We start from the raw sequence: 57,671 nt of genomic DNA, 5'->3' as shown, positions 1-57,671 counted from the left end.
CAGGGTCATCAGATCCGGGACGATTCCCTCGTGTTCACAGGCGAACATGTCACCGGTGCGAGCGATACCGGTTTGCACCTCATCGGCGACGAAAAGAATCTGGCGGTCAGCACAGAACTCAGTCAGCTTCTTTATGAAGCCCGCTGGCGGCACGATGAAGCCGCCCTCACCTTGAATGGGCTCGAGCACGATACAGGCGATGTTGTCGGCGCCGACCTGCGCATCGACAATCAGCTTGAGCTGGTTCAATGCATTGTCGGCGGCCTGCTGCGGGGTGCCTGGGTAGCGGTAGGCGTATGGGCTCGGAGTGCGGTAGACCTCGCCTGGGAAAGGGCCGAAGGACTGCTTGTAGGGGTTGTTCTTGGCGGTCATCGCCATGGTCATGTTGGTGCGACCGTGGAAGGCGTGGTCAAAGACAACCACTCCAGGTTTTCCGGTGGCAGCGCGGGCGTACTTCACGGCATTCTCCAGCGCTTCGGCACCAGTGGAGAACAGCGCTGCGCGCTTTTCATGGTTGCCCGGTGTAATCTCGCAGAGTTTCTCACATACCGCCAGGTAGCCCTCGTACGGCTGGTTGAGGAAGCAGGTGTGCGTCAGACGCTGTGCCTGGTCGGAAATTGCGGCCGCTACCTTGGGGTTGGCGTTACCCACGGTAGTTGTGGCGATACCTGAACCGAGGTCAATCAGTCGATTGCCATCGACATCTTCAACGATGCCGCCACCTGCGCGGTAGGCCCAGGTTTGCTGGGAATACCCCAGCCCCTGCGGCAGCGCCTTGGCCGCGCGGGCGGTCAGAGCGCGGGAGCGAGGTCCTGGAATTTCGGTAGCGAGGTGACGGGATTGCTCAATTGCGCCATCGATGCGGACAGCGGCGGACTCGGCGGTAGCGCTATTGACGGTGGTTTCATGGCTGGTCAGCACTTCAGTCACGAGTTACTCCTTTCGACAGGGCTTGGCGTCCGGGCACATGGAAGGAGTATCAGGCGCGAGAGGTTTCTCCCGCTGACGAGCTTTATTAGGCATGTGCCCACAAGTGACGGCAAAAATCTGGAATTAGATTCCACACCAAAAGATGTGGTGCCCCTCACTTTGGGTGATGTGTAGTGTCGCACGCTATCGACAAAATGGGGAAAATATTTTGAGAATTTCGACAAAGCGGTGATTTTCACCACGGGCATTGACGTACTAATGTGAGGCCAATCACTTTGTATGGTGAAGTAATTACGTTGGTGTTGCGGTCTCCGCACTCGTCGTTAAGCGCGAAGGCGGTGCTTCGTAGGCGCCTAAACCGAAAACCTGCACGCGTTTTCAGCCAGTTTCCGCTGGTTGAGGGACGGGAGAGAAATGACAAGCGTTAGTCAAAAACCCGACAAGGTGCGACAGAAGTCGCGGCCAGCTCCAAGTCCTGGTGCAGATGCAGGCGCAGGCGCGAACTCCAGCACAGAGCTTCGCCCGGCACTGTCCAAGCGCCACCTGACCATGGTTTCCATGGGCGGCACAATCGGCGCGGGATTCTTCGTGGGCCTGTCGGGGCTCATCGTTGTTGCAGGTCCGGCGGCGATTGTCACCACTGCGGTTGCCGGCATAATCGTCTACCTGGTCATGCGTATGCTCGGCGAGATGGCCGTGGCAAGGCCGTCGACAGGCTCGTTCGTCGACTACGCCCGCATGGCGCTGGGGCGCTGGGGAGGCTTCGCGGCCGGCTGGCTGTACTGGTACTTCTGGGTCATCGTCGCAGGTATTGAAGCTGTTGTCGGTGGCGAACTGATTGCCCGGTGGGTGCCGTCGATTCCGCAATGGCTGACCTCGGTGGTCATTCTCGGCGCCATGGTCGCGGTCAATATGCTGTCGGTAAAGAGCTTCGGCGAGGCCGAATACTGGTTCGCCGGTATAAAAGTCGCGGTCATCGTCGCATTCATCATCGCAGGTGGCGCGTATGTCCTGGGGTTGTGGACGGGAGCGTCCGACCACGCCGCCGATGTCTCAAACCTCTGGCTTCACGACGGCTTCGTCCCCAACGGCGTCAGTTCCATCTTTGTCGGCGTGGTGACAGTGATTTTCTCCATGACAGGTGCCGAGCTTGTCACAATCGCGGCGGCGGAGTCCGCGCATCCTGCCGATGCTATTCGACGCACAACTCAAACCGTGGTTGTGCGAATCCTGGCCTTCTTCGTGATTTCTACCGCGCTGTTGGTGACTATCTTGCCGTGGGATGACTACCGGGCTGGCGTGTCGCCGTTCATCACGGCATTGGATGCGATGGGAGTGCCCGGAGCTGCGGATATTCTGAACTTCATCGTGCTGGTGGCGGTCCTGTCCTGTCTGAACTCGGGGCTGTATACCGCGTCGCGCATGATCTTTACGCAGGGGCGCAACGGCGATGCCCCGGCGTGGATGACTCGTGTCAATGGTCGGGGCGTGCCGACGGGCGGCATTCTCTTTTCCGCTCTCGTTGGCTTCATCTGCATTGGCGCGGGCTACATTTGGCCGGACACCATCTTCCTGTACCTGGTCAATTCCTCGGGTGCGGTGGTGCTGTTTGTCTACGTGCTCATCGGCATTTCGCAGATTAAGCTCCGTCCAGAGCTGGAACGTGAAGCGGCTGATCGCGGTGGCCTGAGTTTCAAGATGTTCGGTTGGCCCGTTGCGCCGGCATTGGTTACGGGATTGATTGTGGTGATTTTGCTGGCGATGGGTATTCGCACTGAGACCCGAGCTGAATTCCTGCAGTCCTTGGTCAGCCTCGCCGTGGTTGTCGGCATTGGTCTATTCCTGCAGAAGACCGGCATCAAGGGCAAGTATGAGGGGCTGCCGGCTGTGGCCAGTGGCGAGCCCGATAATTACTCGCCGGGTCGCGTCTACGAGAGCAGGCAGTAGAGTCGATTCGGCCGATAACGACAAACGGATTCGGCCGTAGTTCTGGCAAATGCGCCGCAGTCCTTTATATTTCTTATCATGCTGCTGCATATTCTCTGGGTCATCGGAATTACGGCTGAAGGCGTTACCGGCGCGCTGGCTGCGGGCCGAATGCGCATGGATCTCTTTGGGGTATCCACCATTGCCTGTATGACCGCAATTGGCGGTGGCACGCTGCGCGATGTCATCCTGGGGCACTACCCACTGGTCTGGGTCAAAAGCCCGCAGTATTTGCTAGTCATCGTCGGTGCGGCGCTCATTACGGTGTTGCTTGCGGACTTCCTGATGAAGCATTTCCGCACCGTCTTCCTCGTGGCCGATGCGATTGGTCTGTCGGCTTTTTCCATCATTGGCGCACGTGTCGCCATGGAGATGGGGCACGGCATCATCATTGCCATCGTGGGGGCGGTGCTCACCGGCGCCTTTGGTGGCGTGTTGCGTGACCTGATGTGTGACCGCGTGCCGCTGGTATTCCAAAAGGAGCTCTATGCTTCGATTGCGGTTGTGGCCGCGGCGCTGTACTACGTGCTCGACATGGTTGGACTGCACGAGAGCGTCAATATTGTCTGCGCAGTGCTGTCGGCACTGTTTATCCGCCTGGCCGCTATTTGGCGCGGCTGGTCGCTGCCAGTGTTCGATTACCAGGGGCGCGATTAGGAATCTCCGGGAAGCACTTGCGCCCGCCGGATGGTTAGAGAGTGCCGTCGTAAAGCAGGCGTAAAAGCAAGCGAAAGCTCCCGAACCGGAAAGTCGGTGCGGGAGCTTTTTATGTGCGCTTGAATATGCGTGAAAAGTGCGGGCTACTAGGAGATAGAAGCCTCGTAGATGCCCTTGACGGACTCGGCCATGGTTGCGTTGAACTCCTCGTCCGACTGCTGAGCGGACAGGCCCTCAGACAGAGCGCGGGAGAAGGAAGCAATCATGCCGTGGTTGCGGGACAGACGCTCGTTGGCATCGTCGCGCTCGTAGCCGCCGGACAGGGCGACAACGCGCATTACCTTCGGATGCTCAATCAGTGGCTTGTACAGGTCATCCTTGGTCGGGATGGAGACCTTGATCATGACCTTCTGGTCATCAGTGAGGTCATCCAGGCCAGCGAGCAGCTCGCGCAGGACGATGTCCTCAGCCTCAGCCTTGTCAGCAGCGTTGATGTCAACCTCCGGCTCCAGGATCGGAACCAGGCCGTGGGACAGAACCTGCTTGCCGAACTCGAACTGCTGAGCAATGTTGGCCTTGATGCCCTCTTCGTTTGCCTCAGCAATGAAGGAACGCATCTTGGTGCCGAAGATGCCCTTGGCGACACCGCGCTCCAGCAGCTCATCCAGGCCCGGGCACGGCTTCATCAGCTGGACGCCGTTTTCCTTCTCCGCCAGACCCTTGTCGGTCTTCAGGAAAGGAACGATGCCCTTCTTCTCCCACAGGTACTGAGCGGTTGGGATGCCCTCAATCTCGCGGTCCATGGTCTGCTCGAAGAGGATGGCACCAATAATCTGATCCGAGCTGAAAGACGGGGAGGTGATGATACGAGTACGCATCTGGTGAACCAGATCGAACATTTCATCTTCGTTCGAGTACTGGTCCTCGTTGATGCCGTACAGGCGCAGAGCCTTCGGGGTGGATCCACCGGACTGGTCGAGAGCGGCGATGAAGCCCTTGCCCTCGGTCATCTGACGTGCCTGCTCGATGTTCATTCGAGTCCTTTCGTGAGAGTGAAGGAATGTCTGTCCCCCAGGTTAACCAAATTGCCAGGGGTGCGCTGGGCGGGAGGTACTGAATTGGGGGAGGTCATTTCGGCGAAATATCAAGATGTGAGGTATATCACAAACATTAGTCTGGAAAATTGAAGTTGAGTGGAACAGACTCAAGGCTGAATGCGTTATGAGTAGTGAGCAACAAAGTTGAGTCAAAGGGGCGCAAGTTATGAGTTTTACACCAACAACTAAGACTGGAGAAGTTCTCCAGGAAGCTATGAAGGCTGCTACTAGTGCAGGCAACCCGGATATCCGTCCGGGCCATATTCTTGTCGCACTGCTGGAGCAGCAAGAGGGAATTGCATCCCCGCTGCTTGAGGCAGCGGGTGTTAATCCTGCGGGAGTTCTCACTCGTGCAAAGGAATTAGTCGCAGGTTATCCGTCGGCAAGCGGTGCCAATATGGCAAACCCGCAATTTAATAGGGACGCTGTCAATGCCCTGAATTCGGCGGAGGAACTGGCTGGCGAGCTGGGAGATGAATACGTCTCCACCGAGATTCTGCTTATTGGTGTGGCAACCGGTCAGTCGGATGCGGCAAATGTGCTGCAAACTGCGGGTGCTACTGCAGAGGCACTGAAGGGTGCGCTGACCAGCGTGCGCGGATCTAGGAAGGTTACAACGGAAAATCCGGAAGAGCAGTACCAGGCTCTGGAGAAGTACGCGACGGACTTAACCGCACGGGCACGTGAGGGCAAGATTGACCCTGTTATCGGCCGTGACGCGGAAATTCGCCGCGTTGTTCAGGTGCTTAGCCGTCGTACCAAGAACAACCCTGTGCTCATTGGTGAGCCGGGCGTTGGTAAGACGGCCATTGTAGAGGGCCTGGCGCGACGCATCGTCGCAGGTGACGTTCCGGAATCTCTGAAGGGCAAGACTTTGATGAGTCTTGATTTGGGCTCGATGGTCGCAGGTGCGAAGTACCGCGGCGAGTTCGAAGAGCGGCTCAAGGCTGTGCTGGATGAGATTAAGGAATCGGACGGCCAGATTATTACCTTCATCGATGAGATTCACACCATCGTTGGTGCTGGTGCAACCGGTGATGGATCGATGGATGCCGGCAATATGATTAAGCCGATGCTGGCCCGCGGTGAGCTGCGCTTGGTCGGTGCTACCACTCTGGATGAGTACCGCAAATACATCGAAAAGGATGCCGCGCTGGAGCGTCGTTTCCAGCAGGTCTTCGTCGGTGAGCCGAGCGTGGAGGATGCCATTGGTATTCTGCGTGGCCTGAAGGAACGCTACGAGGTGCACCACGGTGTTCGTATTCAGGACTCCGCGCTGGTGGCTGCAGCAACACTGTCGGATCGCTACATCACCTCGCGTTTCCTGCCGGATAAGGCCATTGACCTGGTCGATGAGGCAGCGTCAAGGCTGCGTATGGAGATTGACTCCTCGCCGGAGGAAATCGACACCGCAGAGCGCATTGTCCGCCGCCTAGAGATTGAGGAAATGGCGCTGGAGAAGGAAACTGACGCGGCCTCGAAGGAGCGCCTGGATAAGCTCCGCGAGGAACTGGCTGATGAGCGCGAGAAGCTCAACGCGCTGAAGACTCGCTGGCAGAATGAGAAGTCCTCGATTGAGGACGTCCGCTCGGTCCGTGAGGAGCTCGATGCGCTGCGCACTGAGTCTGAGAAGGCTGAGCGCGAAGGTGACTACGGTCGTGTGGCCGAGCTGCGCTATGGCCGTATCCCGGAGCTGGAGAAGAAGCTGGCAGCAGCGGAGGAATCAGTCGCCGATGCAGAGGAAAACTCCATGCTGAAGGAAGAGGTCACGCCGCAGGAGGTCGCTGAGGTTGTCTCCGCGTGGACCGGTATTCCGGCTGGCAAGATGATGCAGGGTGAGACCGAGAAGCTGCTGGATATGGAGCTTAACCTCGGCCGCCGCGTTGTCGGTCAGAACACCGCTGTGGAGGCGGTCTCGGATGCCGTTCGTCGTTCGCGTGCGGGTGTCGCAGACCCGAACCGCCCGACCGGTTCCTTCCTGTTCCTCGGCCCGACCGGTGTTGGTAAGACCGAGCTGGCGAAGGCGCTGGCGGAGTTCCTCTTCGACGATGAACGCGCGATGGTGCGTATCGATATGTCCGAGTACGGCGAGAAGCATTCCGTTGCACGTCTGATCGGTGCCCCTCCGGGATACGTCGGCTACGATGCAGGCGGTCAGTTGACCGAGGCTGTCCGTCGCCGTCCGTACACCGTCGTGCTTTTCGACGAGGTGGAGAAGGCGCACCCAGATGTGTTCGATGTGCTCCTGCAGGTTCTTGATGAAGGTCGCCTGACCGATGGGCAGGGTCGCACCGTGGACTTCCGAAACACGATTCTGATCTTGACCTCGAACCTCGGTGCTGGTGGCACTCATGAGCAGATCATGGATGCGGTGAAGATGGCCTTCAAGCCGGAGTTCATCAACCGTCTCGATGACGTTGTGATCTTCGATCCGCTGACAGCTGAACAGCTGCGCGGCATTGTGGATATTCAGGTTCGAAACCTCGCCGAGCGTCTGGCAGCTCGCCGACTGGTGCTGGATGTCGCTGATGAGGCACTGGACTGGTTGGCCGAGCGCGGTTACGACCCGGCCTACGGTGCACGTCCGCTGCGTCGTCTGGTGCAGAAGGCAATTGGTGATGAGCTGGCACGTCGCCTGCTGGCAGGTGACGTGCGCGACGGTGACCGCGTTGAGGTCACGGTGGCCGAAGATGGTGAGTCCCTGAAGATTGTCGGCTATGACGAGGCCGGTGTAGCTCGGGTTTAAGGCTCGGGTTTAGAGGTCGATTTAGAAAAGCTGGTTGGTATTGGCTGGTTAGGCTCGCTTGAGTGACCGGTGGAGCGGCCCGGGAGAGAGAAATCTCCTCCGGGTCGCTCTTTTGTATCTTGTGCCTGTTGCACGGCGTTGGTTTTCGCTCCTTGTTTTGCCATCATTTCGTCCTCGTGCCGCGCGGAAAAAGGGTTTCTACTTTATTCTTTACGTTGTGAAACGAATGTGGAACATCGTGGCCACCACAGCCTGCACCGCGGTACTGGCGCTGAGTGCAAGTGCATGTAGTTCTGGCGGCGAAGTGGAAAACGCCGATGCTCTCCCAGGTACTAGTCAGAATCAGACCTCCAATGCAGCCGACCAGGCTACTTTGACCTCGGGCGAAGAAGGGGCCGTTCCCACCGAGCTGTCCCCGAAAGGGAAAGAGGTTTCGACAACCTCGACAGATGGGTCAGTTACGGTCACCGGGTATGCCACATCGCTTTCGCATGGGGATCCCAAGATCGTCGTAACGTGGAAATCCAACTCCAGCCGCAGCAATTGCGATGTCACGCTCACACGAGAAGATCCGCGTGGATATCTTTTGAACGTGTATGAGAGCGCCGAATGCTCTGGCACGCAGGAGTTTGGGCTGGTCTCCGGGCTTGGTGAAGATGCCAGCGATGTTCCCGGGGTTCACAACGTCGCCGTTTTAGGCTTCGACGAACTCATTGCGCTGGGTGTCGACGTTCCCGTGTAGTGCCATATGAAAACTGACTGCGTCCGGCGCGTTCAGGGGACGCCGGTATAGTGCGCAAATATGACTAATTTCCAGTGGCGCCCAGCAGTAGAATCCGACCGCCCATTCATCGCTTGGATGGACGAGCTGACGGAAACATTCGGCGACGAAAGCCAGCCGCTTCCCGCCGATTACGCGCAAACGCGGCTACGCTACGTCGATCAGTGGGACGCGCGCCAGGGCGGGGTCATCCTAGTCGCCACATCGCTTGACGACGCCGACTACGAGTCGCTCAGCGCTGATATGACCCGTGTGGACCCGTTTGAGCCAGGCGTTTCTCGCGAGGATGTGTTCAGCGCGGCGGCCATTAAGAAATTGTGGGATGGGCGCGGGGATTCGTCGTCAAGCGAAAACGAAAATGAACTCGAGGTACCGGTGGGGGCGGCATGGCTGCGCCTGTTTTCGCACGAAGACCCTGGTTATGGCTTTGTCGAGGACGGAATTCCAGAAGTGGCGATTGCGCTGCGGCCGGGTGCTGTGGGCAGGAGGCTGTCGCAGCCGATGATTGCGGGGCTGATTGAGCATGCGCGCGCGATGGGGTATCCGGGCGTGAGCCTGGCGGTGCATGATGCGAATCCGCGGGCGGCGAAGGCCTATGTGAAGGCGGGGTTTGAGCTGGTGGGGCGCTCGAGTTTCCCGGATCATGATGTGATGGTGTTCCGCTTCTAGAGGGGGCGCGTTCTGGGGAGGGGCGTGCGCTTTTTCAGGGACCTGCGCGTTTCTTTTTCGGCGGCGTGCGGTGCTGGATAGTGCCGTGGGGGGGGATGTGGCGTGGGCGATTTTTCGGAAAAATGTGCGAAAAAGTTTGATTTTGGGGTTGTGGATGGTCGAATGGGTGTGCGATAATGTTGGGGAGGGAAATTAGTTAGTCCATTTGGGGATTCGGATTACTAGCGTTTTTAAGGGGGTGGGAAATGTCTACACCAACGACACCGGGCGGCGGTGGGCCGCTGTCGACATCGCAGGTCTTGGACGCGGTGGCGCAGTTTGAAGCGTTATCGCAGCTCATTGTGGATAACTTCGAAGTGTTAGCGCCAGATCACGCGCATGACGCGTATAAGACGATTGAGCAGGCGCGGAAGCGGCTTGCAGTTATTGATGCGACGTATGTGGAGATTATGAAGGGGCGCCTGCCCAGCGCAGAACATCGCAAGATTGCGTGGCTGGCGCAGGAAATGCGGATTTCGCGAGCGGAGGCTCGGCAGCGTGTCCATGTGGTTGGGCGTTTGAGCAAGAATGTCGATCCGTTTGCTCCGGCGCATGAGGATGTGCGGATGCCAAACCTTCGAAAGAAGGTGGAGGACGGCATTGTTGGAGCTGACGCGGTAGTCAAGATTGATAAGGCGGTGCGGGAGCTGCCGGCAACCGAACATGCGGAGCTGTCAAAGCTGTTGGACAAGCACATCGCGGACCTGGTGGACAAGATCCGCGTTGATGATCTCAATCAGCTGCCCAATCGCCTGCGGGCGATGCTGGGTATTGATGATCCGTATACGGATGAGGATCGTGCACGAAAGCGGAGTTTGAAGATTAGTGCTCAGGGGCCGGATGGCATGAGTCGGCTCACTGGTGTGATTACACCTTCGTTTGCGGCAGTGCTAAAGCGGTTGCAATCGGACCATGCCCGGCCTGGCGGTTTGCTGGAAGAAGGTGCTGATGACCAGCGTAATCCAGGCCAGCGATTCCATGATGCAGCGGAGGCTGCAGTCAACGGAGGCTTTCAGCCGGGCGGCACGCTTCAACCTGCGAGGGGAACCACCTCGGTTGTGACGGTTGCTCATATTGCAGATGTAGCGGCCTTGGCGGGAGTCACTTTGCCGGAGGGGAAGGAATTTGTGCTTGCGGGCTCTGGCAAGGCTGTTTCGGATGCTGGTGTGCGAATGTCGATCAGTCAAGCAGTGCAGCAGATGGTTGCCAAGAATTCGTTCCTCCAGGTTCTGGGGGATGAGGGACAGACCTTGTACTTCGGCAGATCCCGTAGGTTGGGTACGCTCCCGCAATATCTGGCGCTGTTAGGAGAAGAAGGAAGTTCCTCCGCGCCGGGCATGAGCACTCCGGGAGCCATGTGCGATGTGCACCATGTTCAGTCGTGGGCCTCAGGCGGTGGCACTGACCTGGATAATCTCACGTTGGTGGATCCGGGCACTCACCGGAAAATTGATGATGCTCGCAGCGATGAAAACGCCTGGTGGACACTGCGGCCGGATGAGGTGCCGGAAGTGCTAGGTGACCGGGGTATTGGTACAGATGCGGAAGCTGGTGCAGATGCAGGGCAAACCGCAGCTGGTCAAAATGACCGAATTGTGTGGGTGCCACCAAAGGATAAAGACGGAAACCGTGGGGTAAGTCCCAACGAAGATCCCGATGCATTTGATAACCCGGGGCGCTGGTTACGTCGTAAAGCGCGTGAGACACGGGCAAGGGATGCAGATGACGGAAATGGCGAAACGGGACTGGACCCCGGCGGGTAGCGGAAGCCAAAAGCCCCTCTGGGTAGGTCAGAGGAGACCGATGCCGAGGAGGGGCGGTGCAGGGCTTGGGCTAAGCGCAGGTATTAAAGGTGAATCTTGCGCTTGGTAGTCAGCTTGGCATTGATGAAGCGGTTGAGGAATGGTGCGCTGATCTGGGAGGTGTAGTACAGCAATTTCGCTTGCAGGCCCGCTGGGAAGTGAACCTTGGTGATTTTGCCCTGCTTGTGATCGATGCATTCGACCACCGCTTCCGCAACGTTGTCAGCGGTCAGGCGAATGCCCATGCGCTGGGTGCCATCGGTGCTGACCTCGTCAAGCATGCCGGTATTGACGTAGAGCGGCCAGACTGCCTTGACATCGATGCCGTATGGTTCCCACTCGACTTCGAGCGCTTCGGTGATGCCACGAACCGCGAACTTTGTGGCGGAGTAGGTTGCCATGTCCGGAGTGCCGTAGATGGCCGATGCCGAGCAGAGGTTGACCAGCTGTCCGCGGGAGCCCTTCAGGTGGGGCAGTGCCGCGCGACTGCCGTAGTGCACGCCCTTGACGTTGACGTCAATAAGCGCACTGTCCTGTTCGTACGAGCCTTCCTCAAAGGAGGTTCCGTACAAGATGCCGGCGTTGTTGACCAGCACATCCAGTCGGCCCGCCGCCGCGACGAACTTCTCCAATGCGGCTTCCCACTGCTTTGGGTCGGTGACATCGAGTGTGCCCACGACGGCGTTCTCGTGGTCCGCGGCCCACTCTTGGTCGCCAGAGATATCGAACACGCCAACGGTGTAGCCGCGTGCTAGGAGTTTTTCCGCGGTTGCGCGGCCAATGCCGCGACCAGCGCCGGAGATAAAAACGGTCAGATGTGCAGCAGGTTCAGTCATGGTTCCAGTCTACCCAGCACATTTGTAGAAATATTGGGTTTTCGCCGTACTTATTCACGTACTAGCCAACGAACTCATCCACGTGCTCGCTCAAGCGCCCTTCACCGCTTCCTACAGCGCGCTGATTGCCGCGCTAATCTCCGTGTAAATCGCATTACACATCGCAACACATCGCGCTATTTAGTCAATCGATTTAGAATCCGGGATTATGATGACATCCATCTCGGTAAAAGAGCTCCGTGACATGATTTCTGGCGGCGGCCGCTTCGTCGTTGTCGATGCACGGTGGTCGCGTGTCAAAAAACCCTATGACTGCTACACCACAGCACACATTCCGTTGGCGGTATTTTGTGACCCAGAGATGGACCTCGCTGGTGTCCCAAGCCGCGAAGAAGGGCGTAACCCACTCCCGGACATTGATCGAGTACGCGAGGCCGTACGCCGCTGGGGTATCCAACCGGATCATCTCGTAATCATCTATGACGCTGGCGATGGTCTCTTCGCCTCCCGCGCGTGGTGGATTCTCCGCTGGGCCGGATTGCAAAATGTCCGAGTCCTAAGCGGAGGCCTGAAGGCCTGGGAAGAAGCCGGCAACGAAACGGCCTTCGGTCCCGGAAACTTGCCGCAGCCAGGAACCATTAAGGTCACGGAAGGCAACATGCCCATCGTGACCACCGAGCAGGTGCGCACGTGGCCTGAGCACGGCATTCTTGTGGACTCCCGCGAGGCGCAGCGCTTCGAGGGACGTCGTGAGCGTGTTGATCTGCAGGCTGGTCACATCCCCGGCGCCGTGAACCTGGCTGCCCGCAGTCTGCAGGACGGTCAGGGTGGATTCCTGCCTGTCGATCAGCTCCGTGAGCGCCTGGCATCCGTCGGAATCGAGGATGGTTCGAAGGTAGCCGTCTACTCCGGTTCTGGTTTGCACTCGTCACTGTTCATCCAGGCCATGGAGGAAGCCGGACTCCCCGGCGCCGCGCTGTACGTCGGCGGATGGTCGCAGTGGGCGGGAGACCCGCACCTGCCAATCATCCGCTTTTAATCAATCGGCCGGCGGACTCACACCTTCGGCGCATTCCCCGGGTTGACGAGCTACCAGCTCTAGCCACCTAACCCGCCAATTCTCACAGACCGTGTGTCAGATGGGGGACGGTCGCTCGTCGCTGCCATCTTCAAAAACGCTTCTGGCTTAAGCTAGGAGATTAATGATTCCCCTAGTATTCATCCTCGCAGTGGTCCTCATCGCAGCAGCAATTGTGCTGTTCGTCGTGGACCGACGTCGTCGCAACGAACGCACGACCGCCACCCGCGCAGTCGACTCTGCGTCCACGCAGGTTGGCGCAACGTCCTCGCTTGACGACGAATCCACGAGCCCCACCGGCGAAGTTCCCGAAGTGGCGGCGGAAGAGGTTGCACTCACGCAACCGGATTCTGCAGATCAAGTGGAACAAGCGGAACAGGTGGAAGTTGTACCAAGTTCTGCCGATGCGGTGGAAATCCCTGCTGACGATGCGGTCATCGTGGACGAAGTCGAAGCAGAAAATGCGGGTGATGCTGAGCTGCAGGCGCCACAGTCAGCAACGCAGGCTTCCTCGGAGTCGGAATCCGCTGATCGAGTCATCGAGACCGAGGATGCAGGCTTCGTTGATGCCGAAGTTGGTGGAGATGAAACCGACGGAGGAGAGTCCGACGGAGGAGAGGCCGACGGATTCGAAACAGCTAGGGACAAAACCACAAGTGCCGAAGCCGCGGATGAACCCGTCGATGACGCACAGGGTGCCCCAGCAGAGACAACACAACCGGCCCAACCAGCCCAGCTCGCACGACCAGCCGAGCCATCCCAGCCTGCTGCTGCGACACGGCACCGTTTGAGCGGCCGTAAGGTTCGTCACCTGCGAAAGCAGTGGGCGCAGCAGCGTAATGCCACCTATAACCGCGTGGACCATGAACTTCCGTCCTACTGGCAGCGCACTCCCGAGGGAGATGCCAAGGCGGTGGTGTCCGGTTTCGCCTTCGGCCGCGAGATGCACCTGGCCGATGTCGGTGGCATCACCACGCTGGCTATTCGTCGCTCTGTTGCCAGCGATGAGGTCTTTGAGCTGCGCCGCAGTGGCGATACAACTCTCCCGCATGTCGCCACGGAGGCCGGACTAGTAGTCGCCGCTACCGACCCGGAACTTATTCACCGCATCTTCGATGAGCGCGCGACACGCATGCTGGTTGATGTGCATCCGGTCATCACTCGCATGTGGTCTGAAAACTCCTGGTCACTGGCACAGCTTATCGACGGAACCGTCATCGCTGACTGGGACGCCGCCCTGACCTCCCTGGCGGATTTTTCCGACATCGCCCGCAGGCTGCCGCCCGCTGAGGGGGAAACCGTGGCACCGGACACTGAGCAGTGGGATCCCACCCGACTGCAGTTGACCGAGCAGGAATCGGAATCCGGGCGTGGTCACCTGCAGGCAGTGCCGACTCCCTCGCGCCCCCACACCAATCACGATGACGGTGACGAGCCGCTGGACGTGGAGGCGATTACAGCCACCAGCGCGGCTGCAGGTGATGAGATGGGGGAGCAGCCGCAGCGGACGTCGCAAAGCACTAAGCAGACCCACGTGCAGGCGATTGACAGCTCTTCGTGGCGTCCGCAGCGTGATACCCCGTTGGATCCGACTTCGTTGCCGTCGCGTTCGACGGCGCGAAAGATGGGCTCGAGCGTCGGTGAGTCGGAGGAAATTGGCGATGCCGACCAGCAGATTCCCGCGTTAGGTGAGGATCCGGAGCACAGTCATATGCGTTCGAGTAAGGGGCGCGTGGTGCGTTCTAACGTGAAACCGGCCAGCATCTTTACGGACATGAAGTCCGCCCCTGATTCCGCAGAAGAGTAATTGCAGACCTATCCTTGAGCACACAGTCGTTTATTTAGGAGACAACCTCAGATGAGCACCCCCACGAGCAACGTCAATCAGGAAAATTTGCAGCGTCTGGCTGAGCTGGTCAAGGAACTGGCAGTTGTCCATGGCAAGGTCACGCTGTCGTCGGGTCGTGAGGCAGATTACTACGTTGACCTGCGTCGCGCCACGCTCCACCACGAGGCTTCGCGCCTGATTGGTTCGCTTCTGCGCGAGCTCACCGCGGACTGGGACTACGTCCATGTCGGTGGTTTGACGCTCGGGGCTGACCCGGTGGCAACCTCCATCATGCACGCTGAGGGCCGCCCGATTGACGCATTCGTGGTGCGCAAGGAAGCCAAGAAGCACGGCATGCAGCGCCGCATCGAGGGCCCGGACATCGTGGGCAAGAAGGTGTTGGTGGTCGAGGACACCACCACGACCGGTAACTCGCCGCTGACCGCCGTCGCCGCGGTTCGCGAGGCCGGTGCGGAGGTCGTCGGTGTCGCAACTGTCGTCGATCGCAATACCGGTGCCGATGAGGTCATTAAGGCCGAGGGACTGGAATACCGCTACCTGTTGGGTCTGTCCGACCTGGGACTTGAGTAGAAGGGAAAACCAATGGCCACTAAGGGTAAGAACTTCCTGTCGAAGCTCGCCGCTACCAAGCTGCCAGGTTCCAAGGAAACCGCAGCTGAGATGTTTGTCCGTCGCACCGGCGAGGGGCTTGGCGCGCTGGTCGGCATCGCGGGCGAGAGCTCCGATGTTCGCCGCGCGCCGGAGCGCGTGGGCTACCTCGCCGCCAGCGCCGTCAACGTGGTCTCCAGCGCGTTCGGCTGGGAGAAGCCGCGCCGCGTCTCCAAGACCGTTCTCATGCCGCTGTTGGCTGCAAACGTTTGGCGCCGCCGCCACGAAACGTCTCGCTTTACGACGACCACCCTGCTCATCGGCCTGGCCGGGGGTTGGCTGGGTGACCTGATTCTCATGCCGAATAAGCCCAACCTGAACCGCGGTTCGGCAGCATTCGCTGTCAACCATGCCGCCTACCACGTCCTGCTGTGGCGTGCCGGGGCGCGCATCAGTGCTCTGCGTGCGGCTATCCGTTTCCCGCTGTGGGCGGGCACCCTTCCGCTGGTGGGCGCAGTCAAGCCGGAGGTTCTGCCGGCAGCTGTTGGCTACGGCCCACTGTTGGCGGCCACCTCCGCGCTGGCCGATGACCCAGCACTGCTGGCTGACGCGGGCGCGGTCGGCACCGATGAGGCAACGGGCCTGCCGATTGCCGATGCCGCCTACGGCCTCGGTCACGGTGGCAACCTGTTCCTGATTTCCGATGTGCTGCTGATGGCTCGCAAGATGTTTGCGGAAGAGGGTGTCGTCGGCAAGCTTTTGAATGCGGCAGTGATGGACACCTACACGGTGGCTCAGTTGTTCCTGGTCGAGGGGCTGTTGGCACTTGACCGCGCCTGAGCCTGGCAAGGGGCCGACCGAATGGTTTGAGGCGCGCGTGGGCGTAGGCCCGTGGGAGCAGGAGCACCCGGATACGCCCCGCCCGACCGACCCGAAGTTCGACCAGACGCTGTTGGATGAGGGCGATCGGCGCAATGTCGTTGATGCCTATCGGTATTGGACGATGGACGCGATTGTTGCTGACCTGGATAAACGCCGCCATCCGCTGCATGTGGCCATTGAGAATTTCGAGAATGACTCCAACATCGGCACTGTGGTGCGCACGGCGAATGCTTTCCTGGTTCAGGCCGTGCACATTGTCGGCCGCAAGCGGTGGAATCGTCGGGGCGCGATGGTGACCGACCGCTATCAGCATCTCTTTCACCATGAGACGGTGGCGGATGTTATCGAGTGGGCTCGCGAGCACAATCTCGCGGTAGTGGCCGTGGATAATGTGCCCGGCTCCGTGCCCATTGAGACCGTTGAACTGCCGGAGCGCTGTCTGCTGCTCTTTGGGCAGGAAGGACCTGGCGTGACGGAGCAGGCGCAGCAGTGCGCGGACATGACTGTCTCCATTGCGCAGTTCGGCTCGACGCGTTCGATGAATGCGGGGGTAGCTGCGGGTATTGCGATGCACTCCTGGATTCGTACTCACGCGGATCTCAACACAGCATGGTGATTGTCTGTTAAAAAAGAGATGTTCGAAAGGCTGTTTTAAGGAGAGCCAGTGGTCTTAAGAATGTCGCGTCCGGAGGCCGAAACATGGGCCTACCGTGCGGACGTGGCGGAACAGGCGATTCGCAACCGCCATGCGGCGAAGCTCTGGGGCATCCCGGGTACTAATCTCGCTACGCCCTCGTGGCCAGCGCCGATGCGACATAAGCTGTTTATCAATTGGCACTACTGGTGGCAGGCGCACTATCTCGACTGTCTGGTTGATGCGGCCAATCGCGTTCCTTCCAAAGAGAAGTATCGCGCCATTCGCCATACGATTCGCGGCATTCGCATCCGCAATCTCACCTTGCTGACGAAGAACAAGTACTATGACGATCGCGCGTGGATGACGCTGGCGCTCGGGCGCGCTGATGCGGCACTCGGTGCGTCGGCACCTCGCAAAACGACGGCACGGTTAATCGGTTGCCTCGTCGATGGTCGGCAGGAGTCCACCGGGGTGCTCCCGTGGCGTGAAGATGACCTCTTTTTCAACATCCCCGCCAATGGGCCTGCGGCAATTGCGCTGGCGCGTCAGGGGCATGTGTCAGAGGCAGCGGCGTTGGTGGATTGGGCGTATGACAATCTGCTAGCGGATTCAGGCCTGCTCTATGACGGTATGCGCCTGTCTATGACTGGTGCTGTCGTGCAGAGGGATATTTTCACGTACAACCAGGGAGTGATGATTGGCGCTTGCCTCGAAGTCGGCCTGGCGCTTCGCGGCCGCGGTCAGCGAGAGCAGGCAACAAAGTACTTGACGCGTGTGCAAAATCTCATCCACGCCGTGGCTAAGGATTTGGCGACTACCGACAACGTCATCGCCGGTGCCGGTGGTGGCGATGGTGGGCTGTTCAACGGCATCTTGGCGCGTTATCTCGCCGATGCGGCAGTGAGGTTGCCCAGCGATGACCGCATGAACCGCGCGGCGGCCCGCATTGCCCGTCGCATCGTGCTGACCTCGGGGGAGAAGTGCTGGTATCACCGCCTCGAAGTCGACGGTCTGCCGCTATTCCCCGCGGATTGGACCGACGATGCGAAGTTCCCGCAGGGCGGTTCGGTAGCGCGTTCAGTCGGCGGCGCTGTGCGCAGTTCGGCAATCAAGGAACGCGACCTATCCGTCCAGCTCTCCGGCTGGATGTTGATGGAGGCCTGCGCTCGCGTGGCCGATTTCGTTGCCAACAAAACGCAGGCGGAAGAGTCTGACATACCGCGGCCGACCTGCCCTTAAAGCTTGGCTGGCAGCCCTACTGCAGTGCTGTTGGCGGTACTGCGGGCAGCAGCGATCATGGTGCCATTGCGCTGCCAACGCTGGCACAATGGGACGCATGAAACTCAATGACATGATGGCTCCTGCTCCCGTTAAGCTCCCCGCGCTCGACGAAGCTGTCGCCGCACGCACCGGTGGCGCCAGTCCTGAGGACGTCGTACGCGCATGTCCGCGTGACTCGCAGGCGTGGGCTGAGCTGGCTGAAGCCGCGCTTGCCGACGGCCGCGATATCGAAGCCTATGCATATGCCCGCACCGGTTATCACCGTGGCCTGGACCTTTTGCGCGGAAATGGCTGGAAGGGGTTCGGTGCCATTCCGTGGTCCCATGAAGCCAATCGCGGTGTGCTGCGGGCCTTCGCCGCGTTGGCGAAGGCAGCGCGTTCCATCGGTGAGGACGATGAGTTCGACCGTATGATGGCGCTGCTGCGAGACAGCGATGAATCGGCGCTGCCGGAGCTGGGGCTCGAGGCCTAAAAAATCCTGAGCTAACAGCGTTGACAGTGTTGAGAGTACTGACGGTACTGGGACGATAAAAATCTAGGATGGTGACTTCGCTATGGCTGGCATGTCTGGCAAGGGTTTTGGTGCCAATGACTATGGCACCAAGGACCCGACGCATGCCGAGGAGCTGGCCGCGGCAAAGGACACCCAGTTCATCGAGGACAATCCACGGCCGGATTTCCTAGATTTCCGTCAGACTTATCTGCACCCGGCATCGCGTGCGGCGGCTAAGCTGCGTCAAAAGGTGCGGCCGCGCACGCGCTTCCTCCATGCGGCTGCCCGGGTGAAGTCGCGTTGGATGCTCATTGTCCAGGCAACACTCGCCGCGGGGCTGGCCTATTGGTTCGCACTCGACGTGTTGGATCACCCGGCACCGTTCTTCGCGCCGATGGCCGCCTTCATCAGCCTTAATGTGATGACCGCCGGCCCTCGGTTGAAGCATTCCGTGGAGTTGGTGCTCGGGGCCTCACTGGGCGTCGGCATCGGCGATGTAATCATCTCCATTCTCGGCCCCGGCATCTGGCAGCTGACAGTTGGCGTGTTCGTCGCGATGGTCATTGGCGTGTTCGTCGGCAGAGGTCCATTGGTGGTCAACCAAGCAGCCTCATCGGCTGTGCTGATTGCCACTATTATTCCGCCCGGTACCTCCGGCTCCTATTACCGCATGTTGGATGCGTTGGTCGGCGGTCTCGTCGGCATTATTGTGCTCATTGTGCTGCCGCGCAGCCCGCTGGCCGGTGCGCGCCGCAAGGTGGCCAAAGTCCTCGACATGGGTGCCGATGTGCTCTATGACATCGCCGTCGGCATGCAAGACAGCGACACCGACCGCATCCGCACTGCGCTGAGTGTTGTGCGCTCTATGCAGGCGCAGGTGTCGCTGATGGACCGCACCGTCGCCGATGCTGACGAACAGGTACGCATTTCCCCGCTGCTCTGGCGTTCGCGCGAGCGCATTCATTCGTTGTCACGCATGGTCCATCCAGTCGACAACGCCATGCGTAACATCCGCGTTCTCGCGCGCCGCGCCATCACCGCCCGTGAAGATCACATCGATTTCAGCCCTGAGCTGTGCAATCTCGTTCTCGGCGTCTCAGAGGCGGCGCGGTTGGTCAGTCATTTGCTTGACGACGAAGCCTCCGTGCGCAAAATCCCAGAGTGGGGCGAGTTGCCCTACGAGTCCGGGGACACCGCTGTCGCACAACTCAGTGACTCCTCCGGGGAGGTCAAGCTTGAGGATGTGGTCCGACACTTGCGTCGGCTAGCAGCGAAAATGCATCCCCGCGTGGTCGAGGACGCGACGCTTTCTGAACAGGTTGTGTTCGCGCAGTGCCGCTCGCTGGTGGTGGACCTGTTGCAGGTATGTGGTCTGTCTCGGCGTTCGGCAGTGGCGACGCTGCCGCCGACGACCCCTTACCCCGCCATGCCACCGGAGGTCTGGGACGAGTAAGGATGCCGAGGCTCGTCGCCCCCTGCGTATCAGCGAGCCTGCAATCTAGGCGGGTACTCGCTTTACATCCACGCCACCGAAGGCGACGAACCCGCGGACGATAATCCGCGGACGAGCACCAGCGGAGGTATCCGGCAGGCTCCGTTGAGGAGCGCCAACGATGTCTGAGCCGCCAAAGATTGGCAGGACTTCAATGTCCACCTGGAAGTAGTCAGGCACAATAATGTCGATGCCGCCGAAGATGCAGCTGACATTGATTACGGTCGTCTGTGCGGTAATTGTGGCTTCCCGAAAATCCAGGTCATTGCCACCAAAGGCCACGATAGAGGTGTGCTTCGGCGCACAGGTCCATGGCCCCTTTTTATCCATACCGCCGAAAATTCCCACCGAGACTTTCGATCCCGTAGCCGCTGCCGACGTGTTCAGCTGCGCCAAATTGGAGTGTCCTTCGCCTGCTGCAGCATTGCCGGACATATGCAGGTCCTTGTGCTGGGGTGATAGCGAAAGGTCGGAGGGGACGGACAAATCTCTGGTCAGCGCGGGTAGCTCATCGATGTACTTGGCACGCTGAGCCGCATCGGTTCGCTCTTTGAGCTCGGAGAAGTCAATTTGGCCATCGTGAAACGCCCATTCCAGACGCTCCAGCGCAATATTGCGTTCTTTATCGCCGGCCCGCATCCGTGGCTCGTTGTCAGTCATCGCGCTGTCCTATCCGGGGGTTGGGAGCGAGACGAAAAATGCCTCAACCCCAAATGTTAACCGCTCCCGAAGCAGCCCGCGATGGCTTTTGCACCCCACAAATAGGCTGCTAGTGCACAATCTGGAGATCGCGCAAGTGTCGATACAGAGTCGTTTTCTCGCGGGGCTTGCGCGACTCCACGCCGTCGCGCACATAGCGAAAGCCGAGGCTGCCGACCTGCACCGCACGCCCCGTCATAGGGCGATGCAGCTGTCGCGCTGGGGTCTCTTCCGCTTGTCGACGGCGCCCTCGCCTAAGCCACCCAAATAGCCCGCGACCTCGTCCGTCGGCGCTATCGCCCTCAGGTGCTGGCGGTGCCGGAACCTCCGCCGCAACAATGCCCGGGGCATCTGGGATGGGGCGAATCTGCAGTCCTGTCGAGGTGCCGGAGAACATCTGGTTCTCATCGACGTAGACCTCACCGGTAAAGCCCGTGGCCGAGGACACGCCGGTGATACCGGGCTCGGTCAGTAGGGCATAGCCCACAATGGCGTGGCCGGTGTCATCGCGAATCAACGGCACCGGCATGGTCGGATGGGTCAGCGCCGCCGCTGCATCCAGGCCCTGACCATCTGCGATGGCCCAGTTTTTCGCCGCTGTTGATGGCGCGGTGGGTACGTGTGCCAATTCAATCCACAGTAGATTCTTGCGCATCAGGTATGTGGCAACAGCCGCCAGCGCCGCATCGATGCCGACTACCACGACGCGCAGGGGTTCGCTGGGCTGCTGCGGAGCGGATTGCGGAGCCCCGAGGTGCTCGACCTTTTTCTGCTTGGAAATCTCCTCTGGGGTCGGTGTGGTATCGACCGGCAGGACTTCCTTTGCCAGCACATCAATAAAGGCCAACTCTTTGCGAGTGGGGATGACCGCGACGTCGTGAAGCTCATAGGTAGGGGGTGTAGAACGTGCCGATGCGCTCCACGATTGATCGAGCAATTGAGAAAACGCGGGTACATCGGGGCCACACTGCAGCACAACAATACGCATAGGACTACACTCTAATGCGTCGTATGCAATCCAGGAGTTGAAGTAGGACTATGGCCGCAATCATTATCGTCGGTGCTCAGTGGGGCGACGAAGGCAAGGGCAAGGCAACCGATATTCTCGGTGGCCGTGTTGATTACGTCGTCAAGCCCAACGGAGGCAACAACGCAGGCCACACTGTCGTTGTCGGCGGTGAGAAGTACGAACTGAAGCTGCTGCCAGCCGGTGTGCTGTCGGAAAACGCTACTCCGATTATCGGCAATGGCTGCGTGGTTAATCTCGAGGCGCTTTTCGACGAAATCGATGGTCTCGAAGCCCGCGGTGCAAAGGCATCTCGCCTCCGCGTTTCCGGTAATGCCCACATGGTCGCGCCGTACCACCAGACGCTGGACCGCGTGACCGAGCGTTTCCTGGGCAAGCGCGCTATCGGCACCACGGGGCGTGGCATTGGCCCGACCTACGCCGACAAGGTCAGCCGTGTGGGCCTGCGTGTTCAGGACATTCTGGACGAGTCAATTCTGCGTCAGAAGATTGAGTCTTCGCTGCACCAGAAGAATCAGATTCTGGTGAAGCTGTACAACCGTCGCGCCATCGACCCGGACGAGATTTTCGAGTACTTCATGAGTTACGCAGATCGCCTGCGTCCGATGATTATTGACTCGGAGTATGAGCTCAACCAGGCGCTGGATGCTGGCAAGCACGTCCTCATGGAGGGCGGCCAGGCCACCATGCTCGATGTTGACCACGGCACCTACCCATTTGTGACCTCGTCGAACCCGACCGCCGGTGGCGCCTGCGTGGGCTCCGGCATTGGCCCGACGAAGATCACGTCCGTGCTGGGCATTATGAAGGCCTACACCACCCGCGTTGGTGCCGGCCCGTTCCCGACGGAGCTGTTTGACAAGTGGGGCGAGTACCTGCAGACCACCGGTGGTGAGGTCGGTGTCAACACCGGCCGTAAGCGCCGTTGTGGCTGGTACGACTCGGTGCTGGCCCGCTACGCTGCCCGTGTTAATGGCTTCACTGATCTGTTCATCACCAAGCTGGACGTGCTGACCGGCATCGGCGAGATTCCGATTTGTGTTGCTTACGATGTCGATGGTGTCCGCCACGACGAGATGCCGCTGACTCAGTCGGAGTTCCACCACGCTGTCCCGATTTACGAGACCATGCCGGCGTGGGACGAGGACATCACTGGCTGCCGTACCTTCGATGAGCTGCCGGACAAGGCCAAGGATTACCTGAACCGCCTGGAGGAGCTCTCTGGTGCTCGTATTTCCTACATCGGTGTTGGCCCGGGCCGCGATCAGACCATCGTTGTCAACGACGTGCTGGAGAACTAGTTAGTGCTGTTAGTGCTACTTTTAGCGCTGTAGTTTGGCTCGTTGCCGGTTCGATTTTGGCAGGGAATAGACCGGCGTTATCGAACTGTTAACTAAAAATTTTGGGCGTCGAACCCGCAGGTAGTTGTTTAAAAGAACATTTGCAGGTTTGAGGAAGGCTCTGGGAGTTGCCAGTTTCGGCTGGCATCCCAGGGTCTTTTTTGTATCGTGGGCGTCACCGCGTAGTCCAACGACAGAAGTCCCAATGACAGAAGGCGTGTGGTTTTCATGCAAAACACAGGACAACGAGTACAACGACTGGCAGCTTCCGCAGTACTTTCCGGTGCGATGTTGCTCTCCGCAGCTGGCGGTGCAATTGCAGCCCCTGCAGCACAGGCAGCCCCAGCACCGGCTCCGGCAAATGCGAGCGACTGCGCTCCAAACCCGCAGGCACCTGAGATCGAACAGGCTCTTGCCAAGGTCAACAAGGAGCACCCGAACAACCACGATGGTTGGAAGTACACCGGCACTTCCAACTTCAACCCATGCAGCGACTTAAGCTTCGCGCTGGCTGAGCAGACTCGCCAGGGCAACTCGCAGTTCACCACTGTGCTGCTGATGTTCCACAAGGGTGAGTTCGTCGGTATCGACTCCAACCACCCACAGCACATCAACAAGGTCACCCCAACTCCAGACGGCAAGGGCATCTCGGTCATCTACCAGGACTGGGAAGCTCAGGAAGCCGCTGGTGCCCCGAACTCTGAGGCAGGCAAGTTCACTTCGAACGTTCACTTCTTCTGGGACGGCGACCACGTCGTTCACGAGGGAAAGATTCCGAACACTTCCAAGCCGACTTTCTAAGAAATGCCTGGTTCACCCAGGTAAACTCAATTCAGACGAGAGCGTAAAAAGGCTGCGCTGTCGCTGTAATTGTGAGCTCGAGATAGTAGTGGGTGTTCCAGATATGAATGGTCGTTTAGTTCGCCGTGGGTCGATGCTGGTTAGCGCGGCAGTCGTAAGTGTAGTGGCGTTGTCCGGTTGCTCCACTGATGAGACTGCAGCACCGAATTCCACTCCTAACGCGAACGAAGAGACGGCCACCGTAGTTACCACAACCACCACTGTTGTTGAAGAAGACAGTCAGGTGGCTGAAGCCCCCAACCCGGATGTCGATGACACCGACTCGGATGGGGGCTCTTCTACGTCCGCAGACCTCACCCAGGACGAGGCTATTGCTGCGGCGATCGCTTCACTGCAGGAAGTCGAACCGGCCGATTTCGGGCAATGGAATGCAACCGAAGATACCAATTGGGATAGCACCAGTGACTTGACCTACGTATATGTGGTCCAGTCTGAGGCCCCACATTCAACGACTGAGAGTGCAGTTCTGCTTTTCCACAAGGGCAAGTACGTAGGCACAGCCGGAGGCCCGCAGACGATTAACTCGGTAGAAGGCGATGGCAATACCGTCACGGTCAACTTCTTCGACTCCGATGCAATGATGGAAGATGGTGGTGCTTTCGCGTTTAAAGACCAGTACAACGCTCCTGTGACGTACTCCTGGAATGGGTCACAGGTCTCACAGGACGGTGAGATTCCAACACCGTAGTGGCCCCCGTGCCAGGCTGAGTCTCTCTCCAGATGCGAGCACCATCAGGCCGGTTTACAGTAGTTGCGCACAACACAGATTTTTGTGATTCGTAAACCGCCGACGCTACGCCTTAAAAGGAGATTCACCGGCCATGGCTCCTAATAACGCATCTAACAACGCATCTGACTCCATTTTTGACGAGCAGAACCAGACCCCTCGCGCTCATAGCACTCGCCGCGCAATTGCGGCCATCGCTATGGGTGCTTTTGCTATCTCTCCGATCGTCGCCTGCAGCAATGAAGGTGAGGTGGACGCGGCGCCGTCGTCAAGCATGTCGAGCAGCGCCAGCGCGGTCAGCACAACGGCGAGCGAGAAGAAGGGCTTTCCGAAGCAGGACGTCGCAGCGCTGAATCCGGCAGCTAACTCGCGGCCGGAGGCAGTGGCAAAGCTGCCAGAGGGCTTTGACCTGCAGTCGCACCGCGGTGGGCGTGGTCAGTGGACGGAGGAGTCCAAGCAGGCGATGGCCAATTCGCTCGAGCTGGGTGTGACCACGCTGGAGCTGGATATCGTCCTGACCAAGGACGGTGTGCCAATGGTCTGGCACGACCCGGAGGTGCAGGATGACAAGTGCTCGGATACCGAGCCTGTGGCGGAGGGCGATCCGCAGTACCCCTACGTCGGCAAGCTCGTGCATGATTTGACCTACGAGCAGGTACAGACCTTGGTCTGTGACAAGAAGCTCGAGGACTTCCCGGACGCGGAGCCAATTCAGGGCAACAAGATGATGACCCTGCCGGAGCTGTTCGAGCTGACCAAGGACAACAAGAACATCCACTTCAATATTGAGACCAAGATTGAGGGCGAAAAGCGCGGTGATTCGGCGGAGCCGCAGGAGTTCGTTGATGTCATCCTGGATGAGATTGACCGCGCTGGTGTGGCCGACCGCGTGATGGTTCAGTCCTTCGATTGGCGTTCACTGCCGCTGGTCGCCGAGCGGAACCCAGAGATTCCGCTGGTCATGCTGTGGGATGAGACCACGTGGAAGAAGGACTCGCCGTGGACGGGTGATGTCAATTACGACGAGGTCGGCGGTGACATCATCGAGGCCGCCAAGCAGCTGGGCGTGCAGGTGCTGTCGCCGACGCACAGTATTCCTTATGGCAAGAAGCCGTCGGATGCGGACTACCACCCAGTCGCCACGCCAGAGCTGATTTCCCGCGCGCATGAGGCCGGCATGAAAGTCGTGCCGTGGACTGTCAACGAAAAGGAGACCATGCGCGAGCAGATTGCCGCTGGTGTCGATGGCATCATCACCGACTACCCAACTCGCCTGCGCGAGGTGCTCGAGGAGCTGGGCATGCCGCTGCCGGAGCCGGCCCCCAGTGCGTGAACCGGCGATGGCAACCAATTAGTGCCCCCATCGGGTCCTAGTTGCCCATGCCGCGCGGACGTGTTTCGTGCCACACTTGACGCATGACGCGAATCAAGGTGCTTGCCGACGTTGACACTGGTATCGATGACAGTCTTGCATTGGTCTACCTCGCAGGTTTGCATACTGCCGGGGAGATCGAGCTGGTGGGTGTGACCTGCGCCGGTGGTAATACCACCGCTGCGTGGTCCGCTCGCAACACCAAGTACATGCTGAACCTGTGTGGCTGCCCGGACGTTCCCGTGGTCAGCGGCTTTGAAGGACCAGCTGACCGTGAGTTGACCACGACTCCGGAAACACATGGCCCCTACGGGCTCGGTTACAACCTGGCACCGCCGGCCGTGATTTATGAGCCGGGCCGCGGTGGGGAGGCGGATCCGCTGGCGCTGTGGCGCCGCGTGATTGAACAGGCTCGCTCGGTAGGTGAGAAGGTGCACCTTCTTGTCACCGGCCCGATGACTACTTATGTTGCCGCGCTGAAGAAGTATCCGGAGCTGATGCGGGAGCTGGCCGGTGTCACCATCATGGGTGGCGCGTTAGCCTACCAAGGCAATGTCACCGAGTTTGCAGAGTGGAATTTCTGGGTAGATCCAACCGCAGTGACCGAGGTCTTTGGCACTGCAGGTGCGGTGAGCGTGGAGCGGCCAGAAGATGCCGTGCGCAGCCTCGCTGCGGCAGCTGGTGCTCCTGTGCCCACGGTCGTGCCACTGAATGTCACCGAAACAATCACGATTAGTGATCCGGAGATTTTCTCCTGGCGTGATGCTGGGATGAATTCGGAGTTGCTGCGTGTTCTGCGTCGCTCGCTGAAGTTCTACTTCGAGTTCCACCAAGGCGTTGGCGTGGGCTACAAGGCACAGGTCCATGACCTCTTTGCCGCGATGGTGGCAGTGGGCACTGTTACTGGTGTGACAAAGAAGTGCCGTCTCGTGGGCGTCGATAAGCAGACTTTTGCCAATCAGCCCGCGCGACGTGGACAGGTCATTGAAGACCCGGCGGGCGCGGAAGCCAACGTCGTATTGGCGGCTGACCGTGACGCGGCGCTGGCTGAGTTTGCGCGCGTTTTCCCCCGCTAGATTCCCCCAGGCTGCGGCCGTGGCCGTATGCTTTAGACAGATTCATCCTCACCGCTGCTGGTGTGGCAGCGTAAGTGCCGTAGACGAAAGCGAGTTCACCTCGATGTTTACCCCTGAAGTCACTGGAACCCCGTACCAGCCGGGAGCAACGCGTGTCCTCCTGCTCGGCTCTGGCGAGCTTGGTAAGGAGGTGACCATTGCCTTCCAGCGTCTCGGCGTTGAGGTCCACGCGGCGGACCGTTATGAGTTCGCGCCGGCGCACCAGGTAGCTCACTACGCCTACGTGCTGGATATGTCGGATTCAGGTGCTCTTCGGGACTTGATTCTGCAGGTCAAGCCGCACTTTATCGTGCCGGAGATTGAGGCGCTAGCCACCGATGTGCTAGCGGAAATCGAGGCCGATGAAACGCTGGATGTCACGGTTATTCCGACTGCACGCGCAACGCAGCTGACTATGAACCGTGAGGGTATTCGTCGTCTGGCCGCAGAAGAGGTCGGTCTGCCGACCTCGCGGTACAAGTTCGCCTCCAGCTTCGAAGAGTTCACCGCCGCAGTCGACGAGATTGGTTTCCCATGCGTGGTCAAGCCGGTGATGAGCTCCTCGGGTAAGGGGCAGTCCACGCTGCGCTCTCCGGAAGATGTGCAGACTGCCTGGGATTACGCCATGAGCGGCGGTCGCGTTGACTCCGGCCGCGTCATCGTGGAGGGCTTCGTCGACTTCGACTACGAAATCACGCTGCTGACCGTCCGCTCCATCGATCCGGAAACCGGCGAGGACGCCACCTGGTTCTGTGAACCAATCGGCCACCGTCAGCAAGATGGTGACTACGTTGAGTCCTGGCAGCCAGCTGCAATGAGCGAAAACGCCCTGGACAACGCTCGTTCCGTGGCCGCGCGCATCACCAACGCGCTGGGTGGCCGCGGCATCTTCGGCGTGGAGCTGTTCGTCCGCGGCGACGAGGTCTGGTTCTCCGAGGTCAGCCCGCGCCCGCACGACACCGGCATGGTCACCATGGGGTCGCAGCGATTCTCCGAGTTCGAGCTGCACGCGCGCGCCGTGCTGGGGCTGCCTATCGACGTCACCTTGGTGTCGCCGGGAGCCTCCGCAGTTGTCTACGGCGGCGCTGACATCAAGCAGCCGGGCTACACCGGTCAGGCGGAGGCCCTGGCCATCCCGGAGACCGATATTCGTATCTTCGGCAAGCCGGTGGCAGGCCCGCGCCGTCGCATGGGTGTGGCTATTTCCACCGCCGATTCGGTGGATGCCGCCCGCGAGCGTGCGTCGGAGGCGGCTTCGAAGATTAAGGTTGTTGAGCTGGGGGAGTAGAACTTTCCCCTCCCCCCTCTAGTGCCGCCTATTGTGCTGGCTTGTCCGTGGACTTTTCCACGGGCGGCTCAGCCGACCACGGGAAGACGATCCAGTCATCGGTGTGCTTCCAGACATAGTCCGGGGAAATCTCCGAGCGGGACTTGCCGTAGAGCACAGCCGAGCGAACCTCAGCGCCATGCTTGCTGAGCAGGTCGAGCACCAGGTGTAGGGTGCGGCCGGAGTCAGCCACATCGTCGACAACGAGCAGGCGACGGTTGGAAATGGATTCAATGTCCAGCAGCGGCTCCAGGAGAACCGGGTCCGGCAGCGTTTCTGCCACGTCGGTGTAGAACTCGACGTTAATTGCGTCAGAGAGCTTGACGCCCATGGTGTAGCTCAGGGCACCAGCCGGAAGCAGGCCACCTCGGGCGACTGCGATGATGATTTCCGGCTCGTAGCCGGAGTCGACGATTTGCTGTGCGAGTTCACGGGAGGCTACGCCGAAGCCGTCCCAGGTGAGAACTTCCTTGACGTCCAGGTCGGATGAGTCTGCATGATAAGCCATGTTCTAACTCTAATCTCAAACCCAGTTGACGTGCATATTCCCGGGCTGTGGGGGAGACCCACTGCCCGGGGCTAGCCCGGGAGCAGTGTCGCTGTATGCCGCCTAGTTGGCGGCAACAGTCTCCGCGACGGCCTCGCGGACAGTTTCGGCGACTTCCTCGGCATCAGGCTCAAACTCGACGGTGGAGGCTGCAACCATGTCCGCCCACTCCACCAGCTTCTTGCGCTCGCGGCCCTCGGCCTGGCCAGCAGCGCGCTCAGCTGCATCGAGTGCATGCCAACCAGCCCAGGTGGTGACATGGAGGCCCTTATTGGCCAGGAACTCGTCGACGTCGTTATGCGTGGGCTTGGTCGGTGCAGCCAGGCGACCCGCTTCCCAGTCAGCGATGAGATTGCTGACAGTTTCGTTGGCATCACCCTTGGTGTTACCAATCAACCCGACCGGGCCACGGCGAATCCAGCCGGTGGTGTAGAGACCTTGAAGGTGGTCGCCATCGACGTCGTCAAGCACGCGCCCACCGGCATCCGGAATCGTGTTAGTAGCGGTGTCGAATGGCACGCCGACGACGGCATCAGAGCGGTAACCGACCGCGCGGTAGACCGCGCCGACCGGCCATTCGGTGAATTCGCCGGTGCCGCGCACGCCGCCGTTGCCGTCGAGTTCCGTGCGTTCGGTGCGGATGGCGGTGACGTGGCGCTCGCCGTCTTCTCCCTGCTCACCGATGATTTCTACCGGGGACTCGAAGAAGTGGATGTAGAGCTTGTGTGGCGCGCCCTTCGGCTCGCGGATGGCGTAGTTTTCGATAATCGTGCAGACCTGGTCGGTGATCTTGGACTCGCGCCGAGCGTTTTCGGAGGCGGTGTCGTACTGAATGTCCTCCGGGTTGACGAAGACCTCGATGGTGTCGGAGTGATCGAGCTCCTTTAGCTCCAGCGGCGTGAACTTCGCCTGCGCCGGGCCGCGGCGGCCAAAGACATGAATCTCGCGGGCCGCATTCTTGGACAAGCCGGCGTGAACATTGTCGGCAATTTCAGTTACATGCAGCTCGTCGGCAGTTTTTGCCAGGATGCGCGCGACGTCGAGGCCGACATTTCCCACGCCGACAACTGCGACGGACTCCGCCGACAAATCCCAGTCGCGGGAGAACTCTGGATGGGAGTCGTAGAAACCGACAAACTCACCTGCACCGTGGTGTTCAGGCAGTTCAGAGCCTGGAATGTTGAGGTCGCGGTCACCGGTGGCACCCGTGGCGAAAATGATTGCATCGTAGAACTCGCGCAGCTCGTCGACGGACACTTGCTTTCCGACGTCCACGTTGCCCAGCAGCCGCACTTGAGGCTTGTCCAAAACTCGGTGCAGGGACTTGATAATGCCCTTAATCCGGGGGTGGTCTGGAGCCACGCCGTAGCGGATGAGGCCAAACGGTGCTGGCAGTCGCTCGAAGAGGTCGATGGAGACGTCGCGGCCGGACTTCATCAGGGCATCAGATGCGTAGATGCCGGCTGGGCCGGAGCCCACGACGGCGACGCGAAGAGGCGTGGTGGTCTCGGACAAATTGGGCAGCGACGTGGAGTCGCCGGCGGTGGAGGTGGAATTCGAGGTCATTTGGATGGGGTCCTTTTCGTATCTTCCGTAGTTTGCGATTGCTAATCGTAGACCAATCGGTCTATGCTTGCCGAAACAGAATATAGACAACCTGGTCTATAAAATGCAAACACAAAATACGGCAAAAATCACCGCTTTATAGCTATTGCGTTGGCGGGGGAAGGCTCATCATGGAGAAACTCATCGTCTTTGTGCTGATTGGACTCGGCGCGCAATTGGTCGACGGCACGTTGGGTATGGCCTTCGGTGTCACTGCTACGACGCTCTTTATTTTCGCTGGTAGTAGTGCGGCAACCGCCTCTGCGGTGGTGCATGTAGCGGAAGTGGGAACGACACTTGCCTCCGGTATTTCGCACTGGCGGTTTGGCAATGTGGACTGGCGGCGCGCGCTCAGTTTGGGGCTTCCTGGTGCAGTCGGGGCGTTTGTTGGTGCGACTTTCCTGTCCGGCCTGGATGGTGATGCAGCACGCCCGGTGACCTCGACGATTCTGCTGTTCCTGGGGCTGTGGGTGATTATCCGATTCGCCTTCTTGGCAAATTCCAAGCGCAAGAAAAAGGCATGGGGGGCGCGTAGGTTGGCGCCCTTGGGGCTCTTTGGTGGTCTGCTTGATTCCACTGGCGGTGGCGGTTGGGGGCCAGTTACGACCTCGACGCTGCTGGGCGCTGAAGCCGATCAGCCGCGCAAGATTATCGGCACCGTCTCCGCTGCTGAGTTTCTGGTCTCACTGGCCGCTGTGCTGGGCTTTTTGCCGAAATTGCAGGAGGAATTCGCAGCGCATGCCGGTCCTGTAATTGGCCTGCTCTGCGGTGGTGTGCTGGCAGCGCCATTGGCTGCCTTCCTGGTTGGCCGCATTAATCCGCGACTTCTCGGCATTGTTATCGGCGGTGTGCTGGTGGGCTTAAATATTCGCACGTTGTTCTCGGGTGCTGTCTCTGGGGGAGTGCTGGCAGTGGTGCTGCTCGTATGGGCTGTCGCTGTTGTGTCGCTGGTGCTGTGGGCTCGTTCGCATGACACGCTGCCGAGTCTGCGTAAGCGCGTTGTGCTGGCTGATGTTCCTGGTCGGGAAGAAGGTTCGAGGGCTGCAGGTGACGGTGTGGCTCGTGTCTCCGTGACGTCGGCAAGCGGGAATCGTGCAGGTGATAAGCAGGTGGCGGAAAACGGTGTCTATGTGGGGGATGTCAGTTCTCAGTAAGGGGAAAAAGATGTCCCATGTTGCAATAGGTAGACCGGTCGGTCTAAGGTGTCTTTCACGCCAAGGTAGACCGGGTGGTCTATAAAAAGTTAGAAATCAATTCTTTAGCGAACAACGAAACTCAACGAAACTCAATGAAAAGGACTCGGTAGATTCTCATGAGCTCTCCTACGAAGACCGCTGAGCGTCCCGCCACCAAATCCGCTACCCGTCGTAAGAAGCGTGCACCGAAGCCGCAGGGGCAGTGGCTGATTGATGGCCGCGAGCCGCTTAATGACGACGAGCGCATCAAGCGTGAAGATGCCGGATTTGCTGTCAAGCAGCGAGTTATTGACATCTACTCCAAGCAGGGGTTCGACTCCATCCCCGCCGAGGATCTAGCCCCGCGTTTTAAGTGGATTGGTCTTTATACCCAGCGCAAGCAGGGCTTGAGTGGTGAACACACAGGTGTGAAAACCAACGCCGAACTGCAGGACAAGTACTTTATGCTCCGCGTCCGCCTCGATGGTGGCCAGACCACCACCGAGGGCATCCGCACCATCGGCGAGATTTCCCGCGACTTCGCCCGCGACACCGCAGACTTCTCCGACCGTCAGAACGTACAGCTGCACTGGATTCGCGTCGAAGATATGCCGGAAATCTGGGACCGTCTGGAAAAGGTCGGCCTGAACACCAACTTTGGCTGCGGCGATGTTCCGCGCGTCATTCTCGGCAGCCCTGTTGCAGGTGTCGCGGCCGATGAAATTATCGACGGCACAGACGCCATCCGTCGCATCAAGGAGGAGTACCTCTCCGGCGACGAATTCTCCAACCTGCCACGCAAGTTCAAGTCCGCCATTTCTGGCTCGCCACGCCTCGACGTCACTCACGAGATTCAGGATGTCTCTTTCGTTGGCGTTAATCATCCGGAGTACGGCCCCGGCTTCGACCTGTGGGTCGGTGGTGGACTCTCCACCAACCCGATGCTTGCCCAGCGTCTTGGCGCCTGGGTTCCGGAAGAGGAGGTCCCCGAGGTCTGGGCCGGCGTCTGCCGCATCTTCCGCGACTACGGCTACCGTCGTTTGCGCAATCGTGCGCGCCTGAAGTTCCTGGTCGCTGAGTGGGGGCCGGAGAAGTTCCGTCAGGTCCTCGAAGACGACTACCTGCACCGCAAGCTTATCGACGGCCCCGCGCCTGAGCCTTTCGAGGGCGACCGCGACCATATCGGCGTACACAAGCAGGCCGACGGCCTGAACTACGTCGGCGTCAAGCCTGCCGTCGGCCGCGTTCCGGGTTCTGACCTGGTGAGGCTCGCCGACATCGCCGAGCGCCACGGGGTATCCCGCATCCGCACCACCGTCATGAAGGAGCTCATCCTCCTCGACGTCGCCGATGATCAGGTCGATTCCCTCCTCGCCGAGCTCGATGAAATCGGCCTGTCCGCTAATCCATCCGCTTTCCGACGGGGAATTCTTGCCTGCACCGGTCTTGAATTCTGCAAGCTCGCCCTGGTGACTACGCGCCAGCGCGCAATCGATTTGGTATCCGATTTGGAAAATCGCCTCGGAGACCTTGAAGTGCCCATCACCATCGCGCTGAACGGCTGCCCAAATGCGTGTGCCCGCACACAGATTGCCGATATCGGACTCAAGGGTCAGATTGTCACCGATGCAAACGGCAACCGAGTCGAGGGCTTCCAGGTTCACCTTGGTGGCGCGTTGGGGCTCGATGCCAACTTTGGTCGAAAGGTACGTGGCCACAAGGTCACCTCGGATGAGTTGGGTGACTACATTGAGCGCGTCGTCACGCACTTCAAGGCGCAGCGCCATGAGGGCGAACAGTTCCGCGAATGGATTGTCCGTGCTGATGAGGAGGATTTGAAGTGAGTGAGTCACCAGCACGCCTGGGAATCGGAGGCCGCAGTGCACACCCGAATCCCAACCGAGGCGCGGTCATGCACTGCCCATACTGCGGCGGTGACGATTTGTGGCCCGACACGGAGACCGATTACGCCTGGCAGTGCCGCGAATGTTGCCGAGTATTCACAGTGAAATTACATGGCCATATTGATAGGAAGGTGGCGTCATGAGCACGGGACTAAAGACCCCGCAGGAAGTTAATACGCAGGATGCTGAGGCCACCGAGGATGTCTTGGCAAACCCGGAGACCGGCCGTCGCCTGATTGAGCTGGCGCTGGAATGGGGCACACGCCTGGAGAGCGCCACAGCTGGCGAGGTACTGGAATGGGGTGCCGAGCACCTGCAGACTCCGCTGGCCGTGACGCTGTCCATGCAGGACACAGTGCTGGCCGAACTGGCATCGCGGCACGCGCCGGATGCAGACCTAATTTTCCTCGACACCGGGTACCACTTCCCGGAAACTCTGGACGTGGCGGAGCAGGTCGCCAAGCGCTACGACAACCGTCTGCTGTCGATTGTGCCGAAGCGCACCCGCGCCGAGCAGGATGCGGAAGAGGGCGTTGACCTCTACAAGACCGATCCGACTCGCTGCTGTGCACTGCGCAAGGTCGAGCCGCTGGCTGCGGCAAAGCGGCCGTACGAGGGGTGGGTGACTGGCCTCAAACGGGTTGATGCGCCGACTCGCGCTCACACTTCGGTGTTGGAAATCGACAAGACCGGTCGCATCAAGCTCAACCCGCTGGCTACTTGGACTGACAAGGACGTTGTGGACTTCATCGCCGACAATGACCTGATCGTGCATCCGCTGACACAGCAGGGCTACCCGTCAATCGGTTGCGCTACCTGCACCGAACGGGTGGCAGTGGGTGCCGATCCCCGCTCAGGCCGCTGGGCTGGCAGTGAGAAGACCGAGTGCGGATTGCACCTCTAGCGCATCTCTAACGCACTTCTAGCACAGTTTTCACCAAAATTTCGCCCTAAAACTTCGCCCTATTACGCAGAAAGAAATTTCATGACTAGCCCAACAACCGTGACCGTTAAAAACCGACTTGATCCGCGGCTGGCCGAGCTGGAGGCCGAAGCCATTGACATTATTCGCCAGACCGCCGGCCAGTTCGACCACCCGGCACTGCTCTTTTCCGGTGGTAAGGATTCCGTCGTAGTTCTGGAGCTGGCCAGGCGCGCATTCGCCCCGGCCGGCCTTCCACTGGAGCTGCTGCACGTCGATACCGGCCACAACTTCCCGGAAGTTATCGCCTTCCGCGACAAGGTCGCAGCTGAGCCGGGCATTAACCTGCATGTCGCCAAGGTGCAGGACTGGATTGACAGCGGTGTGCTCACCGAGCGCGCCGACGGCACCCGCAACCCGCTGCAGACCGTGCCGCTGGTGGAGACCATCGCCAACCGCGGCTACGACGCCGTCCTCGGCGGTGCTCGCCGCGATGAGGAAAAGGCCCGCGCCAAGGAGCGCGTCTTCTCCGTCCGTGACTCCTTCGGCGGCTGGGATCCGCGCCGTCAGCGCCCAGAGCTGTGGGGCCTCTACAACGGTCGCCACGCAGCCGGCGAAAATGTCCGCGTCTTCCCAATCTCCAACTGGACGGAGGCCGACGTCTGGGCCTATATCGACGCCCGCGGCATCGAGCTGCCGCCGATTTACTTCGCGCACCAACGGGAAGTGTTCAACAGAGGTGGCATGTGGTTGGCGCCGGGCGAGTGGGGAGGACCGCGCGAGAATGAAACCCTCGAGGTTCGCAGCGTTCGCTACCGCACCGTCGGCGACATGAGCTGCACCGGCGCTGTCGAATCGACCGCCACCACCATTGCGGAGGTTATGGAGGAACTTCGCACATCCAAGCTCACCGAGCGCGGCGCTACCCGCGCAGATGACAAACTGTCCGAATCCTCCATGGAGGACCGCAAGAAGGAAGGGTACTTCTGATGAGCCAGCCCACATCCACTCTGATCACCGCTGACCGCGCGACCCGTGCCCGCCGCACTCTCCGCCTGTGCACCGCTGGTTCCGTCGATGACGGCAAGTCCACCTTTGTCGGTCGCCTGCTGCACGACACCAAGAACATCCTGGCCGATCAGTACGAGGCCGTCGTCGCCTCCTCCCAGGCCCGCGGTCAGGAAAGCCCGGACCTGTCGCTGCTGGTCGACGGACTGCGCGCCGAGCGCGAGCAGGGCATCACCATCGATGTCGCCTACCGCTACTTCGCCACGGATGTCCGCTCCTTCATCCTCGCCGACTGCCCAGGTCACGAGCAGTACACGCGCAACACCGTCACGGGTATGTCCACCGCTGAGGCCGTCGTTGTGCTTATCGACGCGCGCAACGGCGTCGTGACGCAGACCAAGCGTCACGCAACGGTGGCCTCCCTACTTGGCGTGCGCCACGTGATTTTTGCAGTCAACAAGATTGACCTGCTGGATTACAGCGAAGAGGCCTTCCGAGCCATCGAAAACGATGTCCAGGCACTGGCCAGCCGCCTGGGGCTGCAGAATACCTTTGTGGTGCCGGTATCCGCGCTGGTCGGCGACAACATCGTGGAAGCCTCCGACAACACTGCCTGGTACGAGGGCCCGACTGTCCTGCAGCTTTTGGAAAACCTGGACATCGGTGCGGATATCGCCGCCGATGCTGAAGCTGACCTGCGACTTCCCATTGACTACGTCATCCGCGATCACGCCACGGAGTACCGTGGTTACGCGGGCCGTATTGCCACTGGTCGCGTGCGCGTCGGTGACGAGGTATCGGTTGACGGCAGCCGCACGGCGACCGTCACCCGCATTACCGTCGCCGCGGACGATGTCGATGAGGCAGTGGCCGGTCAGTCCGTGGCCATTAGCCTGGATGCGGAATTCGACCTGGCGCGCGGTGACCTTATCAGTGGCACGCGCCCGGAGGATACGCGTCGCTTCTCCGCTGTGGCGGTGCACCTGGCCGACAAGCCACTGGCCGTCGGTCGTGTGGTCGAGGTTCGCTACGGTGCTGCTCTGATTCGCGGGCGTATCGCCTCTGTCGATGCCCTGATTGACATCGAAACCGGTGAACCCACCGGTGTTGCTGATCAGCTAGCCGTCAACGATGTCGCGGAGGTGACCATCGAGGTCGCACAGCCGCTGCCTGTTGATCCGTACCGAGTCGGCGGTCGCGTCGGTGCCTTCTTGCTCATCGAGCCCGGCACCGGCGACACCCTGACTGCGGGCCTGGTCCGCGGAGCCACTCAGTAGGACCGTGCACATGACCGCACTAATTCTGCTCGCGCACGGGTCTCGTCACCCAGGCACCAAGCCCGTCCTCCAGGCGTTGGTGGACCAGGTGCGAAGCTCACTGCCCACCGCTGGTTTGCACGCGCCATCGCAGGTGCGTCTGGCGTGGCTGGACCTCGACGAGCCCTCGCTGGATCAAGTGTGCTCCGACCTCGCCGCCGCTGGAGAGCCCCGCGCGGTGGCTGTGCCGCTGCTGTTTACCGGGGCCTATCACAGTCGCATTGATGTGCCCGACCAGGTTCGAGCTTGCAATCGTCATGGCATCGACATCACAGTGGCCGGAGGTTTAGGGCTTGGCGACGGCACCAAGCGCGCCGTCGTCAAGCGAATCATTGGCGCCGCTGAGGATGCGGCCTTCGCCGGGACGTTTGATGCCCTGGTGATGGCGGTGGGGTCCTCGGATGTTGCGGCCAACGCGGCCGTGCACTCTTTTGCCGCGAGCTTGGACGGCATGTTGCCGGGGCATGTGAGTGCGGCCTTTGTGGTCGGTCCGGAGGAGGTCAAGGGGGCTGCAGCCGTGGCTGCGGCGCATCAGCAGGCGCGGCAGCGCGGCCGTGGACTCGTGGTTGTGCCGCTGTTTACCGCGCCGGGCCTGCTGTGGGATCGCGTGACTGACGCGGGTTCCGCTGCCGAGCAGGTCGCCTATGGCGAGCCGCTCAGCGATTTGTTGGCGCCAATTGTGTGCTGTCGCTGGGACTCCCGTGCGGCGTACGCGAGTGTGCCGGCAGCAGTGGCTTAAACCAGCTATCGGAGCCGATTATTCCCCCTTGGAGTGGGTGACCATGTCCTCCCACTCGACATACTTCTTGCGCTCGCGGTCCTCGGCTTCGCCGGCGGCGCGTTCGGCGGCGTCCAGCTTGTGCCAGCTATCCCAGTTCAGGTAGTCAATGCCCTTTTCCTCCAGCAGCTCGTTGACTGCGGTGAGTTCTGGCTTGGAAGGATTGAACTTCTTGCCCTCGGCTGCGTCGGCGAGCAGGTTGGCCACAGCCTCGTTAGCATCGCCCTTGGTGTTACCAATCAGGCCGACAGGGCCACGGCGAACCCAGCCGGTGGTGTAGAGACCCGTGATGGCCTCGGCATTTTCATCCTCGGTGTACTCGGAATCAATGACGCGACCGCCAACGTTGGAAATGACATTCTTAATGCCATCAAACGGGATGCCCGGCAGAGCGTCGGAACGGTAACCGACGGCGGAGTAGACCGCGCCGACCTTCCAGTCGGTGGTCTCACCGGTCGGGCGCATGCCGCCAGCACCGTCGTATTCCATCCGCTGCGTGCGCAGGCCGGCGACATGCTGCTGGCCGTCCGCGCCCTCCTCGCTCAGAATCTCCACCGGCGACTCAAAGAAGTGGATGTAGAGCTTGTGTGGGGCGTTCTTCGGCTCGCGAATGGCGTAGTTTTCCAAGATGGTGCACACCTGGTCGGTAATCTTGGACTCGCGGCGCAAGGTCTCCGAGGCGGAATCGTAGTCAATATCGCGCGGGTCGACCACGACCTCCACATTTGGCGAGTAGTCCAGCTCCTTCAGCTCCAACGGCGTGAACTTCGCCTGTGCTGGTCCGCGGCGTCCGAAGACGTGAACTTCCTTGGCCTTGTTATTCTTCAGCACCTCGTAGACATTGTCTGGAATCTCGGTGACATGCAGCTCCTCGCCGGTCTTGGCCAGGATGCGGGAGACATCCAGCGCCACGTTACCGACGCCAATGACAGCTACGGACTCAGCGGAGAGGTCCCACTCGCGCTCGAAGAGTGGATTGCCGTCGTAGAAGCCCACGAATTCGCCAGCGCCGTAGTGCTCCGGCAGGTCCGCACCAGGAGTCGGCAGCGCGCGGTCACCGACGGCACCGGTGGCGAAGATGACGGCGTCGTAAAGCTCCTTGAGTTCCTCCAGCGTGATGTCCTTACCGAATTCCACGTTGGAAAACAGGCGGAGCTGCGGCTTTTCCATGACGCGGTGCAGCGCCAGGATGATGCCCTTGATGCGCGGGTGATCCGGGGCGACACCGTAGCGAATCAGGCCGAACGGCGCCGGCATCTTTTCAAAGAGATCGACTTCCACGTCGGTGCTGGATTTCATCAGCGCATCCGAGGCGTAGACACCGGCGGGGCCGGAACCAATGACGGCAACGCGCAGCGGGCGATTCATATAAGTTCGTCCTTCTTTCTCTAGTGCTTTACGACGTCCACGAGACCGCGGCAAGAGTCACTGCCTGCGGTGACCTCGTGTGGGGCTGTGGAATAGAAAAGGAAAAGTAACTGAAGAAAAGTTGTAGTTGGGCTAGCGATTTCCAAGGCTAGCTGTATTGGGCCCTATTGAATAAGGCATTTAATAAGGCATCACATCTTTTATTCGACAATCCCATGGTAACGCCCTTAATCGTAGCGAGAACTTACAAAAAATCGAGAGGCGGGCGTCACATCCGCGGTATCGCCTTGCTTCGAGATGAACGCAGTGAACTGTGACCTTTATCACTATCGCTGTTGGTTTGGCTTTGTTTAGTTTGAAAATGGGGTGGAAATGGACAATTTGTGTCGGAAATATTGGTTTTGCACCGGAATGAGAGTGGCTACCAGGGGTAACCAGGACGAGAAAAAATGCCGACGAGATGTAAGGTGACTCACAATAAGAGCAAAATAATGATTTAAGACTCAAATAGTTAAGGCTCCAGCTTTACGAACCAAGCCGGTCTTTACAGTCGAAACAGTAGAAACAGTTGAACCCGGTGCAAGCGGCCTGGTGCAATTGAACATCGAACTGCAATTGAACATCGAACACAGTGCGAGAAAGGAACGTCGGTGAGCGAGACGAACACCAATGCGTCCACTAAGAACTCCGCAGTCCTGATTACTTCAGTAGACCGTGCGGATAACCTGCAGGATGTCATTACGGCCATGTCAGAGGCACTCGGTGGCGCTCGCTGCCTTCACACCGTCGGCGGCCCGCAGGGTGCCACTGTGGACCAGGTCGTTCAAGATCCGGAATCTGCGCTCGACACCATCGTCGCTGCTGTGGAAGCTGACCGCGCACGAAATGATGGCGCTGCCATTCTGACCGGCTCTGGCAACCTCGATTTCGACTTCCGTATCTCCACCGTTGCCGGTGCGGGTGTCATCGTGGTTGCCGCTGGTAAGGGCTGCCACGAAGAAGCCGCAAAGGCGCGTATCCGGCTGGCACTCAGCAGTGCCAAGCAGCGTCACAGCGAAGTTCTCGGCGTTGTCGTCACTGGTGAGGAAGCCTCGGATGCTGCCAAGTCGTTGCAGCTGGACGTTCCCGTTATCGCAATCGATGATGTCGAAGGCCTGCGCGAGACTCTCGGCCGCGACGTGCCCACCATTATGACCCCGCAGCGTTTCCAGTGGTGGCTGCTGCAGCGCGCGAAGGCGGACAAGCGCCACATTGTCCTGCCGGAGGGCAACGATGACCGCATTCTGGAAGCCGCTGACTACCTCCTGCGTGAAGACATCTGTGAGCTCACCATTCTCGGTGACCCGGATGCCATGAAATCCCGTGCCGCTGAGCTGGGATACGACATCGATGCTGCTCATCTGTGGAACCCGGAGACATCCGAGTACGTCGAGCAGTTCGCCGAGCAGTTCGCCGAAATGCGCAAGGCCAAGGGCGTCACCCTTGAGCAGGCGCGCGAGACAATGAAGGACATCTCGTACTTTGCCACGATGATGATTCACAACGGGCTTGTCGACGGCATGGTGTCCGGTGCAGCCCACACGACTGCCCACACCATTCGTCCCGCACTGCAGATCATCAAGACCAAGCCGTCGGCCTCGACAGTGTCCTCCCTGTTCCTGATGGTGATGGACAACTCGCTGTGGGGCTTTGCCGATTGTGCGGTACTGCCGAAGCCAACCCCAGCACAGCTGGGTGAGATTGCTGTGGTCTCTGCGGAGACTGCCGCTTCCTTCGGCATTGATCCACGCGTTGCGTTGCTGAGCTACTCCACCGGTGCTTCGGGCACTGGCGAGGATGTGGACCGAGTGAAGGAAGGCCTGGCCAAGGCTCGTGAGCTTGCGCCGGAGCTGGCCGTCGATGGCCCATTGCAGTTCGATGCCGCTATCGACCCGTCGGTTGCCGCCAAGAAGATGCCGGAATCCAAGGTCGCCGGTCAGGCAACGGTCTTTGTCTTCCCGGATTTGGATGCCGGCAACATCGGTTACAAGATTGCGCAGCGCTGCGGCGGCGCGCTGGCTATCGGCCCGATTCTGCAGGGCTTGAACAAGCCGGTCAATGACCTTTCCCGCGGCGCTACGGTGCCGGATATCATCAACACGGTTGCAATCACCGCTATTCAGGCTGGAGGAAACTAATCGCTATGTCCCGTCACGTTCTCGTAGTGAACTCCGGTTCTTCTTCCATTAAGTTCCAGCTGGTTGACCCCGATAAAGATACCTCTCAGCCCCCGTATGTCTCCGGCCTGGTCGAGCGCATCGGCGAAGACGAGGGCACTATTAGCCTCAAGTTCGCCGGCCAGAAGATTGAGGTCACCGAACCAATCGCCGACCATGCAAGCGGCCTGGACCTCGCATTCAGCCTCATGGATGAGCACGGCGTCGGGCCGGCATCCGTTGACATTGCCGCTGTTGGCCACCGCGTCGTCCATGGCGGTCGCCTGTTTTCCGGTCCGGAGCTGATTACCGACGAAATCGTCGATATGATTCGCGACCTCATTCCGCTGGCGCCGCTGCACAACCCAGCCAACATTGTCGGTATCGAAGAGGCGCGTACGCTGCTTCCCGACGTGCCGCATGTGGCCGTGTTCGACACCGGGTTCTTCCACACCATGCCGCCGGCTGCAGCGCTGTACCCACTCAACGCTGAGGTCGCCTCGAAGTTCGATATTCGCCGATACGGCTTCCATGGCACCTCGCATGAGTTCGTGTCCAAGCAGGTGCCAAATCTGCTGGGTAAGCCGGCCGAGGAAATCAACCAGATTACGCTGCACCTGGGCAACGGTGCATCCTGTGCAGCCATCCGCGGCGGTCAAGCGGTCGATACCTCTATGGGACTGACCCCGCTGGCAGGTTTGATGATGGGTACTCGTACCGGTGACATTGACCCAGGCATCATCTTCCACCTTTACCGCAACGGTTTGAGCATCGATGAAATCGATGACCTCTGTAACCGCAAGTCGGGGCTCAAGGGCGTTTCCGGTGTCAATGACTTCCGTGTTCTGCAGGAGCGCATGGACAACCACGATCCGGATGCCTGGGCTGCCTACCAGATGTACGTCCACCAGCTGCGTCGCTACATCGGCTCGTACATGTTGATTCTGGGCCGCCTGGATGCCATCACCTTCACCGCCGGCGTGGGCGAGAACCACGTTGGTATTCGCCGTGACTCCATGGCTGAGCTGGAGAACTTCGGCATCAAGATCGACGATGAGCGCAATTCGCAGCCAAATGATGGTCCACGAATGATTTCGGCAGACGACTCAAAGGTCAAGGTCTTCGTTGTTCCTACTAATGAGGAACTCGCAATTGCCCGCTACGCCATGAGCTTTGCCAGTTAGCGCAATAAAACTGCGTTAGCGCTTGCCCCCGGCATCCTTGGTCGACTCAGCTGAGTCAGCCGATTCAGCTGAGTCATCGAGGCCGACGACTTCAAAGAAGTCATTGAGTCGCTCGTGTCGCTCTTTGGCGGTCATCTCATCCAGTTTCTCCACAACATTACGAGGCGACCTGCGTTTTACCTGGTGAGCCTGTTCGGATGCGTCTGGTTGGTTGGCGGAAAAGAGGCTCCGGACCTTCTTCCGCCAGCCACTGTTTTTCGTTGCGTCTGTGTTCACAGAACTGTCGCCTTTCGACAAATAACAATAAAAAATGGCACCCGTGCCTCGCTGGGTGCCATTTTAGTCGGTGCTCGCAATTACCAGATGTAAACGCCGTCACCAATCTGCAGAGTATCGAAGTACTTCACTGCATCGTTGTGGTTTAAGTGAATGCAGCCGTGAGACTTCTGGGTAACAGAGCCCTCGTGGAAAGCCTCACCGTCATTGGTGAAGTACACCGAGAACGGCATCGGACCGTTATACGGACGGGACCACTCATCGCGGACCTTACGGGTCACGCTGAGGTAGCCGCGGGTGGTCTCATAGCCCGGCATGCCGGATGCCATCGGAACCGGACCGTAGGTGATGCGACCGTTTTCCTGCAGCCAAGTGGTCTGCTTGCCCAGGTCAACGCAGGCGCGTGCGCTTGGCGGGCACGGGTTGGATGGTTCCTGGCGCGGCTTCTGCTCTGGCTTCGGTGCAGGTGCCGGTGCAGGTGCCGGTGCCGGTGCCGGAGCTGGCTGCAGACCAGGCGACTTAAGACCATCAAAAATCGTGTTGATGATGCGGGTTGCTTCAGCCTTCTGGGCAGCCGGCAGCGGCAGCTTGTCAATCATGCCGAGCAGCTGGCTGCGAGTGTTGTCCACAATCGCGAGGTTTTCCTCAGCGAGCTTGAAGTTCTCGTTAATCAGGCTGACTACCGAATCCGGCAGCTGCGCGGAGGCATCCTCCAATGCCTTGGACAGCTGCGGAGCCAAATCAGCGGTATTCAGCGCCGGCATATCCGGCAGCGAGAAGTGCTGAGCCCTATTGCTGAGTTGGTTGAGATCTGGCAGGCTCGGCAGTGCGGTAGCCGTGCCCGCACCGATTCCAAGGGCCGTGGTCAGAGCAAATGCACCAGCGAAGATACGCTTTGCGCTGCGGTGAGAAGAGTTAACTGAGGCAGACATAGACGACATCTTAATCCACATAGGCGAATTTTCTGAGTAACCACCATATCCGGGGTGCCCGAAATTAGCGGAAATCAGCGGAATTTAGCGCCAGGTACGTGGGCGAATGAGATTGGCAATGTCGACCAGGTTGTAGCGGTGACGCGGAAATTGTGAGGAACGAGCCAGCATCCGCAGATCCTTTTCCAAGCCTTCTCGCAGGCCAGCGACGGTGAAAGGCACATCGAATAGCATGTTCGAGCTGGCGGAGTGATCCAGACCAGAACTGCGCAGCCAGTTCAGTGCGGCCGCCATCACGGCAACGCGCAGCTGCGGCATGCGAGGTTCGTTAGTTGGAAGTTCCACCAAGCGACGAGCTGCACGCCGGATCCTCGATTCGGTCAACGTCGACGGATTTCCGGAAGTGAGCATGAGAATCGTCGTCAAGCGTGCCATACGCTGGTGACGGGAGTTACCCGGAACACGGTCGAGCTGGGCAATTGCCATTTCATGCTGTTGCTCGGAGGTCAGCTGGCGGGCAAGGCCGAAGGCGGATGAGACCGTCGTCGGGTTGGCAGCCCAGACCACGGCGTATAAACGCAGGGTATTAAAGCGAATCGTCTGCGGAGACGGAGCATCGCTGACCCAGGTGGCTGAGAAAATCTCCGGGGTGTCGGCGGCGACGGTATCTAGCGCACTGCTCAAGTTCGCAGCCGCACGCGCGACGGTCGGCTCCAGCAGCGACGTGTGGGCGATGCCCAGTCGCTGCTGAATCAGCTCGAGGGTCGCTGCGAGCGCCAGCTTCGGCGCGGGCTCACCGGGCAGCATGGTAAGCACGTGGTGGAATGAGCTCAAGGCATCGTGGAACTGGTCCAACAGCAGGAAGGTAATACCCTCGTACCAGCGGTAACGCCAGTCCCGACGCAGTCGGTCGGGGGCTTCGCTCAAGCTTGTGTGGGCCTCGTCAATCAGACCAAGATCCAATTGCGCGCGCACAATGCCCAGCGGAATTTCCACCGAGGAGCCGTACTCCGGCTCGGCCAGCGCATTGGTCAGGGTCTCAATCAGCTCATTGGGCTCAGTAAACGACGAAGCACTCAGGATGCGTGCACCCGGGTCTGTCGGGTTAATCAGTGGTACGGGCAGCGCAAAGGTCACTTCTTGGGGCGTGATTTCTACGCCGCGGGTGATTCCGTCGACAAGCTGATCGGTGCGGAACACCAGGTGCTTGGTGCCGTATGTGGAACGCTGCGGTGAGAAATTCGACACCGTATGCGGGAACTGCACGCCGTCGCGCACGGCGAGAATCTCGCGGAGCACGCCGATGAGCTGCACGCTCATCTCCTCGGCGGAGGCGAACCGCGCCTCTGGGTTTTCGTGGCAGGCGCGCAGCAGGAAGCGGTAGAGCGAATAGTAGCGGCGGAACAGCGGTTCCTGTGCGGGGCTCGGCAGACCGGGGTCGTAGACGCCATCGGTCGACGGCAGCTTCAAAATCAGCGAAGCCAGCGTGCGGCCCACGGTGTAGATATCGCTGGCGATGGTTGGACCGGTCGTGGCGATCTCGGGCGCTTGAAAGCCGGGCGTGCCGTAGATACGGCCGTAGGCGCCGATGCCGGTGACCGCGCCGACGTCGATAAGCGTGACGTGATCTTCCGTCAATAGCACGTTGTCGGGCTTTAAGTCGTTGTAGACCACGCCGCGCGAATGTAGGTAGTCCAGTGCCGGTAGCAGCTCGAGAATATAGCCAATTGCCAGGTCACAGGGCATGACACCATCGGGGTAGCTGCGACGTTGCTTACGCAGCGACGGGCCGCCGACGTACTCCATGACAATAAAACCGGTAGCGCTGTTGGACTCCGGCTCATCGATGAAGTTGATGATCTTCACAATCCCTGGGTGCGAAATCTCCGCGAGGAACTCGCGCTCGGCCTGCACGACAGCGAAGTCCTTGTCATTCTTCGCCGCCATCATGCCCTTGAGCACCACCCAGCGATCGGAGACGTTGTGGTCAATGGCCAGGTAAATCCAGCCGAGACCGCCGTGCGCAATCGGGCCGACAATCTGATACTGATCAGCCACGATATCGCCGGGCTTCAGACTCGGCGCCGGTTTATTCGTCGCGCGAATCTTCTCCTCGCTCATCACCGCATCGCGCGGGTCATTCTGCGTGATATACGGCAGATTGACCATGCCGTCGGCGACTGTGCGTCCGCGGTGCGCGTTCGTGCGCTTACGGCGAAACGCCTCCAGTGCTTTGCGGTGCGACGCCATCGACGGGTCATTGTCCTGCGTCGGCGTCGCGTGCGATGCGCTTGACGACGAACCCAAGGTGCCCGCGCCCCCGGAGCCAGCCAGCAGGGCGGAGATGTCAATCTCCTCTTCGTCGTCATCATCGGCAAATGGGTCGAAGGCGACAGCCGCTGTTCCCGTCTCCTGATCGTCCTCATCATCAGCGAAGGGATCGAAGGCGACAGCTTGGGTGGCGGCAGCTTCTGCCGTGTCGTAATCCTCGTGCGGGTCCAGTTCGCGCTTGTCGTTGTCGCTCATCGATTGTTCACCTCGCCGTCCGGTGTTGGGGGAGTACCTGCTGGGGGAGTACCTAAGATGTCTTCGTCACGGCCGTACTGTGGCGCTGGCTGCGTGCCACCGGGCAGGAAGGGGCCAAACCAGGTGTCGTAGAGCGACTGCCAAGTGCCATCTGTGGAGATACGCTGCATCGTCTCATTGATCTGGCGCACCAGCCCAGGGTTCTTCTTCGAGACGCCTGCGGCATAGCTCTCCTGTGACAGGCCACGTTGGACAATTGCGGTTGCCGGATCCTGATCATTGATGCCGGCCAGAACCGTGTCATCGCCGATGACAATTTCGGCTTGATTATTTTGCAGAGCCACCAGGCAGTCCGACCAGCTGCCCACCAGCAGCAGAGTGCTGTCCGGTGAGGTGCGGCGAATGAAGTCCTCTGTCGTCGATCCGCGGGCAACACAGATGCGACCGTCTTTAACGTCCTCCGGAGTGGCATCGCCGCCGGGAGATGAGACCAAGACACCGGCCCTGGCCTCTAGGTACGGAGCGGAGAACAATACCCGTTCGCGTCGGTTATTGGTCACCGTCATGGTGCGCAGTACGACATCGACAGTGCCGTTTTCAATGAAGTCCGAGCGCTCCGTGCTGTCGACATAGCGAAACTCCACGGCATTGGGGTCGCCGAAAATGTCCTGCGCAATTTCCTGAGCTAGCGACACCTCAAAACCGGCGAGCTCACCGGTGGTGAAATCGCGGAAGCTCAAAAGATTCAGAGACTGATCGACGCCGACGATGAGGCGACCGCGCTTGAAAATCTCCGGAATACGTTCTTGTGGCGTCTTGTTATCCGGTTCCAGCGTGGTCATATCCGCAGGCCCCTCCGCGGCTGGCGGAGTTATCGACGAGGCCTTGTCGTAATACGTGCCCGGTGGCAGTGGAAAGTCACCTGTGGCCTCATCGATGGTGCGCGAGTAGGGGTCGTCGGCAAGCGAATCGGTGGCGCAGGCACCCAGCGTAAGCCCGGAGATGACCAGCGCGCCGAGCACAGCCATGCGACGCCAGCGACGGTGGCGCGGGGCGAAAGCGGCGATCATAGGTACTCCAAGAGCCGGTGACGGAAACCAAAGACTACCAGCACCGCTGCGATGATTGTCAGTGTGACGGTGACGAGGGACAGCGCTGCAGTAGCGCGGCGGGACTCGTCGAGGTTTTCGCGGGCGGTCTGACGGGAGTTTGCAATCGAGGACTGCAGCGACTCATCCAAATCGTTGAAGGCAGAAGCGGCGGAGCTACTGCTCTGGGTATCGGTGGCCACGCGGACAGCGCCGGCGTAGTCGCCGTTTTGCAGGTGCGCCATCATCTGGTCATGGCCGGACTGCCAGCCGTAGACCGCGTGGATAGCCGCGTCGATGTCACTGTTTGGGGAGTACTGGTTGACGGACTTCAGTTCGTCGACAAGCGATCCGACAGACTGTGAGAACGACTCCGCGTCCGCGGGCTGACGGCGCACCAAACCGAGCGTTTCGCTGGCGCGCAGTTTCTGCGCGTTAATGCGGATTTCCGTCAGAGAATGCACCTCGGGGCGCTGATCGCGGAACAGTGAGCCGGACTGCCACGGCTGCGTCGTGGCGATGCCGACGCCGACGAGCGCAATGGCCATTAGCAGTGTTGCACCGAATAGGCCGACGTTAAACAGTCGGCCTGTGCGTCTGGTCAACCACCACTGCGCCAACAGCAGCATGGCAATTGCCGCCGCAAGTCCGGACATGGGTACCCAGGGTGGCCGCATGAGTGTGCGCTGCTCAGTATTTGTCCTGGTACTGGTCAATTCATACAGCGACTGTGCTGCGGGCAGGATTTGCACCTGCATCAAATTCGACGCAGAGGCGAGGTAGGCAATACTGACGGGGTTACCCTGCCTGGCATTGGCGCGTGCCGTCTCCACGATGCCCGTGTAGACGGGCAGCAGGCGCTGAATGGTGGCGATGTCCTTCATTGCCGGGTCATCGACGTTGTTGATGCCGGTGGCGGCGCGAGTCGCTGACATGGATGCCTGCGCGATGACATCGTCGAAGTTATCGCCCAAGTCCTGGTTACTGTCCAGCGTGCCGCGGGAAAAGGCGGTGTTTGCAGACGCATCGGCAATGGTCAGTGCCGCGTAGAGGTTCTGCGAGGCATTGGTCATCGGTTCACTGAGCAGCGCGATACGAGTCAGCTGTTCCTGGCGCTGCGAAGTCGTCTGCCACATGGACAGGCCGGCTGCCAAGATTGCGATGATGAGTACCAGCGCGACCGTCGTCAAGCGCCCTGGCGACGTCAATAGAAACGACACTGACCGACGCACATACGTTGCGGACGGCCCGAGTTTGTTGTTGATGCGCTCACCCAGAAAGCGCGTGATGCGGTCGTGCCGAGTGCCGATTTCCAGTGCGTCAAAGCGCAGGTCGGTATCGCGGGGCGGCGTTTGCGCCGAGGGATCAGCGTGCGCGACATCGGTGCGGGAGACCTCCGCAGGAGTCGCCGCGGATGATGGTGCGGTGGAGGTCGGCGTGGACTCTCGCGTCGTCTTCGGTGCAGACGCGGTTTTGGGGGAGGCCTCGTCGGCCTGAGTCTTCTCCAGCGTCGTATCCAGGCTCTCGCCGCCTGGGGTGGTACGGCCACTGAAACGCGCGCGACGCGGGCGCTTTCCCCTGGGGTGTAGCAGTGAGCGGTTCTTTTCGGGAACGCGGGACTGAGGCGCACTTGAAGTGGATTCACTCATGTGCACGTGTCCTTCCGACGTGACCGATGGGCGCTGCGACAAATGTCCCCGCACAATGCGAAGTTAGTTCGTTAGAAATCTTAGTCGGTAGTGCTTGTGACGGAAAACACAGCACTATCTGACGTAGGGTGGAAGCATGCTTCACGATGGAAATGGATGGTCCGCAGGCCCCAACGGTACGCGCTGCTGGGGACGCTTTGGAGCTGCGGGGCTGCTGATTGCGAGCCCGCAGCGAACTGTGCTTATGCAGCACCGCGCTGACTGGACGTCATTCCCCCTAACCTGGGGTGTTCCTGGTGGGGCTTGTGATTCACATGAGACGCCTGAGGCTACTGCGTTGCGTGAGACGGAAGAGGAAACCGGACTCCTCGAGCATCAACTTCGCATCCTCGATACCCAAGTGACCACTGGCCCCTACCCGGCCGACCCAGCTCGCCCGGAGCTCGCCGGCGGCTGGAAGTATCACACGGTCTACGCGCTTGCGGCCAACGAGCTGGAAACGTTCCCGAACGAGGAGTCGTTGGCGCTGCGTTGGGTTCCGCTTGACGACGTCGCGGGCCTCGACCTACTGCCACCTTTCGCGCAATCGTGGCCAGCTGTGCGTGCGCACTTGGAAAAGTTGCTGGATAGTGTCGAGCGCTAGTGTTTCGCCAGTGCGCTAGCGCCTGATTGTTTTACTTGGAGTCAGCGATTGCAGCAGCGCCAGCCGATAGGGCGGTAACTGCGAGCACGGACGGCCACGCGCCAATCTTCTTTGCCAGCGGGTGCGATAGGCCGAATGCACCCAGGTAAGTGGCGATCAGCCCGGCTGTGCCTGCAGCGCCGACCTTTGCGTTCCAGGTGCGCGCAGCGTACGCGCCAGCGGCAGCCAAGATGACACCACCGAGTGGGCGAATGCCGGTCTCACGAGCAGTGAGCCAACCGCCAATGAGGCCAGTGGCCACCAGCGGTGCAGTCTTTACGTCTTTTGCTTTCTTCAAAGTGACAGCCATACCGCACATCGTACCTGCGCATTCCGCGCGGCAGGTGCTGGTTAGTGCAAAGCGCGTGCTGGATACGGTGAATTCTTAGAACAGTTCCTGGCGGCGCTGGTGCTCTTCAACAAAGGTCTCGGAGTGCTCGGCCAACTTCAGTAGTGATGGCAGAGCCTTAATAAGCGCACGGACATCCTTGTTCGACATCGTGCGCACAATCTCGTAGACCAGGGCGCCCCAGTGGTCAATGAGCTGCTCAAGCAAGCCCTCGCCATCTGTAGAGACATAGAGGTTCTGCGCACGGCGGTCCTTGGCGTTGTTCTCACGCTTAATCAGGCCATTGTCCAAAAGGCGACGCACGGTCGCGGAGACATTCGACGGACGCAGGAAGCGCAGCCGTGCAATATCCGAGACACCGCAGCCTGGGTGGGTGGAAATAAAGTGCAGTACTTCCATTTCTGACTGGGAAATATCCATCCGCGCATTTGGACGTTCGCCGAGGCGACGGGTGGAAGCTAGGAAGTCATAAAGTCCAATGGAAATCCTCTGCACGCTGTCGCGCAGCGATTCATCGAACTCCGGGGAATCTTCGATGCCTGACAGACCAGTCGTCGATTCTGAGTTGCAGTCGCGCTGGGGAGAGCGTGAAGAAGTCATAGTCTTCCTTCCCGGTGAAAAAGGTTGTTCTGATTTAACAGCTTATATCGCTCAAACAACTTTCTGTGGTGAAAATTTGTATATTGAACAAAAAGTTAATTTTGTGAGGAATGTGCAGGAGTTTCGTCGTCTACTCCGCCCCTAGTACTAGGGGCTTGAGGGGGATAAACGGGGTAGAGGCGACGAGATACAGCTACATGCCTTCGCTAAATGTCATAGTCCACAATGACTGGCGCATGGTCCGAGGCGCCCTTGCCCTGACGCTCCTCGATATCGATGAAACCACCTGTTGCCGTTGCCGCAAGAGCAGGAGACGCAAGCTGGAAATCGATGCGCATGCCTTCATCCTTGAAAAAGCGCCCACCCTTGTAGTCCCAATAGGTCCACTGGTTAGGTGTGAACTGTCGGGTAACTTCCTGCATTCCCGCCTGCTCGAGCGCATAGAAGGCCGCGCGTTCAGGTGGTGTGACATGCGTCTTTCCCTCAAAGGCGGCCATGGACCAGACATCGCCATCGGTCGGGGCGATGTTGAAGTCACCGCCCATCATGAAGGTGGCATCCGGATCGTCGTCAAGCGTGGCGTAGATGTGCTGACGGAGCTGTTCCAAAAACTCCAATTTGTACTCGAAGTGAGGGTCGGTGATGTCGCGCCCATTTGGGATGTAGAGACTGTGGACGCGCACTCCGCCGCAGGTAGCGGCGATGTGACGTGCCTCAACTGTTGGAGCGGCCTCGTCATCTTTGGAAAAACCGGGCTGACCGGGGAAACCAGCTTGGACATCAGCAAGGCCCACCCGCGAGATAATCGCCACACCATTCCACTGGTTAAAGCCATGGTGAGCTACTTGGTAGCCAATTTCCTCAAAGGCGGCGGTGGGGAATTGGTCGTCCTTGCATTTAGTTTCCTGGACTGCCAGGACATCAATGTCATTCCGACGCAGCGCCTCTACCATGCGCTCGAGACGCGTGCGGGCCGAATTGACGTTCCAGACACAGATTCGCATACCGCCAATTGTAAGAGGGGAACGAAATCGGGGGGTTGATGCGTTGAATAAGTAGTGAGTAGGAAGAAGAGGGATAGCGATTAAGGAGCTTTTCGACGTGGCACGGTGGGAAGGTCAGCGCCATGGCGGTGGCCAGCGCCGCACGCGCGGCTTGGAACAGAACTATGATGCCTTCGGTGCAGCTATGCCCGACGGCATGCCAGTCGGTGCACGCGGCTACCAGTACCTGCCGGACGTGCCTTTTGATGCTGACGAGGTTGTAGCTTACGGTGCCAGCGCGCCGGCATTCGGAAGTTTAAGTTCCAACCCAAAGGTCTCTCCGCTTACCGCGCGGATGGCCGTTGAGTTGGGGTATGACCCGGATTTGGCCAATGCCTCGGTGCCGCGTCGCGGGGGAGCGCTCCTGGTGGATTCTGTTATCTACATGGCGATGCTCGCCGTCCTGACGGTGCTCGGTGCGTACTTCGCCGACTCCGACGGTGCTGCCATGGTCATGCTGACCAGCCTGTTTATCGGCCCCGGTGGTTTCTACCTCTACCGCGTCGCCGGCGATGCCCTCTTTGAGGGCTCCCCGGGCAAGCACGCCATGGGCATGAGTCTGAAGGGCAAGCACGGTCTGCCCATTTCCGCGCGTGACGGTTTTGTGCGCAATGCCTGGATTTTACCGTCGATGATTCCGTTTGCCGGTTGGATCGTCTCAGTTGGGTTGGCCGGCTGGATTGCCATGGGGGCGAGCCGTGACCCACTGGGCCGCGGCGGACATGAAAAATCCGTGGGCACCCGTGTGGTGGAAAAGCCGGATCGAAATGAACTGCCACGCGGCAAGTAGTCGCACAGATCGGCTCTAGCCGGTCAACTCCGCGTAACGGTGTCGGTGGTGCTCGGTGAAACCGAGCGTGCGGTATAGCGCGATACCCGCCTCATTTGTGCCCAGGACCTGCAGATACGCGGAATCGGCACCATTTTGAGCACCCCAGTGCATCATGTGAATGCCCAGCAGCGTGCCAAGGCCCTTGCGTCGCATGTCCGCAGCCACTTCTACGGCTGAAAAACCCAGCCACACGCGGCCGTCGTCGGACTCCGTCAGGGTGCCACGGGTAATCGCCACGGTGCGCTTGCCCGATGGCTCGCTCTCATCCGGCAGGTACAGGCGACCAAAGCACATGCGACCATCAATTTCTTCGCGCAGCAGCTGAAGTGCATGCTCCGGGAGTGTTTCGCCGCGGAAGTGGTAGAGCTCCAGCCAGTCATCGTCAGGCTGATCGGCAATATCGACCTGCACGTTTGCCACTTCCGGCGCCAGCGCCATATCGGTGGGCGGCAGGTCTGAATCCAGCGGCCGCGTCATCACCACGATATCCGGGCCAACCGTCCACTCCGGGCCTGCGACCAGCGCCGCGGCAGGTTTGGCAATCCGGTCCGGCACCGCAATGCGCACCGGCAGATTGTGCGAGGCGTAGAAGGACTTGATTTGCTCGAGCGGCACTGGCTGGGTTCCCGCGTTGGGAGCAATCGGCAGCGCCGAGTTGGATCGCTCCGTGATGCCATCGCCAGCGCGCAGCAGCCAACCGGACTCCATGATGTGCGCAATGCCGGGGAAGGCCTTTGCAGTTGCGGTCTCCACGGCTCGAATATCCGAATTGCGCACCGGATGATCCGGCAGGGCTTTGACAATCAGCACCTTTTTATCGCTGAAGTCCACCGCCGGCACCGAGTCGTCGGCACGCACGCCCGCGCGCACCTGCGGACGTACGACAAACGGATTCATGCTGATCACATGGCCAATGACGTCAGTCGTCTTCTTGCCGCTGGCCTGTGCTTCGGCGGCGCTGAGGGCGCGGCGCACGATGACGCGCCGCCCGACGCTCACTTCACCTACACCCCAGCGCGAAATCGGCAGGTCAGGGGCGGGGTTATCGCTTGACGACGACTCCGGTTGCTCGTTTGCCACAGTATTAATCCTCGTGGCCGAAGGGATCCGGATCCACGCCCGGCATCCAGGTCAGCCCTGCCTCGGTCCAACCGTTGCGCTTAATTTCTTTCTTGGCCATGCGCTTCCAGCGACCAATCAGGCAGTCGGTGTAGAGAAAACCGTCCAGGTGACCGACCTCGTGCTGCATGCAGCGGGCGAGGAAACCGGTGGCTTCAATGCGGACCTGTTCGCCATTTTCATCCAGACCGGTGACCACTGCGGACTCGGCGCGGCCGGTGGGGAAGGACAGGCCGGGCACGGAGAGGCAGCCTTCGTCGTCGGAGCCGTCGTCGTTAGGCATGGTCTTCGGGATTTCGCTGGTGGTCAGCACAGGGTTGATGACGCAGCCACGGTGCCAGGCGCCATCGTCGTCCGGGCAGTTGTAGACGAACAGGCGCTTGGCAACGCCCACCTGGTTGGCGGCGAGCCCCACACCATGGGCGCGGTCCATGGTTTCATACATGTCATCGAGGAGTTCGCGCAGCTCAGAGACATCTTCGGTCACTGGCTGAGTAGGGTTGTGGAGAACTGGGTCTCCGGCAATCACAATGGGGCGGATAGTCATGTGGGCGATTCTACTCGGCTGCAGTATCTACTTTGCGCCGGTCCCGTGCGCGGTCCTGTTTGGCGCGACTAGGAGTTCACCGCGCCAGCGACTTACTATGGACGCTCCAGCCGGGGCATCATCCACAGCGGCAGCGACAAACCGCAAAGTAAGCCACAAAGTTAGCGATGAAAATAGACGGGGACGAGTGAGAGCCGTGACCAACAGCGACGTAGAACCTGAGTCCGAAGCGGTTTCTTCGGTTTCTTCCGAATCGGTTTCCGAGGGCGAATTGGCGGGCGATACCGCTGGGGTTGAGCCTGCATTAGCTCGAAAAATGCTGAATTTTGAAAAAGAATGGCTGAAAGTTGCGCGTCGTGGGCCACGGCTTGCGGGTGCTCGGCAGGAGGCTATTCGACGTCGCTTCGCCGACGAGTTCGGTAACAGTACTATCCGGTACCACCAGGTGCTTTCCCGGCTTTTGGACTCTCCGGCGGCAGAGGAGGCTGAGCCGATTTTGGTTCATCGACTGCGCGCCGTCCGGGATAATAGGAACGCTTAAGGTTCAAGTGTCACTTCACGGTTGCGCCGGGGAACATATAGGATGTGGTTTGTGTCTGACCAACTGAACCCTCAGAATTCGCCGCGTCCTGGACGTCATCGTCTCGACGACGACTTCGACGACATCGATGAGGCTAGCCAGTACCGCGACTACTCCGGTGATTACCCCGGTGCCGCCTCCGGTGCTGCCGCTGGCTACTCCGCGTCGACTGACGATGCCACACGCGCTGAGCAGGACCTCCGCGATGACGCAGCCGCCGCGGAGCCCCGCAACTGGCGTCGAGGTGCTGCAGCAGGCGCTGCCGCTACCGCTGCCAATTCCGAGTCAGCGCCAGCCGCTGCAGGCCAGCCCGCGGAACCCAATGACATCGATGACTTCGATAACGACAACAACGATGTCGGCGACGGCGCCGGCGACGGCCGCTACATGCGCATCCTCGCCATCGTCCTGCTAATCGTCGGTGTCTGTTTGGTCGCGTACGGTATCTACGCGCTGACTACGCGTGACGACGACCCCGACAACGCGGCCAAGGACGCGACATCGGCATCCGCACCTGCGGAACCGGGCAAGGCAGACGATGCTGCCGGTGGCGATGACGCTGCCAAGGCCGGTTCTCCAGAGACCAAGCCCGCCGACGGCGAAGACGGTGAAGTTCCACCGCCTCCACCGTCGAATGAGCCGGGCAAGCCGGTTGCTCCTGCACCTCAGCCAGGTCAGGCCGACGAGGACAATGCTGCCCCGGAGATTAATCGCAAGGCCGTAAAGGTCAGCGTTTTGAATAACTCCCAGGTCGTTGGCCTCGCCGATGATCTGTCCAAGCAGATCACCGGCCAGGGCTGGGCTGCCGGCGAGACCGGCAACGCCCCTGAGGAGAAGATGGGCGTATGGGAGAAGACCACCGTTTACTTCGACCCGAACAACGCCAAGGAAAAGGCCGCTGCGGAGCAGATTGCCCACGACAACGGTTGGGTTACCGCCCCGCGTGATGACAAGCTGCACGACGCTCCGGCAGGAGTTGTCATCGTCGCTACTGACCCTGCTCAGTAGGAGACATTTCAGTAGCAAAACCCCGCGTAGATTGCCCTAAACCAAGGGTCGCGCGGGGTTTGTCGTCTAACAACCCATCCGCGCCCTGGCTCACCTCGGCAATTCTCGCACGCCCGGCGATGCATCTAAGATGTCTCGTTGTACTCAGTGCGAAAAAGTCACCGTGTACTTTGACAGGCAGAAGATGAGATCTGTGAGGTTTAGTTCTACATGTTGGGTGTAAAACGTCGCACTGCCAGTGTCGCTGTGGTGGGGTGTGCCGCAGTTCTGTTGGCGTCCTGCACGGGAGTTGACGCGAGCAGCGATAAGGGCAAGGACGGGCAAGCGTCGGAAAGCGCGGCTCCGGTGAGCGTAGACCCAGCTGCCCCAAAGCTGACTGAGCGAGTCGGCGCCTTCAACTTCATTCGCACCAAAGATGACGGCACGATGTCGATGCTTGCGACTGTGCACGTCAAAAGCGCAAAGGGCTGGATGGGGCTGTCGGATGAAAAGGGACAGTTCACCATGCTGGAAAAAGGCAAGTACAAAGTGCAGGCGCGTGGCGCATCCGGTTGCAGTGGTGTCGGAGCGCCCGCTGCTGAAGGCCTGGGTGTTATCGGTGAGGTGCATGTCGACGGAAACCGCAACGCCGATGTGTGGAGTGTGCCATCGAAGGTGGATGACAGCAGCTTCACCACCGTGGCGCTGGTCGATTCCAATGGTGACCTTGCTTCCTGCGCAAAATCCATCAATTGGACGGAGCCCACTGAGGAAAACGATTCCTAGTGTGAAAAAATAACGTTTATGACTGAGCAATTTGCCGGATCGGCGCAGCCATCTCTGGGCGTGGAATGGGAAGTGGCATTTGTCGACCGACGAACTCGCGACACCGCTCCTGTGGCCGCCGAGGTGCTCGACATCATCGACGCGGAGCATCCGGGCCATGGGCTCCAGCGTGAATTTCTCGCCAATACGGTGGAATTAGTCACCGGCGTCCATAGCACCGTGCCGCAGGCCGTCGCTGAGCTGCAAAGTCAGCTGGACATGGTGCTCGATGCCGCTGACCGCGTCGGCGTGGACGTGTGGTCATCGGGTTCGCACCCATTTGCCCGCGGTACCGCGCAGCAGGTCAGTGCAAAGGGCCACTACTCCGAGATCATCAACCGCACGCAGTGGTGGGGCAACCAGATGATCATTTGGGGCGTTCACGTCCACGTGGGCATCAAGGATGCCGACCGCGTCTGGCCCATCATCCAAGCACTGGCCACCAAGCTGCCGCATATGCTCGCCCTGTCGGCCTCCTCGCCCGCCTGGAACGGCGAGGACATGGGGTATGCCTCCAACCGCAGCTTGCTCTACCAACAGCTGCCCACCGCCGGGCAGCCGCCGGCAATCTACAACTGGGCCGACTGGGAGTCCTACATGTATGACCAGTCTCGCTCCGGCGTTATCAACCACACCGGCTCCATGCACTTGGATATCCGCCCGGCATCCAAGTACGGCACCATCGAGGTCCGCGTCGCCGACGCCACCTCCAACCTGCGCGAACTCGGCGCAATCGTGGCGCTTACGCACTGCCTGACTGTCTACTACGACCGCCTGTGGGAGGCCGGTGAGCAGCTGCCGTCACTGCAGCCGTGGCACATCGCCGAAAACAAATGGCGCGCCGCCCGCTACGGAATGGATGCGCTGGTCATTGTCAATCGTGACACCGACGAACGGTGGGTACGCGATGAACTCCGCGATCTTGTGGTTAAGCTCGCACCGCTTGCCGACGAACTGGGCTGCCGCGCCGAGTTGGAATTCATCAACACCATTGTGGATGTCGGGGCATCCTATGAGCGCCAGCGCACTGTGGCGCAGGCGGCCGGGGCGCTGCCGTCGATGGCCACCGAAGACGATGTGCGGGCAAATGAAAAGCGGCTGCACCACACTCCGTGGCGAGCCGCCGTTGATCTTACTGTTCAGGAACTGCGCGCCGGGCATCCGATTGCGCCTGCAGATTTCCACGAACAGGTAAACGACTAGCCGTCGTTTGGCGGGCGCACGTCGTGCCTGCAAGAAAGTGACTAGGTTTATGGCACTTTCGGCGTGGTAGGGTCAGGCGGTCATTGCATCATGGATAACACCAGAGATTACCTCCCGGGG

At 59.9% G+C, this 57,671-nt stretch carries 52 protein-coding genes (1 of these 52 running past the window's edge); 34 read left to right on the top strand and 18 right to left on the bottom strand.

Translation table 11 applies throughout. The annotated features are described in order from the left end of the window. Positions 1-861 carry the 5' portion of a 4-aminobutyrate--2-oxoglutarate transaminase gene (gene gabT, locus Q4E11_RS04675; RefSeq protein WP_303164250.1) on the bottom strand. It extends 471 nt beyond the left edge of the window, so only the first 861 of its 1,332 coding nucleotides appear in the window; the start codon lies at positions 859-861; its stop codon lies off the left edge, out of view. Between the two features lie 483 nt (positions 862-1,344). Between gabT and Q4E11_RS04670 the strand changes: the two genes are divergently transcribed. Together Q4E11_RS04670 and Q4E11_RS04665 are read left to right on the top strand one after the other, a co-directional pair. Further along, complete coding sequence (locus tag Q4E11_RS04670) at positions 1,345-2,877, top strand: amino acid permease (RefSeq protein WP_303164043.1); 1,533 nt, start codon at positions 1,345-1,347, stop codon at positions 2,875-2,877. A gap of 78 nt (positions 2,878-2,955) precedes the next feature. Beyond that, positions 2,956-3,573, top strand: coding sequence for a trimeric intracellular cation channel family protein (locus Q4E11_RS04665; RefSeq protein WP_303164042.1), 618 nt, complete (start codon positions 2,956-2,958; stop codon positions 3,571-3,573). A gap of 146 nt (positions 3,574-3,719) precedes the next feature. Here Q4E11_RS04665 and Q4E11_RS04660 read toward each other — a convergent pair whose 3' ends face one another. Continuing rightward, on the bottom strand, positions 3,720-4,607 hold the full coding sequence (locus Q4E11_RS04660; RefSeq protein ID WP_303164041.1) for a fructose bisphosphate aldolase: 888 nt from the start codon (positions 4,605-4,607) through the stop codon (positions 3,720-3,722). Positions 4,608-4,836: 229 nt separating this feature from the next. Between Q4E11_RS04660 and clpB the strand changes: the two genes are divergently transcribed. The 4 genes from clpB (at position 4,837) to Q4E11_RS04640 (ending at position 10,668) form a co-directional block, all read left to right on the top strand. Next, on the top strand, positions 4,837-7,416 hold the full coding sequence (gene clpB / locus Q4E11_RS04655) for an ATP-dependent chaperone ClpB (RefSeq protein WP_303164040.1): 2,580 nt from the start codon (positions 4,837-4,839) through the stop codon (positions 7,414-7,416). Positions 7,417-7,633: 217 nt separating this feature from the next. After that, positions 7,634-8,158, top strand: coding sequence for a hypothetical protein (locus Q4E11_RS04650; protein ID WP_303164039.1), 525 nt, complete (start codon positions 7,634-7,636; stop codon positions 8,156-8,158). Between the two features lie 60 nt (positions 8,159-8,218). Then, on the top strand, positions 8,219-8,866 hold the full coding sequence (locus Q4E11_RS04645) for a GNAT family N-acetyltransferase (protein ID WP_303164037.1): 648 nt from the start codon (positions 8,219-8,221) through the stop codon (positions 8,864-8,866). A gap of 245 nt (positions 8,867-9,111) precedes the next feature. Further along, entirely contained in the window at positions 9,112-10,668 is a 1,557-nt protein-coding gene (locus tag Q4E11_RS04640) for an HNH endonuclease signature motif containing protein (protein WP_303164035.1), read from the top strand. An 83-nt stretch (positions 10,669-10,751) separates the two neighbouring features. Here Q4E11_RS04640 and Q4E11_RS04635 read toward each other — a convergent pair whose 3' ends face one another. Further along, positions 10,752-11,543, bottom strand: coding sequence for an SDR family oxidoreductase (locus Q4E11_RS04635; RefSeq protein WP_303164034.1), 792 nt, complete (start codon positions 11,541-11,543; stop codon positions 10,752-10,754). A 208-nt stretch (positions 11,544-11,751) separates the two neighbouring features. On the opposite strand from Q4E11_RS04635, the gene Q4E11_RS04630 reads away from it, so the two are divergent. The 8 genes from Q4E11_RS04630 (at position 11,752) to Q4E11_RS04595 (ending at position 19,804) form a co-directional block, all read left to right on the top strand. Next, positions 11,752-12,582 (top strand): sulfurtransferase, encoded by an 831-nt coding sequence (locus Q4E11_RS04630; protein WP_303164033.1) that lies wholly within the window; start codon positions 11,752-11,754, stop codon positions 12,580-12,582. A gap of 163 nt (positions 12,583-12,745) precedes the next feature. After that, entirely contained in the window at positions 12,746-14,428 is a 1,683-nt protein-coding gene (locus Q4E11_RS04625; RefSeq protein WP_303164032.1) for a hypothetical protein, read from the top strand. A 51-nt stretch (positions 14,429-14,479) separates the two neighbouring features. Next, on the top strand, positions 14,480-15,040 hold the full coding sequence (gene pyrE, locus Q4E11_RS04620) for an orotate phosphoribosyltransferase (RefSeq protein ID WP_303164031.1): 561 nt from the start codon (positions 14,480-14,482) through the stop codon (positions 15,038-15,040). A gap of 12 nt (positions 15,041-15,052) precedes the next feature. After that, positions 15,053-15,898 (top strand): lysoplasmalogenase, encoded by an 846-nt coding sequence (locus tag Q4E11_RS04615; RefSeq protein WP_303164030.1) that lies wholly within the window; start codon positions 15,053-15,055, stop codon positions 15,896-15,898. Then, positions 15,885-16,556, top strand: coding sequence for an RNA methyltransferase (locus Q4E11_RS04610; protein ID WP_303164029.1), 672 nt, complete (start codon positions 15,885-15,887; stop codon positions 16,554-16,556). The genes Q4E11_RS04615 and Q4E11_RS04610 overlap by 14 nt, the downstream gene beginning before the upstream one ends. A 48-nt stretch (positions 16,557-16,604) precedes the next feature. Beyond that, positions 16,605-17,816, top strand: a complete 1,212-nt coding sequence (locus tag Q4E11_RS04605; RefSeq protein ID WP_303164028.1) for a glycoside hydrolase family 76 protein — start codon at positions 16,605-16,607, stop codon at positions 17,814-17,816. 97 nt (positions 17,817-17,913) lie between these two features. Further along, positions 17,914-18,330: a DUF3151 domain-containing protein gene (locus Q4E11_RS04600; RefSeq protein ID WP_303164027.1), complete on the top strand. Its 417-nt coding sequence runs from the start codon at positions 17,914-17,916 to the stop codon at positions 18,328-18,330. Between the two features lie 82 nt (positions 18,331-18,412). After that, positions 18,413-19,804 (top strand): aromatic acid exporter family protein, encoded by a 1,392-nt coding sequence (locus Q4E11_RS04595; protein ID WP_303164026.1) that lies wholly within the window; start codon positions 18,413-18,415, stop codon positions 19,802-19,804. Between the two features lie 45 nt (positions 19,805-19,849). Here Q4E11_RS04595 and Q4E11_RS04590 read toward each other — a convergent pair whose 3' ends face one another. Further along, entirely contained in the window at positions 19,850-20,503 is a 654-nt protein-coding gene (locus tag Q4E11_RS04590) for a DUF1707 domain-containing protein (protein ID WP_303164025.1), read from the bottom strand. 109 nt (positions 20,504-20,612) lie between these two features. Next, complete coding sequence (locus Q4E11_RS04585; protein ID WP_303164024.1) at positions 20,613-21,530, bottom strand: hypothetical protein; 918 nt, start codon at positions 21,528-21,530, stop codon at positions 20,613-20,615. Between the two features lie 50 nt (positions 21,531-21,580). Here Q4E11_RS04585 and Q4E11_RS04580 point away from each other — a divergent pair, with 50 nt between their 5' ends. From Q4E11_RS04580 to purT, 6 genes are all read left to right on the top strand, one after another. Further along, a complete protein-coding gene (locus Q4E11_RS04580; RefSeq protein ID WP_303164023.1) occupies positions 21,581-22,870 on the top strand; it encodes an adenylosuccinate synthase in 1,290 nt (429 codons plus the stop codon). Between the two features lie 267 nt (positions 22,871-23,137). Continuing rightward, positions 23,138-23,710: an LppP/LprE family lipoprotein gene (locus Q4E11_RS04575; RefSeq protein WP_303164022.1), complete on the top strand. Its 573-nt coding sequence runs from the start codon at positions 23,138-23,140 to the stop codon at positions 23,708-23,710. Between the two features lie 103 nt (positions 23,711-23,813). After that, the gene (locus Q4E11_RS04570; protein ID WP_303164021.1) at positions 23,814-24,458 is read left to right on the top strand and encodes an LppP/LprE family lipoprotein; all 645 of its coding nucleotides are present in this window, start codon (positions 23,814-23,816) and stop codon (positions 24,456-24,458) included. Positions 24,459-24,591: 133 nt separating this feature from the next. After that, positions 24,592-25,830 carry a glycerophosphodiester phosphodiesterase family protein gene (locus Q4E11_RS04565; RefSeq protein WP_303164020.1) on the top strand — a complete coding sequence of 413 codons (1,239 nt, stop codon included), beginning with the start codon at positions 24,592-24,594 and terminating at the stop codon, positions 25,828-25,830. Positions 25,831-25,913: 83 nt separating this feature from the next. After that, positions 25,914-26,945 carry a nucleoside hydrolase gene (locus Q4E11_RS04560; RefSeq protein ID WP_303164019.1) on the top strand — a complete coding sequence of 344 codons (1,032 nt, stop codon included), beginning with the start codon at positions 25,914-25,916 and terminating at the stop codon, positions 26,943-26,945. A gap of 103 nt (positions 26,946-27,048) precedes the next feature. Beyond that, entirely contained in the window at positions 27,049-28,272 is a 1,224-nt protein-coding gene (purT, locus tag Q4E11_RS04555) for a formate-dependent phosphoribosylglycinamide formyltransferase (protein WP_303164018.1), read from the top strand. A 28-nt stretch (positions 28,273-28,300) separates the two neighbouring features. Here the strand turns inward: purT and Q4E11_RS04550 are convergent, their stop codons facing one another. Next, positions 28,301-28,819: a phosphoribosyltransferase gene (locus tag Q4E11_RS04550; RefSeq protein WP_303164017.1), complete on the bottom strand. Its 519-nt coding sequence runs from the start codon at positions 28,817-28,819 to the stop codon at positions 28,301-28,303. Between the two features lie 102 nt (positions 28,820-28,921). After that, the gene (locus Q4E11_RS04545) at positions 28,922-30,424 is read right to left on the bottom strand and encodes an FAD-dependent oxidoreductase (protein ID WP_303164016.1); all 1,503 of its coding nucleotides are present in this window, start codon (positions 30,422-30,424) and stop codon (positions 28,922-28,924) included. A 170-nt stretch (positions 30,425-30,594) separates the two neighbouring features. Here Q4E11_RS04545 and Q4E11_RS04540 point away from each other — a divergent pair, with 170 nt between their 5' ends. The 6 genes from Q4E11_RS04540 (at position 30,595) to Q4E11_RS04515 (ending at position 37,527) form a co-directional block, all read left to right on the top strand. After that, a complete protein-coding gene (locus Q4E11_RS04540) occupies positions 30,595-31,617 on the top strand; it encodes a sulfite exporter TauE/SafE family protein (RefSeq protein WP_303164015.1) in 1,023 nt (340 codons plus the stop codon). 158 nt (positions 31,618-31,775) lie between these two features. Further along, positions 31,776-33,482, top strand: coding sequence for a nitrite/sulfite reductase (locus Q4E11_RS04535; protein ID WP_303164014.1), 1,707 nt, complete (start codon positions 31,776-31,778; stop codon positions 33,480-33,482). Positions 33,483-33,681: 199 nt separating this feature from the next. Continuing rightward, positions 33,682-34,446, top strand: a complete 765-nt coding sequence (locus Q4E11_RS04530; RefSeq protein ID WP_303164013.1) for a phosphoadenylyl-sulfate reductase — start codon at positions 33,682-33,684, stop codon at positions 34,444-34,446. Positions 34,447-34,527: 81 nt separating this feature from the next. Further along, entirely contained in the window at positions 34,528-35,454 is a 927-nt protein-coding gene (gene cysD / locus Q4E11_RS04525) for a sulfate adenylyltransferase subunit CysD (RefSeq protein ID WP_303164012.1), read from the top strand. Beyond that, positions 35,454-36,749 (top strand): sulfate adenylyltransferase subunit 1, encoded by a 1,296-nt coding sequence (locus Q4E11_RS04520; protein WP_303164011.1) that lies wholly within the window; start codon positions 35,454-35,456, stop codon positions 36,747-36,749. The genes cysD and Q4E11_RS04520 overlap by 1 nt, the downstream gene beginning before the upstream one ends. 10 nt (positions 36,750-36,759) lie before the next feature. Continuing rightward, positions 36,760-37,527, top strand: a complete 768-nt coding sequence (locus tag Q4E11_RS04515; protein ID WP_303164010.1) for a sirohydrochlorin chelatase — start codon at positions 36,760-36,762, stop codon at positions 37,525-37,527. An 18-nt stretch (positions 37,528-37,545) separates the two neighbouring features. Here Q4E11_RS04515 and Q4E11_RS04510 read toward each other — a convergent pair whose 3' ends face one another. After that, positions 37,546-38,934, bottom strand: coding sequence for an FAD-dependent oxidoreductase (locus Q4E11_RS04510; protein WP_303164009.1), 1,389 nt, complete (start codon positions 38,932-38,934; stop codon positions 37,546-37,548). 650 nt (positions 38,935-39,584) lie between these two features. Here Q4E11_RS04510 and pta point away from each other — a divergent pair. Both pta and Q4E11_RS04500 read left to right on the top strand, forming a co-directional pair. Then, positions 39,585-41,111 carry a phosphate acetyltransferase gene (pta, locus tag Q4E11_RS04505; protein WP_303164008.1) on the top strand — a complete coding sequence of 509 codons (1,527 nt, stop codon included), beginning with the start codon at positions 39,585-39,587 and terminating at the stop codon, positions 41,109-41,111. A gap of 5 nt (positions 41,112-41,116) precedes the next feature. Further along, the gene (locus tag Q4E11_RS04500) at positions 41,117-42,313 is read left to right on the top strand and encodes an acetate kinase (RefSeq protein WP_303164007.1); all 1,197 of its coding nucleotides are present in this window, start codon (positions 41,117-41,119) and stop codon (positions 42,311-42,313) included. Between the two features lie 15 nt (positions 42,314-42,328). Here the strand turns inward: Q4E11_RS04500 and Q4E11_RS04495 are convergent, their stop codons facing one another. The 5 genes from Q4E11_RS04495 to Q4E11_RS04475 all read right to left on the bottom strand — a co-directional run bounded on the left by Q4E11_RS04495 (position 42,329) and on the right by Q4E11_RS04475 (position 48,784). Continuing rightward, positions 42,329-42,589 carry a hypothetical protein gene (locus Q4E11_RS04495; RefSeq protein ID WP_303164006.1) on the bottom strand — a complete coding sequence of 87 codons (261 nt, stop codon included), beginning with the start codon at positions 42,587-42,589 and terminating at the stop codon, positions 42,329-42,331. An 80-nt stretch (positions 42,590-42,669) separates the two neighbouring features. Then, complete coding sequence (locus Q4E11_RS04490) at positions 42,670-43,521, bottom strand: L,D-transpeptidase (RefSeq protein ID WP_303164005.1); 852 nt, start codon at positions 43,519-43,521, stop codon at positions 42,670-42,672. Between the two features lie 84 nt (positions 43,522-43,605). Continuing rightward, positions 43,606-46,047: a serine/threonine protein kinase gene (locus Q4E11_RS04485; protein WP_303164003.1), complete on the bottom strand. Its 2,442-nt coding sequence runs from the start codon at positions 46,045-46,047 to the stop codon at positions 43,606-43,608. After that, entirely contained in the window at positions 46,044-47,117 is a 1,074-nt protein-coding gene (locus tag Q4E11_RS04480; protein ID WP_303164002.1) for a transporter substrate-binding domain-containing protein, read from the bottom strand. The genes Q4E11_RS04485 and Q4E11_RS04480 overlap by 4 nt, the downstream gene beginning before the upstream one ends. Continuing rightward, the gene (locus Q4E11_RS04475) at positions 47,114-48,784 is read right to left on the bottom strand and encodes a hypothetical protein (RefSeq protein ID WP_303164001.1); all 1,671 of its coding nucleotides are present in this window, start codon (positions 48,782-48,784) and stop codon (positions 47,114-47,116) included. Before Q4E11_RS04475 ends, Q4E11_RS04480 begins: the two co-directional genes overlap by 4 nt. A gap of 136 nt (positions 48,785-48,920) precedes the next feature. Between Q4E11_RS04475 and Q4E11_RS04470 the strand changes: the two genes are divergently transcribed. After that, positions 48,921-49,427 carry an NUDIX domain-containing protein gene (locus tag Q4E11_RS04470; protein WP_303164000.1) on the top strand — a complete coding sequence of 169 codons (507 nt, stop codon included), beginning with the start codon at positions 48,921-48,923 and terminating at the stop codon, positions 49,425-49,427. A gap of 31 nt (positions 49,428-49,458) precedes the next feature. Here Q4E11_RS04470 and Q4E11_RS04465 read toward each other — a convergent pair whose 3' ends face one another. The 3 genes from Q4E11_RS04465 to Q4E11_RS04455 form a co-directional block, all read right to left on the bottom strand. Beyond that, the gene (locus Q4E11_RS04465; protein WP_303163999.1) at positions 49,459-49,776 is read right to left on the bottom strand and encodes a hypothetical protein; all 318 of its coding nucleotides are present in this window, start codon (positions 49,774-49,776) and stop codon (positions 49,459-49,461) included. 75 nt (positions 49,777-49,851) lie between these two features. Then, a complete protein-coding gene (locus Q4E11_RS04460; protein WP_303163998.1) occupies positions 49,852-50,415 on the bottom strand; it encodes a MarR family winged helix-turn-helix transcriptional regulator in 564 nt (187 codons plus the stop codon). Positions 50,416-50,621: 206 nt separating this feature from the next. Next, on the bottom strand, positions 50,622-51,419 hold the full coding sequence (locus tag Q4E11_RS04455; protein ID WP_303163997.1) for an exodeoxyribonuclease III: 798 nt from the start codon (positions 51,417-51,419) through the stop codon (positions 50,622-50,624). A 97-nt stretch (positions 51,420-51,516) separates the two neighbouring features. On the opposite strand from Q4E11_RS04455, the gene Q4E11_RS04450 reads away from it, so the two are divergent. Next, the gene (locus Q4E11_RS04450; protein ID WP_303163996.1) at positions 51,517-52,248 is read left to right on the top strand and encodes an RDD family protein; all 732 of its coding nucleotides are present in this window, start codon (positions 51,517-51,519) and stop codon (positions 52,246-52,248) included. A 15-nt stretch (positions 52,249-52,263) separates the two neighbouring features. On the opposite strand, the gene Q4E11_RS04445 is transcribed toward Q4E11_RS04450, so the two are convergent. Both Q4E11_RS04445 and Q4E11_RS04440 read right to left on the bottom strand, forming a co-directional pair. Continuing rightward, positions 52,264-53,370, bottom strand: coding sequence for a GNAT family N-acetyltransferase (locus tag Q4E11_RS04445; protein WP_303163995.1), 1,107 nt, complete (start codon positions 53,368-53,370; stop codon positions 52,264-52,266). Positions 53,371-53,374: 4 nt separating this feature from the next. Further along, positions 53,375-53,956: a peptide deformylase gene (locus tag Q4E11_RS04440; RefSeq protein ID WP_303163994.1), complete on the bottom strand. Its 582-nt coding sequence runs from the start codon at positions 53,954-53,956 to the stop codon at positions 53,375-53,377. Between the two features lie 196 nt (positions 53,957-54,152). On the opposite strand from Q4E11_RS04440, the gene Q4E11_RS04435 reads away from it, so the two are divergent. The 4 genes from Q4E11_RS04435 (at position 54,153) to Q4E11_RS04420 (ending at position 57,551) form a co-directional block, all read left to right on the top strand. Then, positions 54,153-54,497 (top strand): DUF3263 domain-containing protein, encoded by a 345-nt coding sequence (locus Q4E11_RS04435; RefSeq protein ID WP_303163993.1) that lies wholly within the window; start codon positions 54,153-54,155, stop codon positions 54,495-54,497. A gap of 51 nt (positions 54,498-54,548) precedes the next feature. Beyond that, complete coding sequence (locus tag Q4E11_RS04430) at positions 54,549-55,544, top strand: LytR C-terminal domain-containing protein (RefSeq protein WP_303163992.1); 996 nt, start codon at positions 54,549-54,551, stop codon at positions 55,542-55,544. Positions 55,545-55,754: 210 nt separating this feature from the next. Then, positions 55,755-56,309 carry a hypothetical protein gene (locus Q4E11_RS04425; protein WP_303163991.1) on the top strand — a complete coding sequence of 185 codons (555 nt, stop codon included), beginning with the start codon at positions 55,755-55,757 and terminating at the stop codon, positions 56,307-56,309. A gap of 18 nt (positions 56,310-56,327) precedes the next feature. After that, entirely contained in the window at positions 56,328-57,551 is a 1,224-nt protein-coding gene (locus Q4E11_RS04420) for a glutamate--cysteine ligase (protein WP_303163990.1), read from the top strand. Positions 57,552-57,671: the final 120 nt, after the last annotated feature.

Origin of the sequence: Corynebacterium sp., from assembly GCF_030532195.1 — a bacterium.
In the GTDB taxonomy this organism is placed as follows: domain Bacteria; phylum Actinomycetota; class Actinomycetes; order Mycobacteriales; family Mycobacteriaceae; genus Corynebacterium.
The sequence above is the reverse complement of the archived record's forward strand: the minus strand, read 5'-3'. Positions and strand labels throughout refer to the sequence as shown.

Bases quoted from the DNA above. Each gene is read 5' to 3' on its own strand.
- Q4E11_RS04670 (WP_303164043.1), top strand. From the start codon at position 1,345: ATGACAAGCGTTAGTCAAAAACCCGACAAGGTGCGACAGAAGTCGCGG.
- Q4E11_RS04665 (WP_303164042.1), top strand. From the start codon at position 2,956: ATGCTGCTGCATATTCTCTGGGTCATCGGAATTACGGCTGAAGGCGTT.
- Q4E11_RS04660 (WP_303164041.1), bottom strand. From the start codon at position 4,607: ATGAACATCGAGCAGGCACGTCAGATGACCGAGGGCAAGGGCTTCATC.
- clpB (WP_303164040.1), top strand. From the start codon at position 4,837: ATGAGTTTTACACCAACAACTAAGACTGGAGAAGTTCTCCAGGAAGCT.
- Q4E11_RS04645 (WP_303164037.1), top strand. From the start codon at position 8,219: ATGACTAATTTCCAGTGGCGCCCAGCAGTAGAATCCGACCGCCCATTC.
- Q4E11_RS04640 (WP_303164035.1), top strand. From the start codon at position 9,112: ATGTCTACACCAACGACACCGGGCGGCGGTGGGCCGCTGTCGACATCG.
- Q4E11_RS04635 (WP_303164034.1), bottom strand. From the start codon at position 11,543: ATGACTGAACCTGCTGCACATCTGACCGTTTTTATCTCCGGCGCTGGT.
- Q4E11_RS04630 (WP_303164033.1), top strand. From the start codon at position 11,752: ATGATGACATCCATCTCGGTAAAAGAGCTCCGTGACATGATTTCTGGC.
- Q4E11_RS04625 (WP_303164032.1), top strand. From the start codon at position 12,746: ATGATTCCCCTAGTATTCATCCTCGCAGTGGTCCTCATCGCAGCAGCA.
- pyrE (WP_303164031.1), top strand. From the start codon at position 14,480: ATGAGCACCCCCACGAGCAACGTCAATCAGGAAAATTTGCAGCGTCTG.
- Q4E11_RS04615 (WP_303164030.1), top strand. From the start codon at position 15,053: ATGGCCACTAAGGGTAAGAACTTCCTGTCGAAGCTCGCCGCTACCAAG.
- Q4E11_RS04600 (WP_303164027.1), top strand. From the start codon at position 17,914: ATGAAACTCAATGACATGATGGCTCCTGCTCCCGTTAAGCTCCCCGCG.
- Q4E11_RS04595 (WP_303164026.1), top strand. From the start codon at position 18,413: ATGGCTGGCATGTCTGGCAAGGGTTTTGGTGCCAATGACTATGGCACC.
- Q4E11_RS04590 (WP_303164025.1), bottom strand. From the start codon at position 20,503: ATGACTGACAACGAGCCACGGATGCGGGCCGGCGATAAAGAACGCAAT.
- Q4E11_RS04585 (WP_303164024.1), bottom strand. From the start codon at position 21,530: ATGCGTATTGTTGTGCTGCAGTGTGGCCCCGATGTACCCGCGTTTTCT.
- Q4E11_RS04580 (WP_303164023.1), top strand. From the start codon at position 21,581: ATGGCCGCAATCATTATCGTCGGTGCTCAGTGGGGCGACGAAGGCAAG.
- Q4E11_RS04575 (WP_303164022.1), top strand. From the start codon at position 23,138: ATGCAAAACACAGGACAACGAGTACAACGACTGGCAGCTTCCGCAGTA.
- Q4E11_RS04570 (WP_303164021.1), top strand. From the start codon at position 23,814: ATGAATGGTCGTTTAGTTCGCCGTGGGTCGATGCTGGTTAGCGCGGCA.
- Q4E11_RS04565 (WP_303164020.1), top strand. From the start codon at position 24,592: ATGGCTCCTAATAACGCATCTAACAACGCATCTGACTCCATTTTTGAC.
- Q4E11_RS04560 (WP_303164019.1), top strand. From the start codon at position 25,914: ATGACGCGAATCAAGGTGCTTGCCGACGTTGACACTGGTATCGATGAC.
- purT (WP_303164018.1), top strand. From the start codon at position 27,049: ATGTTTACCCCTGAAGTCACTGGAACCCCGTACCAGCCGGGAGCAACG.
- Q4E11_RS04550 (WP_303164017.1), bottom strand. From the start codon at position 28,819: ATGGCTTATCATGCAGACTCATCCGACCTGGACGTCAAGGAAGTTCTC.
- Q4E11_RS04545 (WP_303164016.1), bottom strand. From the start codon at position 30,424: ATGACCTCGAATTCCACCTCCACCGCCGGCGACTCCACGTCGCTGCCC.
- Q4E11_RS04540 (WP_303164015.1), top strand. From the start codon at position 30,595: ATGGAGAAACTCATCGTCTTTGTGCTGATTGGACTCGGCGCGCAATTG.
- Q4E11_RS04535 (WP_303164014.1), top strand. From the start codon at position 31,776: ATGAGCTCTCCTACGAAGACCGCTGAGCGTCCCGCCACCAAATCCGCT.
- Q4E11_RS04530 (WP_303164013.1), top strand. From the start codon at position 33,682: ATGAGCACGGGACTAAAGACCCCGCAGGAAGTTAATACGCAGGATGCT.
- cysD (WP_303164012.1), top strand. From the start codon at position 34,528: ATGACTAGCCCAACAACCGTGACCGTTAAAAACCGACTTGATCCGCGG.
- Q4E11_RS04520 (WP_303164011.1), top strand. From the start codon at position 35,454: ATGAGCCAGCCCACATCCACTCTGATCACCGCTGACCGCGCGACCCGT.
- Q4E11_RS04515 (WP_303164010.1), top strand. From the start codon at position 36,760: ATGACCGCACTAATTCTGCTCGCGCACGGGTCTCGTCACCCAGGCACC.
- Q4E11_RS04510 (WP_303164009.1), bottom strand. From the start codon at position 38,934: ATGAATCGCCCGCTGCGCGTTGCCGTCATTGGTTCCGGCCCCGCCGGT.
- Q4E11_RS04500 (WP_303164007.1), top strand. From the start codon at position 41,117: ATGTCCCGTCACGTTCTCGTAGTGAACTCCGGTTCTTCTTCCATTAAG.
- Q4E11_RS04490 (WP_303164005.1), bottom strand. From the start codon at position 43,521: ATGTCTGCCTCAGTTAACTCTTCTCACCGCAGCGCAAAGCGTATCTTC.
- Q4E11_RS04485 (WP_303164003.1), bottom strand. From the start codon at position 46,047: ATGAGCGACAACGACAAGCGCGAACTGGACCCGCACGAGGATTACGAC.
- Q4E11_RS04480 (WP_303164002.1), bottom strand. From the start codon at position 47,117: ATGATCGCCGCTTTCGCCCCGCGCCACCGTCGCTGGCGTCGCATGGCT.
- Q4E11_RS04475 (WP_303164001.1), bottom strand. From the start codon at position 48,784: ATGAGTGAATCCACTTCAAGTGCGCCTCAGTCCCGCGTTCCCGAAAAG.
- Q4E11_RS04470 (WP_303164000.1), top strand. From the start codon at position 48,921: ATGCTTCACGATGGAAATGGATGGTCCGCAGGCCCCAACGGTACGCGC.
- Q4E11_RS04465 (WP_303163999.1), bottom strand. From the start codon at position 49,776: ATGGCTGTCACTTTGAAGAAAGCAAAAGACGTAAAGACTGCACCGCTG.
- Q4E11_RS04460 (WP_303163998.1), bottom strand. From the start codon at position 50,415: ATGACTTCTTCACGCTCTCCCCAGCGCGACTGCAACTCAGAATCGACG.
- Q4E11_RS04455 (WP_303163997.1), bottom strand. From the start codon at position 51,419: ATGCGAATCTGTGTCTGGAACGTCAATTCGGCCCGCACGCGTCTCGAG.
- Q4E11_RS04440 (WP_303163994.1), bottom strand. From the start codon at position 53,956: ATGACTATCCGCCCCATTGTGATTGCCGGAGACCCAGTTCTCCACAAC.
- Q4E11_RS04425 (WP_303163991.1), top strand. From the start codon at position 55,755: ATGTTGGGTGTAAAACGTCGCACTGCCAGTGTCGCTGTGGTGGGGTGT.
- Q4E11_RS04420 (WP_303163990.1), top strand. From the start codon at position 56,328: ATGACTGAGCAATTTGCCGGATCGGCGCAGCCATCTCTGGGCGTGGAA.